Genomic DNA, 49,672 nt, shown 5'->3' with positions numbered 1-49,672 from the left:
TATTTGCCGTTACTGTTTCGCTTGTTCAAAGCATTGACGATGATGCTCCGGCCGGACAGTCCGAGATCCTGATTGGTCTTGGTTTGACTGTTCGTGGTCCGCGAAGCGGCACCCGGATTGGTCTTGACCTTGACCAGAGATTCGCGATCCGGATCTCCGTCGATAATCTTCTTCATCGCTTCGTTGAACCCAAGCTGCTTGCCATCGGCTCCAGTCAAAGGCGTGCGTGCCTCTGCGCCAGCGGGCTTGTCGTAGGCAACGATTGTGCCGTCCTTCAATTCAAAGTGCGCACCATAGAGCTGGCGAGCCTTGACTGGAGTGAGCACAAGATCCTCTCGAATGAAAGTCGAGGTGGCAAATTCATTGCCGATAGTCAGGGCGTCAATCGTCTTTGCCGAAGTGCCGATCTGGCCGCGCAGTTCGTCAATCGTCGCCTGCAGCGCATCCTTATCTTTCTTGGCCTCTTCGATCATCATGGCTTTGACGCGTTCAAATTCGCCGCGTTGCTCAGCTTCGCTCCGTTCTCGCTCAGTCTTCTCCTTCAGAAGCTTCTGGACTTCGGTAAGATCGATACCCTCGAACTTCTTCAGCTCCTTGCTGCTAGTTTCGAGGAGTGCTTCCAGTTCGGTGATCTTGGCCTTGCGCGCCATGGTTTCGCGCAGTAGCTTCTTGTTGGCCTTTTCAGTCTCTGTAAGGTTCTTTTCTTCTTCTGCGAGGCGGGCAGCTTCAGCTTCAGCTTCATCGGCGAGACGTGCAGTCTCAGCCTCTTCTGCAGCCAGCGCTTCGGCGGTCGCAGCAGCAGCGGCGGCGGTAGCCGCGGCGATCTCTTCAGGGGTCTGACCACCGCCATCTTCGTTCTCAGGGGCAAGCGCAATGCGTGGTCCAAGCGAGGATGCGAAAATGCGGGCAGCAGATGCACCAACAGATGCAGGCATACGAGTAGTCATTCAGTTCTCCTTTGGCCAGTATCTCGGCCTATCTTCAGTTTTGACCAGTATCTCGGTCGTTTCGGCGGAGCGGATGCTCCCGTTATTTCGTTGGCGTTTTTGCTGTGACCGAGCCTTGACGGGATCGGGACGTTGCAGGTTTGCTTCCGAAACTTGATGGTGGATTGAGAACGAGATCTTCGCCCTCCAGCCACGTTTTGATGTCTTTCTCCATTGCTTCGCGAAGGTCTTTCTTGAGGCGAGGAAAAAGCTTGTCGACGATCTGACGCATCTGCTCGCGGCGCACTTCATTCGGAGCAGCCAGCTTGCCGAGCGCTTCGCCGACCGACAGTTCGTCAGCCAAGCGCATCACGTCGAAGGTCAGTGGATACTGAACGAGCTTGTCTGTTGGGATTGCGATGTTCGCCCACTTGCAGACCAGCTGAACAAGCTTGTTTTCTGCGTTCTCGCAGCTTTGCGCTTTGGACAGGAGTAGCGAGTTCACCCGCTCGAAATCGTAAGCCTTAGCGACACCGGACGAGTTGTCGATGCCGACCGCGTTGTCCTGCTTGGTGCGCTCGCCGGCGAGCCCGACAGTGTGGTAGATTTCATTGATGATCTTTTCGATCACCGTCAGGATGATCTGTGCCTGCTTTGGATCCGGAGAAAGGTATTCAGGTTTGCCGCCTGCGCCGTCGAACAGGAAGACGCGCTTGGTGCCCATCGATAGAACGGCATCGTATTCGTCATCGCCTGGCATGACTGCTTGAGCCGGCATGGCGAGTTGGGAGAATGTCTGGTCCTGGATGATCGCATCAAGATTGGAAAGGTAATTGGCAACGGCGCGGTCAAGATATCCGATATCATCGATGAGACCCGGAACTGCGTAAGGTGCATCGCCAACATTGTGATCAACGAAGACGCAAGGCACCACGTCGAGATTGTGCTCGCCGCGGTCGATCTCACGAATGACTTTCTGCTTCTTCTTGGAGCGTTTGAGAGGATCGACTTCGGACTCAACCTCCTCAAAAAGGATCCATTCCTTGCGCGTCCAGAGCCGAACGCGTTCGATGATATCACCACACGAAGCAATCGGATCCTTGTCGTCGCGCACGAACTCGCGCACCTTCACCCAAAGCAGTCCACCATCACCCTCTTCATCCCAGGCATAATCAAGCAGATCGGTTGCCGTGATGAGATAGGCATAGATGCGAATACCGGCCGCGCGCGCCTCGGCGATTGTCATGCCGCCTTCTCGCATATTGTTGTCCACGAAAATGGCCGCCCTGCCCTTCACTGAGTTGGAGGCAGTGGACATGCGCATTAGAGAGTCGATATTCAGGTTTGAAAGCGTCGAGTTTTCCCAGAAGTCCTTTACGACCTGTGGGGCGTCTTCGCTGCGTGATACGGGAGCCTTGAACAGATACTTCTGCACAAGATCGACGGTCTCGCGTGTGTGATTGAAGCGGTAAGCGCGATTGAGGCGATCGTTAAACTCCTGCTGACCTTCTTTGTGGAACTTGAAGATATTGTCGGCAAACCAAGCGCGGCCGCCATCATAGGTCGCTTGTAGAAAGCGCCATACGGGGGCAAGGCGATGGTATTCGGGATGCCTGCGCTCATAGAACGTGCGCAAAGGGTCATCATTTTTCGAAATACTCATCGCTGCCACAGAACCTTCATTGAACTATTGCCAAAATAGTAAATCAATATTGATTTACTATCAAGCTTAATAAGATGCGCCGTGAACCCGCTTGACGACAACGGGATGGCGGAAATCCGAATAGTAGCCGAGAGCATCAGTGGCATGTTCAACACCGGCCGACTTGTCCACGTCGCGCGAGCCTTCCTTATAGACTGTCTGCTCAAGACTATCGATGAGACCCTTGCAGTTGCGGTTTACCTTGAGACGGTTCTGGCCGTCAGCCGACAGAAGCAGACGATTGACCGAGTTTACGCGATCAGCAACCAACGGATGTTTTCGCTTGAACAAAATCTTCTTAAAGCCGGCATCTCGAAGGATCTCGATTGAGGACTCGCCTCGGTCGTGATTACGGGATGCGCCGGCCGGATCCGGAAAGAATGTGACCTGGTTCATATTGCGATAGAACCGCTTTGCCATCTCGTCGGAGACTTCCTGCGTATTGGAGCCCATCATAATGGCCTCATCGACAACCCAGATCTCGCCGTTGGGCTGCTCCTGCATGATGATGGCCGACATCGGATTGATGTTGAAGTCGAGACCAATGACGACGGGCAGCTTGTCATTGAATGGATAGTCACCTGTATGAACACGGCGGTCGAAGGCGTAGTAGACTCGGCCGGACATGGTCTCGAACGAGGCTTCGTATTCCTGGCGGAACGTGCGCGGATCTAGATCCTTTCTTGCAGAGCGGATTTCGCTCGGCGGAATAAATGGCGACATCGAGGTGCGGAACTGCCACGACTTCCAATCATTGACGACCTTGCGTCCGCGTTCATCAAGATAAACGTCTCCGCGCTGGCCCTCAACATAGAGATCGTAGAGCCAGTTGAATGCCTTTGGCGTGCCGATGAACAGCACTCGGCCGCCTGTTGTCGAGAGCGTCGGACGCAGAACCTCGAACCAGGTCTCCTTGCGGATGTCCTGGGCTTCGTCGATGACAAGGAAGTGAATACCGACACCGCGTAGCGAGTCGGGCTTATCGGCACCTTTCAGTTCGATACGGCTGCCATTGACCAGGCGAATGGTCATGCGTGTTTCGTTGATGCCGTTCTTCTTGATAAGGGCGCGCGGAATTGAATTTTTCAATTCGTCCCAGAGAATGCCGCGCGCCATTGAGTAGGTTGGCGCTACATACCAGACGAGCTGCTTCTTCTTGGACGTAGCGGCCTTGATCAGTGCGACGCGGCTAACCTGTGTCTTGCCCCAACGACGGCCGGCCACGATCACCCGGAAGCGGTGCAGATCAGACAGGACTGTCTTTTGGCCTTTATGCAGGAACAGCATTATTCGATGACCACCGGCTCATCGAAATTCTTGAGGATCTCGTCGATCTCCTCTTCATCATCCACGCCATTCTCGCGGTGGAAGCGGACTAGATCCTCAGCCGTCAGATCGTCAATCTGGATCGACGGAAGATCGTCTTCGGCAACAACGTCGTCTGCATTTAGGATGCGCAAACGTGCGTCAGCATTCTCCAAGAGCACTTTTTGATAGCGGTGGATCGCCTTCATCTCTTCGTCGATCGTGGCAAGCGGCTTGGCCGCTTTCATTGCTTCCTGGACTGTTTTTTTTGCCAGGAGCTCGGCCATACGCAACGCTTTGTAGGAATTGACGCGCGTTTCCTCGATCCAATCCGCCCGATGATCCTGGAACCGCTCCGCGATCGACGTTACGGTTGCAGTGGTCGAGGCAGTGATGGCCGCCTTGGCCGCCTCCTTCACTTCTTCGGCGCGCGAGCCCCATTTAATCTTCTCGTCCCGGAACCATCTTGAGAGCGTCTGACGTGAACAGCCGTATTTATCGGCAAGTTCGGTCATTCGAGCCTTACCCAATTCATATAGCTCGCGGATTTCCGCACGTTCCGCAGGTGTTAGTTTGCGGAACTTCTTACCTGCTTCTTCAGCGTCTTCGCCTAGCTCAGTTCCGGAGAGTGCTTCTTCGCTCATGGTCTCAATTATCAATCAATGTTGATTTACTTTAAATGAAAAGGTTCTTCCCGTCCATGCTTCGTCTATGTGTATTATTATCTATTAGAATACATATACGTATAGACGAAACGAGGCGAGGGAAGAGCTCATCCGGATCTGAACCAGTCGTAACCTAGTTTTGTAGGCTTGACCAAAGCAGATCGTCCGGCTTTCTCCTTCTCGATGATCCTGTGTATTTCAAGTTGCTTCAAACTCATCCGGAATGAACCATATGCGCAGGAATATGGCAGTAGCGCGTGAAGTTCGCGCACGCTGAGAAACTTGCCGGCATTCACGTGCCTGAAAATGATCTCCATGATCGCTTTCTGCTTGTCCGTCCGCATCAGCATCATGGCAGGCGCAGCCTTTCATTGACGCCCTGCCAGTCAAATGCGCTTAAGGGCAAACGATCGGGCACAGATCCCTTCGGATCCGGGCATTTCCATACGCCATAGAGCGGCGATGCGAGAGAAACCTGTTGGATCGCTTTGATGGTCGATCGCACATCCATCGCAGCAACACGCTCGTTCGCCTTTTCTCTGGCTGCGCCCGTATTTTCCATTGCTGAGTTCTTCTGATAGAACTCGCGGCAAAGTTGCACGGTCTTGTCACGTTGAGCTTCAGGTTGCGTCAGGATCTCGTTTACAATGGCTTCAAAGTCTTGGGGGTTGCTCACGAAATTGGAGCGAAAGAATTTCATGCCGGCTTCGAACTTGTTGGCGTTCTGGGGCGGCGCAAAGCGGAAGCCTGCCTTCTGACCGAAAACATTGAATTTCGACATCGATGACTGGATCTCTGTAAAGGTGTTTCCCTCCATGCGCGAGACCAAGTTCATCATGCGATAGCCGGCGCCGATGCCGCGATACATTGTATCGACTACAAAGCGCGAGATCACCCGAAAGTTGGCGTTGATATAGCGATAGCGGTTGGTATTGGTGAGCTTGGTATCCTGTCCGGTCGGCTTGATCTTCGGGAAGATAATATGTCTTTCGCGCAGCATTCCCTTCGGAGTGCCAGTCACAAGAACGCCAATAGTCTCTCCGTGCAGATCGAGACGATAGAAGCGCGGACCCAGCGGCAGTTTTTCGGCCTTGTAATGCAGATCGTGCAAGAGATTCCAGTCTGCGATCGTCCCGCGCTCGACAAACATGTCGTCTATCAGCGAGAAGCGCGCCCTGGGCGCGACCGCTCGACTTATGCGCGTCTCACATACGCTGAAGTCACAAAGCTCACCGGCGACTCTGTATGACGTTTCCATGATTTCACCAGTAGTGCGAGAGAATGACGGGCAGATATGGAACCAGTGGCGCAAGACCGCTGAAATCACTCCAGTGTGGGCAGTAGTGCGGCAGAAGGAGTTCGGCTAGTGGAGCTCCTCCGTAAGTGCGCATTACATTGCGGCAATGCTCCCGGTGGATAAAGTCGAGGATCCGGCACAGATAGCAGCCCCATTTGCGCTCTTCGGCCCATGCTGTGGCAGCCCGATACGAGATCGTCTGATCCAGGTCGCCAAGCAAGACAGTGTTGACCGTCCTGTCGATTGCGATGAACACGCGATAGATATAGATCCACAGGGCCGTCAGCATCAAAATGACACTTCCGGTCGACCAGGAAGATTCTTCCACCGCAGGGCGCGCCAACCGGCATTGACGTAATGAATGACACCTTTGCCATCGAGAATGCGGTGACTGTCGCCATCGTCCTTGCGCTTTACCCAGAGCGTCTTCGGCTCTTGAATCATATATTCGAAGCCGTCACTGAACGCATATGCTCGCCAAGCTTCGCAACTTACATCATGCTTGGTCATACCCTCGGGGTCATGAACTTGCGGAGGGGTTTTGGTGACCTGAAAGCGCCTCGTATGCTGATCAATCGTGTCTGGCATTAGCGAACCTCTTGCCAGTCTTCGGCCAGAACATCCGTCTGGGAGGCGAGCCAACCGATCAGCATTGAGCCGTCCACTGTCCGCAGCCCAAGAGATGGAAGGCGAATTGTTGAGCCCTCGGCGCCGGTTTCGAAATGGTTCTTGTCAATGCCGGCGATGAGATCCAAATCCGGACTTACCGGCTTGACTTGGGTTGCGCGCGGGGCAGAACCGGGATGTAGGAAGACGAACATGCGCTTTCCATTCCAGCCTTCACGAGCGACCTTCCCGCCGCGCTTTACAATTTCGATTGCTTGACCAAAGTTCATTGCTTTTCTCCTGTTACTTCAACCTTCTCGCGGAAGCGTTTTGTGACTGTAAGATCCGGGCCGAGTTCCTCGTCCAGGTCGGTGTGTGTCGTGGCGACCATCAGTGTCTTGCCGAGAGATCGAGCGACTTTTTGCATGTTGAAGGCGATGATCTTCGCCGTGACGCGGTCGAGGACGGCGCCAAATTCATCGGCGATCCAGACATCAGCGACGGTGTTTTCGATCATCTTTGCCAGCTTCAGGCGGTAGCGCTGTCCGTCGGAGAGTTCACCTGGCTTGCGGATGTAGATCCAGGCATCGGAGATACCGGCCTTCGCCAGGAGCCCAGTTGCCTCGACCGTATTGCGCCCGACCTGATCGATCACAGGAAGGTGCGGATCGAGTATGATTTGGTTGAGATCCATCACGGAAAGAGACTTGTTCATTTCCGCAGCGAGATCTTTCAGGAGAACCGACTTGCCGGAACCTGATTGGCCTGTGATGTAAACGACATCGCCCTGATCGATATTGATTGCCAGGTTGTCGTAGATTACGAATTCCTTGTTGGTCAGACCAAGACCGAAGCCCTCGGCAAGTTCAAGCACGCGCGGCGTGCGCTCAACAGAGGATGAGAAAGCGCGGTTGATGACGTATTCCATCAGTTTTCGCCCTCCTCGCCCTCCTCGCCCTCGACGTATTCGATGTGCGGATTGATCTCTTTGCCATCGAGGCCGATGACCGGCGACATTGAGGCGCAATCGGCCATTTCAAGCTTGAGGCTCTCAAGCAGCCCGACATAGGCAAAAGCGTGCGCGTTAAACTTGGTCTCGCCCGGAAACACCATGTCAGACAGAAACAGTCCTGACTCAGGATCTCGTCCGGCGATGATGAGGCTTTCCAAGCGACCGGTTTCGACGAGCTTGGTGAGCTTGCCGAGCATTTCAAGGAGGCAATCCTTGGTTAGCTTCTCGATCTCTTTCTCTTCGGCCTTTTGCTCCTCGATCACTTGGCTGAGGGGTTTGCGGGAGCCGAGAGAGATAACGTTGTCGTTGAACATATAAGCCTCAATAGTCAATCAAAGTTGATTTATGCGGCGGCCGATAGCACAGCTATCAGCGCATCCACTCCAGTTTTGCCGGTCTTGGCTTCGACGCGAGCGACCAGTTCCCGAATGGTGCGGGACTGGGCGATGGTCACGCGCTTGAAGCCAAGCGCATCGGTGATTGGCGCAGCCACATCATCAACGACGCCTGCAGCCCTTTTGTTCTCTTCAGCTTGGACCTCGACAGCGGCGCCGATATCGCCAACAAAGGCGCCCTCGTCCATTTCTCCGATATCATCTGTCGAAAACTGGATTTCAAAGTCGGAATAACCGGTCAGATCGATATCGATATCTTCGCCGACGAGGCGCTGAAGCTCATCCTGCAGCATGGACATATCGTATTCGACCGATGTCACCTTATTGTCGGAAAGGCGCATAGCATCGGCTTCCGCCTTGGAAAGATCCGAGCGACATACGACAGGAACCTTCTTCATTCCCAGTGAGATGGCAGCCAGTCGACGCCCATGACCTGCAATGATGGTGCCGTCCGTCCAGACAATGATCGGTTGCGAGAAACCGAATGCTTTAATCGACTTTGCAAGGTCAGTGACCTGTTTTTCATTATGGATCTTGGCGTTGAGTTTGTATTCCTTGATCCGGTCAATATCCCAGAGCTCAACTGTCTCAGCTGGGGTCTTAGTTGTCATGGTGCATCTTTCCGTAAAGGGACATCAATTCATTGTCGTTCAGAGCCCTGTTGCGCACCCACTCCTCATAGAACTCACCGTTGTCGCACTCTCCGCAGACTGGATTGGCGCGTTTGCCGACGAAGCGCTTGTTGTAGAATTTACAGGATACGCAATCAGGAAATTTGGTGCTCATACGTCGAGATCCGCCAGAAGGGCTTCTTCCATGTCACTAACGTCGACAGGAGCCGATCGACTGACGAGAAGATGAACAAGAGCATCGCCGGCATTGGTGAGTTCATCAGCGGAATTGAGATCATGATCGCGACGAGTTTCGGCGATTTTCGCCGTGATGCGCTCGGCATCGAGGATGGGAACCTTAAAGCGCATGACAGTGTGTGTCTTTGGCGCCTTGGGTTCGGGAGGTGTATTGTCGATTTCCTCGTCATTGTCGAAGTTCTCCTCAATACCCAAGTCGTCGAGCGCTATATGAGTAGTCGAGAAGATTTCTTCGAAATCGGCATCTGAGTAGGGAAGATACTGCAGGTCATCGTAGCCTGAGAGTTCCTTCAAGAGTTCGGCGAAGGCGAGCGTGTCATCCGTTCCATAGCGCGTATTGTCGAGGATTGAGACTTGTTTGGCTGTCGGATCATCGAGAGCGCCGAGGTTGAGGATCAGAACGTCGATTCCTAGCTTCTTGGCAATTTCCCATCGATGCTCACCACCAAGGATCTGAAGACCCTCCTCTACTTCGCGAACGAGTATTGGCCGAATAAAGCCGAACTTCTTAATCGACTCCTCGAGCTTGGCGTCGTTCTCCGGTGTGGTGATATTGGTGTTCCAGGGGTTTTTCTGGAGCGTATTCGGGTCAAGCAGTTCGGTTTTCGGTTGCGACAAAGGGGTATTCCCTGTTAGAAAAGTAAGTCAATAATGATTGACTATCATAACGCCATAATAAGGCAATAGGCAAATGGAAGAATGTGAATGAAATCTGTAATCCTGGCTCACAACGCTGTGACGGCCCAGATCCGGAATGCGGACAAATCGGTAGATGCGATCGTTTCGGACCTGCTGTCTTATAACGACTCCTCGATCGATGGCACTTTCGCAAGCAATGTGGGTATGGTCTCGGCCTATTCATCTTTCTACCAGATGACCAATCACACATTTCCGGCTGGCTTCGTTCACCTCGTTGAGCGCACGCTGATCAAGAAGGGCTATCAGGTGCGCTTGGTGCGCAAAGCTCTGCCAGAACCACTTGGTCCGTTTAGTCCAATCGTCGACGAGTTCGGAAACGACAATCCGGACTATGATTTCCAGATCAAAGCCCTTCGAAGTGTGGAGAAATACGGCCGCGGCATCATTCAAGTGGCGACCGGCGGCGGCAAGTCGAAGATCGCCAAGCTGATCATGGCGCGTTACCGGCGCATGACGCTGTTCATCACGACGCGCGGAGTTCTGCTCTATCAGATGAAGGATCAACTTGATGCACTCGGTCTCAACACCGGCCTGATGGGTGATGGTGAGATGAAAGTTACCAAGGGCGTGAACCTTGGCATGGTCCAAACGCTTGTTCAGGCGCTCGAGGTTCCTGACCTTGCACGAGAGCGGCGCGCAGTCACCAAATCTCAGCACCTCAACAAGAAGAAGGATACGTTCATTGCGCCGGAAGATGTCGGCAAACTGGCAAAGCAGCGCTATGATGAGAAGGTGGCCAAACGCAACAAGATCATCAAGGTCTTGGAGATGATGGAAGTGGTCATCGGTGAGGAAGCGCACGAGGCCGGTGGCAACTCCTATTACGAGATTCTGAAATACTGCAAGAATGCGCAGATCCGGGTTGCACTGACTGCGACGCCGTTCATGCGCACCAATGCGCAGGACAATCTGCGTCTGATGGCAGCTTTTGGCTCGATTCTAATCAAAGTCTCCGAAGAGCTTTTGATCAAGCGCGGTATTCTTGCGACACCGCACTTCAAGTTCATGAGCGTTGAGGGTGCACAGGGGTTGCATCGCACCTCGCCTTGGCAGCGCGCATATAAGCTTGGCTATACCGACAACATGAACATGCACAAGGCCATCATCCGGGATGGTCTGATGGCGCGCAAGGTCGGTCTGCCCTTTATGGTTCTGGTTCAGCACACGTCGCATGGCGACACGCTGGTCGAGCTGATGAAGCGCGTTGGTCTGCGGATTATGTTTATTCGCGGCGAGAACAACCAGAAGGAGCGCAAAGCCGCCCTCACCGCTCTTAAGAATGGCACGATAGACGGGTTGATTGGCACAACCATTCTCGATGTTGGCGTTGACGTGCCGGCTGTTGGTCTGGTGATGCTCGCAGGCGGCGGCAAGGCCGAAGTTGCGCTACGCCAGCGTATCGGCCGCGGTTTGCGTGGAAAGCCCAAAGGCATTCCGAATTTTGCGTTCATCGCGATGTATTCAGCCAACCTCAACACGACGCTACGCGAGCATGATGCGCAGCGTCGCGCCATCATTCAGCAAACACCTGGCTTCGCTGAAGGCATCTTGCCTGAAGGTCAGGACTTCAACTGGTCTATATTTGCTCGGAAGGAAGCCGCATGACCATCTCCCCAACCCGCCTCGTGGATCCAATCCACTTTTTCAACGCTCGAGGGCTGTCGGTTCTGTCCGAGGACCGGATCGAACACGAACTTGAACTGCTCCAGGAAGAGAATGCCAAATTGCAGCGCAAACTGCGGCTTGCCGAAATGAAGCTGCGAAACTACGAAAGAACGAAGTAACGAAAAGGCGAATTAGCGTTGCTCTCCCTTAGTAGAGAGCAGCGCCGTCTCTCCTCGCTATAAAGTAAATCATTATTGATTTATTTATGAGAGACAGACATGACCGAAATCCCCCAATACATTGCACTTTGTGGTCACCCAACATCTGGAAAAACCACAGCAGCCGAAATCATCGGCGAAATCTACGGTCACGCCACGGCCGATGATGGACTTCCCTTGCGCAAGATCGCCATCGACTACCTTGGTCTCACTCAGCACCAGGTATTCACTCAGGAAGGCAAGCTCGAGAACGTCGTGCTTAACGGCAGGGAATGGCAGGTTCGCGAAATCCTCGGCGAGATTGGGAATGCCTTCGAAGAGAAGTTCGGTGGCGACATCATTCCGCTCATGAGTCACAACGCGAGACCGAAGGAAGCAACCGCGGTCTTTGGTTCCGTCCGTCGTGAGCAGGGCAAATACTGGCGAGATCAAGGTGCGCTGGTTCTCGAGATCGTCAATCCTCTCGCCGGCCCCTCAAAGTTTGAGTTCGACACCTTCAATCCGGTTCATGCGCACGCGCAGATTCTTAATGATGGACTTGCTCGGGGTCTTTCGAAGGAAGATGCCCGCAAAGACTTGGCAGTCAAGCTGATAAACGTGATCGAAGGTCGCGTTGCATGATTCAGGTTTATCACGACAACAGGCTAGTCGGACATTTACACCTTCCGCTCCGACCGGGTCAGCGCGACATCGTGTTTCAAAACTGGGAAATTCCGGTGGACCTGCCTTATCCCGATGATCCAGTGCCAACCGATATCACCAGAACGGTCTATCGGCTTGAGCCACGTCGGGTGCGTTACGTGGAAGACAAGTTCGCAGATATTTCATCCCGAGTGTCTCGTGATTTGCGTCTTTTGGAGTTTCGTGCGGCAAACTGTGTCCCGGATGACGCCGAGATAGTGGAACTCCGCGATGATATGGCCGCCAGGACAGAGATTGAGTTTCGATGGAACGCGCTTCGGGCCGATATCGACGTGTTCGAAGAGCTCTTCGATAGAGACGAGTTTGAGCCGACATGACCAATTACACCCCTACTCCGCTCTACGACTGGCTCGCTCCGATTCAGGAAGAGTTCAATCACTTCATGCTCGGCGGAAATCTCGGCCAAGGAAAGTATCGCAACGTCTACGCGGTGCCTGGCCGTGAGGATCTCGTCTACAAAATAGAGACGCCACACGCGGAGCGAGACTTCTGTAATGTGACTGAATGGAACGTCTGGCACCAGTTGAAGGACACGCCAGCCGGTCAATGGCTTGCTCCCTGCCACTTTATCTCCCGCAGCGGATCCATTCTTGTGATGGAACGGACAAAAGAGATTTCAGCCAAACGTGTGCCCAAGCAAGTGCCAGACTTTTGCACTGATGTGCATCAAGGCAATTGGGGCTTGCTTAAGAATCGTCCCGTCATGCACGACTACGGTTTCCTCTCGGGCTTCATTTCTGTCATTCGCGACAAGAAGAAGTTCAAAATGGTAGAGAATACAAGGGTATAACGAATAAACGAAAGGGCGATTTCGTCCTTTCGTCCTTATACGGGATCAGCCGCCGTGCACTTTCCTGCATTTTCTCGATGTAGCCCTGACGATCGCTGCTATAATAGTCTGTGTGAGCGCTGAGGAGTTCAGCGCATTCAACATAGTTCGAGGGAGTCTCGAGTGTCTAAGTATCACTTCGCCGTATTCATCGGCAGATTTCAACCACTGCATATCGGTCATCAGCACGTCATTCGTGAAGCTTTAAAACAGGCTGAGCGAGTGATCGTGCTGATCGGATCTTCCAACATCGCCAGGGACTTCGCCAACCCGTTCACTTTCGAGGAACGCAAGGAGATGATCCATCGTGTCTTTCGCCACGAAATGGCAACTGAACGTCTCATCGTTGAGCCGCTGGAAGATAATCTCTACAATGATAGTGCCTGGATCGCGAGCGTGCAGCGCACGATTACCGATATCATTCTTGAATACGGAAACAATCACGGTTTCCACACTTCAGGCATCAATGACTTCAAGGTCGCTCTTGCCGGCTTCGGGAAGGACGCTACCGGCTTTTATCTGAAACGCTTTCCTGAGTGGGAGTCGATCCAGATCGGCAGTCAGTTCGGCACATTCAATGCGTCGAACATTCGTGCTGCCTACTTTCAACCCCTTCCCTTGATCCCTACACGCGGTCTTGATGACCAGGTGGCGGGTTTTCTGGAAGAATACATGCTCACCGAAGAGTTCAAGAGGCGCGTGTATGAGCAGCAATATCTGATCGACTATCGCAAGACCTATGGCAAAGGCCCGTTCCTGACGGCCGACGCCTGTGTCACACAATCCGGTCATGTGCTGTTGATCCGTCGCGGCAAGGAATACGGTCACGGCCTGCTCGCTCTTCCCGGCGGCTTCGTCAACGAGAACGAGCAGATCCGCGATGCTTCGGTGCGTGAACTGAAGGAAGAGACCAAAATCTCTGACAGAAAGGGCGAAATCCCGCCCTCGATGCTCGCATCCTTCATCACCGGAAGCGAATTGTTCGATCACCCCAAGCGCTCACTGCGCGGTAGGATTGTGACAACAGCCTATCGGTTCGTTCTACCCGATTCAAAGGAGCTTTTCACAGTGAAGGGCTCCGACGATGCCGAACATGCCGACTGGTATCGTCTTGGCGACCTCGAGCCACAGGTGTTCTTCGAGGATCACTGGTCAATCTTGCAGAAGATGATCGGTTTCTAAGCAGCGGGGAGTCCGCTGTTCCATCAAAATTCAAACGTGAGGAGTTCACGATGTCTTTCCGCAATCTTATTCTTGCTACCGATAGCTACAAACAGTCTCACTTCCTTCAATATCCGCCCCAGACGACCGCTGTTTCGGCCTATGTCGAAGCACGCGCCGGCGGGATTTTCAAAGAGGTCGTTTTTGTTGGTCTGCAGGCGTTCATCAAGCAGTATCTCACAGAGAAGATCGACAGCCTTGATGTCGATGAGGCCGAACTGGTCTGCAAGGAGCATGGCCTGCCGTTCAATCGTGAAGGATGGGATATTATCCGGCTCGAGCATAACGGCCGATTGCCGATCGAAATTCAGGCGCTTGCCGAAGGATCCGTCGTTCCGCTGGGAACGCCGCTTGTGCAGGTGCGCAATCTGGATCCGCGTCTTCCCTGGCTCTCGACCTTCATCGAAACCGCCCTGCTCCGCGCAATTTGGTATCCCTCGACTGTCGCAACGCTTTCTTACCATGTGAAAAAGATCATCTATAGGGCGCTTCTGCAAAGCTCCGAAGATCCGGATGGTCAGATACCCTTCAAACTGCATGATTTCGGCGCAAGGGGCGTTTCTTCGAGCGAAAGTGCAGCACTTGGCGGGTTCGCGCATCTGGTCAATTTCAAAGGAACTGACACGATGGAAGCGCTGGAATTTGCCCGTCGATACTATGGCGCCAACGAGATGCCAGCTTTCTCAATCCCAGCCGCGGAACATTCGACCATCACTTCTTGGGGCAAGGATCGCGAGGCCGATGCCTACAGCAATATGATCGATCAGTTCGGGTCTGGTATCGTTGCGGTCGTTTCTGACAGCTACGACCTCATGAATGCAGTCGAGAACGTCTGGGGCGGCGAATTGAAGGAAAAAGTGCTCAAGATGGGCGGAACGCTGGTTGTTCGTCCTGATAGCGGTGATCCGGTAACGACTCCTCTTGATGTCCTTCACGCGCTTTGGGAAAAGTTCGGCGGGACGATCAATTCGAAAGGCTACAAGGTGTTGAACCCAAAGGTGCGCGTCATCCAGGGCGACGGCATGGACCTCGAGAAGATCGACCGACTCTTTTGCACCCTTCTGCTTGAAGGCTGGTCGGCTGACAATATCGCTGTTGGCATGGGAGGCGGACTTCTCCAGGGCGTCATGCGCGATGACCTGCGCTTTGCTATGAAGGCAAATGCAATTCAGATCGACAATGGCGAATGGGTTCCGGTTCAGAAGCGGCCGGCGACAGATCCGACGAAGGCGTCAAAGGCGGGTCGTCTTGCAGTCTGCGCGACAAGGCTCATTGATTATCCGGTCGTAACACTGGCTGAAGATCAGGTCGAACTGCAAGACAATCTGCTCAAAGTGGTCTACTCGAAGGGAAATCTCGAAGCACTAACCTCCCTTTCTGAGCTGCGTGCTCGCACCGAGAAGCGTCTGAAGGAGGAGCTCGCTGCTTAGCAGCCGAAACCTGAATAAGTGTAAAGGGGCCTTCTGGCCCCTTTTTCGTGTCTTGCGAGAATCCCTACGAATCATGTAAGGACGAAAGAACGAAAAGACGCAGGAGCGAAAAGACTAATGGTCGAAAACGTCATATCGTGCTTGTCCCAGAAGGGCGGCGTCGGCAAATCAACGTTTGCGCGTCTCATCGCCCGGACCTACGCGTCGGCGGGCTGGAGCGTCAAGATCGCCGACTTCAACGTCAATCAGCTCACTTCGACCAAATGGGCGGCGCGTCGAATGGCGCTTGGGGCGACGCCTGAAATTGCTGCCGAGGTCTGCACAACGATCCGCTCAATCCGGCGCGACAATTACGACCTGATCGTCGCCGATGGGACGCCAGATAGTGATCAATCCTCGCTTGAGATCGCCAGGATTGCCACGCTCAACGTTATACCGACCGGACTGACGCTGGACGACCTGGAGCCGCAAATTCTCTTCGCCAACGAGCTCGTGGAGCGCGGTGTCGATAAGGAAACCATTCTGTTTGTTCTCAACAAGACAACGGACAGCAAGCTCGCGGTGCAGGAGGCCAGACAATATCTGTCGAGCATCTACCGCGTTGCAGAGACGGATCTCGGCCATAAGACTGGCTACCAAATGGCGCAGAACGTTGGCTTGACGATTGCCGAGACGAATTTCCCCACATTGAACGAGCGGGCGGACCAGTTGGCCGCGGAGATCGTGTCACGTGTTAACGAGATAGAGGAGAAGTATAATGGCTGACACAAAGACAACGAAGGCCCCTGTTCCGGCACCAAAACGCGCGAGGGCGTCGTTTCTGGGTGGTTTGTCAGAAGTGCCGACCTTTGCGCCGACTTCTGTTCCGAACAATATGACTGAAACAGAGTATGCAAATTTGAACTTCAAGGTCGATAAGGAGTTCAAACGCGTGTTTAAATTGACGGCTGCAACGCACGATATCAGTTATCGCGATCTGCTTGAGCAGGCCTTCGCCGCCTGGGTCGAAAAGCACAAGGCGGCGAAGTGATCATCTGATCTCGATATGCAGGTCTGACAGTTCGACCAGCAAGGCACCAACGATGATAGCCAGCGCAATGGAAATGACGGCTATCATCCATACCGGCACAGCCCAGAATAGCGTCAGAATAGTGCCGCCGAGCAAAGCCGCAATGATTGTGACGACGAAGCCGATCAGAAAGATGAGGAATTGAAAGATTCCCTTGAAGATATCGAACATCAGAGCTTTCGTCCTTTCGCCATTTCGTTAAGTCGTTCATAGCTCGCCCAGGCGCCGAGGCTCTCATTGCCAGCCGAACCGAGATAGCGCGCTACTTTCCGCAAAACCCAAGCCACGATCATTCTCCCGTCGTGCATGAGGAAGCAGCCGGCTCTACATGAAGTGTATAGTCGCGGTCTTTCACGCCGTTCGCCTGGTCCTGCAGGATCCCGAGACGTGTCTTGGCGATTGCTGTGTGCAGATTATCGGCCGTCCCGAGTGAAACCATAATTCCCGGCCCACCTGCACCGACGAACTCGAGGTTCTGCCGCTCTGTTGCTGAGTGGCTCACATCGCCTTTGATTGATAGTCTTTCAGACATGCTTGTCTCCGTTGTTTTGAATACCAAAAGGTAAATCAAAATTGACTGATATTCTAGCGCTATTTCGCTATAAAGCGAAATGACGATTTGACGATAGAGAGAACACAGCGATGAATATTCCAGGAAATGCACTCTTATTTGCCAATGCTGCGCATGCGGCAATCGATCAACGCCGTAAATACACGGGACTACCCTATATCGTTCATCCAGTCGCAGTGGCGCAGCTCGTTAAGCAAGCAGCGAACTATGATGATGCCATGCTCTGCGCCGCCTACCTGCATGACGTGGTCGAGGATACCGGCGTCACCCTGGCTCTGCTGCGCGAATATTTCGATGTCCGTGTCTGCAAGCTGGTTGATGAACTGACCAACAAGGTTCCCATGAGCGCTGGCAATCGGAAGACACGGTTTAAGCTTGAGACGGAGCGGATCGCCACAATCTCGAACGATGCCATGACCATCAAGCTGTGCGATCTCATCGACAACACAGCCACAATCGTCGCACACGACCCGGATTTTGCCAAAGTCTACATGCGCGAGAAGCAAGTTCTCCTGACTGTTCTGCAGGGAGGAGATTTCGGCCTTTGGCAGCGCGCCGACAAGATCGTGCGCGATTACTGGATGGGCAAACCCTATGTCTGAGGCATTTGAACGAATGAACGAAGTATTGGAATCGTCCTTTCGTTCCCTCGAGATTCAGCAGCGCCGTAATGCGGCCCGGTTACAGCTTCTCATCTGGTTGAAGAAGCACGGCGGACTGGACAAGGAACAGAGACTGGAACTCAGGAGGCTGAAATACCATGCGTAGCTCTTCTCGACATACATGGTTTTTCTCTGGACGTGAAAGCCGCGCTTTCGCCATTTCGTCTCTTCGTTAATTAGCGAAAACTTGCGACCAGACTGCCGGCGGCTTTGCCCAACGCAATTGCGAGAGGTTCCGCGGCAGGTGAATTGAAATACACGGTTGCAAGCACGACAGCCGTAAGCACAACACCCACGCGGACATTGCTGGTGAAATATACCTCTACCCGAGCAACGCCTTTATCGTAGCTTGCCTGACCTTTTGTTTTCACCTGGCTGTGCTGATACAATTGCGTGAATAGAGAAACGAATGGAATCCCAAATCCAAAGCCAACAACGAGAACATTTAGCTCGCGAATGAGATAGAACAGAAAGCCCTCCCTGGCTCCGTCCTTGGCTTTGACGACTACGCCCATAAGGGCCTTTCCGAGAGTGTTCCCAAATATCGACATCGATAGCGCGTTGAACAAACCGAAGATGGGCAGCGACATCAGGATCGCGGCTACGCGATTATCCAATAGCTTGATGAACGTCTGACTGTGAGTGATCGCCACAATCATCAACAGCACGAAAATCATTGGAATCGACCATATGACCTGGTCGAGCCCTCTAGCTGCGAAGCGAGACCATGGTGAGCCCTGCACTTCGATTACGGGCGGTTCGGGCCGAAGGGATACTCTTGGTTCTTCTTTTACAGTAGCGGATGCAACGACAGGAGGCGGCTCTTTTGTGGCAGAGGGAAGAGGAGGCGGAGTTACGCGGAACACCCTGTTGAAAGCTTCCACAGTATCCGCTGGTTCCCAGCCAACAGCGCCTTCGGACCAGACCAGCGTTGACGGTTTAATTCGGCCGTCACGAATACGATCAATCATTTCCTGCTCGGACACTGGCCCGACAGGAGCTTCATTCTCTACGAAATGCCACAAGATACCCCAACTCCTCCAAGTCCCCACTTGCGTATTACCAAATGCAGCGAGTCCGGTAAATGGCGAATTCGCTATTTCGTCCCTTCGTCCTATCGTCCGTAGAGCGCCATTCTGCCACGAATAGAGGTGCTTCGTTTCCGGAGTGCTCAGGCGACAGAAGGCATCCCATACAGCGACCACGCGAATTTTCTAAGACTTCGTTCAATGCACGCTCGATAACTCGCGCGACATATACGCATTCGAACACAGCGCGTCACACAGCGCGTTCTAGCTCTTTCGCGTTCACATACACTTAGCAACACGTCAACGCGCTCTAGCGCGCTCTGTGAGTCAAATGTGCACATGAAAGAAAAGTTATCTATTTTGCAGTAAGTGACTTTACAAGCTTAGAGAAATGCTTATAGTCAAATCATCGAAGCGAATAAGAGACTTCGAAGCAACGCAGAAAGAGAAACATCATGACACAGACTAACGCAATCGCAGACATGTTCGCAGCACGTATTGAACGCGAGCAAGACAAAGCTTGCAGTGCAACACTTGCTAAGCTCAAAAAGAATTATGCTTATTTTCAGCAAGCAGCTATCGCAGAAATACTTGAAGAAAACGCAATCGATGCTGCATTCATCAACAAGCAGCAGAACGCGACGAATTTCTTCGACATGAAAGCGATTGATCGCACTACCGTTTATCTGCAAGTCGCGCTTAAGTCGCTTTCACTAGACAAGTTCACTGACAATGCGCGCACTGTATTCATGACAGCGTGCAAGCTGTTTGATGCTGACAAGCACATGACGCTCAATGATGCATGTGCAAGCTGCACAAGCGCGAAAGACAAGCGTTTTGCAATCGCTAAAGATCATGAGCAGTATATTTCACGTCGCGAGCAGATGCTTGAGGCTGCAAAGCGTCAAGCTGAAATGTCATTGAAGTCGCTGCAAGCGCTCAACATGATCATTCTCGTTTCGAAGCACACATATAAGCTCAATGCAGATAGCACAATTGTGCAGAAGCTTCGTTCTGTTATCGAAACAAAGTAAATCAAAATTGATTGACTAGCGCGAATGCTAGTCGATCACACTTGCGAGAAACATCATGAAAAAGAACAAAGTGAAGAAACACGTATTGAGCGCGCAAGCACATGCGTATGACAATGCAGCAAGCGAACTGATCGAAGTCGATACTACAACAGACTGCAACGTCTTTAGAGATGCAATTCGCGAGACGCGAGACGATGCAAACTATACGCTTGAAGCACTAGCGCGCTACTTGTAGCGCGCTTTTCGCGCGAAAATGGCGCATTTCAAGGCGCCTGGCGCGGGAGGCGGCGGAGGATGGTCTGCCAAGGCGTTCTAGCTGCCCATGCCTGAATATGGCCCCGTTCCCCAAACTACCGTGCCTTGGCACGCCAACCCAGTCCCCAGACAAAAGGCGCCCCTTGCGAGACGCCCTGTTGATCCTAACAGTTCCGCCCAGTCTAGATCTGTGCCAGTTCCGGATAGTCACGCTTGAGTGCCGCGCGTTCCTCCTGGCGACGCTCCCAGGCCTCGCGCTTTGCCTTGAGCGATTTCGCACGCTCGAGCCGCATCTGATCGAGACATGCCTGAATCTCCGTCGAGACTTCCTCCGGCGTCATAAGACCGATGCCCTTCAGCTGCGCGGCATAACGCTTGATTGTGTCATTGATTGCCTTTTGCGTATTCAGGCCCTCCTCAGCCGACATCTTCGCCTGCTGCGTATAGTCCGACAGCGCCAGAGCGTGCTCGAGTGCCTCTGCGGCCTTGCGAACCGCCGGAGAGAATACGCGCTTGAGAAGATTTGCCATTTGAGTCGTCCTTTCGTCATTTCGTTAAGTCGTTTTCGACAAGAACAGATTCGCAAATGCCCTGATGGATGTCGGACGGCTTGTTCAGGTTAAGTGACGAGGGAAGGGACCGGCACTGACGCCATGGCGAGCCCATGGAGAGGGAAGGGGCCTCGTGCCTTGGCATACCGAGGCTAGGTCAGTGCGAAGCCAATCGCAGCCCACGCTGCGATTGGCTTGTTGCCTAGAATGCGTAGATGGTCATCCAGGAGATGAATGCGACGGCGGAAATGAAGGAGGCGATGGCAAAGGCTGCGAGCAGATCCTTGCCATCGATGGTGAACGCCTCATCCTCACTGGACTGTGCCTGGTTCGTCTTGGACCTGGTGTCGATCATGAACTGCCTCTCCAAATCGCGGATTGTCATGGTGTCGCGCATTCAATTCGTCCTTTCGTGTTTTCGTCTATTCTGAGTGTAACGAATGCACGAAGGTGATCGAACGGTAAGTCCTGGCAATGAGAGCGATGCGGTTCAGCCCTGGGGACGGGTTTGCCATGGTCCGGGCATTGGATCGCCTTCCCGGATCATCATCAGGGAATAGCAAGCCATTCCTGACGCCGGCTCCCATGGAGCCCACCGGTTCCTAATTCCGCCTCGGCATACCAAGGCAGCCCTGATCCAAAGAAAAAAAGAGACGGTCCCTCAACCGTCTCCTTCATCAATCTTCCATGCTCTGCTCTGTTATGCTGCCATCAACACCTCTTCCAAACGGCGCGCCTGCGGTGTGTCGAGCACCTCGTAGATCGCAGCTTTTCCAGTGCCGGCGTTGCGGATGATACCGAGCGTCTCCAGGGCGACGATCGTGGATGACTTCTGTGTCGGCGCAGTGTTGGCCGAGACAGTATGGCGAACCAGCATCTTGTGCAGAGTGCCTTGAATGCGGATCTTGTCGGACGTTGCGCCGAGCGCCATTTCCGTCGTGAACTTCTCGCCGGCATTCTTGAAGCGGAACAGCGACCGGCAGATCGCATTGTTGATGGCATTTGACAGCTCGGAGCCGGTATTGAGTGCGTTGATGATATCGATCATCTTATCGACGGCGTAGACGTTGAAGCGCTCGCCGTCAGACACAGATCGGTTGATGAAGCCTGAGGAGATGCCGGAAGAGAGCAGGCCAGCGACCTTGGCTCCTTCGATCATCTTGGCGCGGCCCTTGGCCAGCGTCTTCTGGATGTTCTCATTGTCCGGGTTCTTCGCCTTCTGAAAGGCTGAACGCTCATCAAAGGCATTGGCAACCTCGATGCGTGTCTGGTTGATGCTCGCCTCATCCTGGGCGAAGGTCTCAAAAATGGTCTGATAGGTGGGCTTCACGTCCGGCTCAGCGGTCTCGGCCGATGCCTCGATTGTATCGGACTCGATCTCGGCAAGTGCCTGCACAAGCACGGACTCTTCCTCAACAGTAACAGTTTCAACGGCGGGTGTATTCTTTGAATTCTTACGGGGCATGTCAGTATTCCTTATGTGTGTTTGCTTGTTCGAAATGCTTGATTGCTTTCGATGTTCAAACAATATCGCACGGAATGCTGGCATAATACTGGCTAGTATAGGCAAGTGACGACGCGGAACGGCAAGGAATACACTGGCACCGCAGGGATCCGCCGCGGTTGACCTTGGTAGACCTTGGAACGCCGCGGTTCAGAGCCGGAGTCCATGGTTTCCCGTTTTCTCCCTTCGCCATCGTTCGTCTATATTCTACTACCTAAAGATATACGTAATAGACGAAGCAAGGCGAATTGTGTGAAAGGGAAAGAAGGTTCCGGAGCAACCCATGGTTTCTGGATCTCCGGACAAGACACGCGCTCGGTTCCTGAAAACGGCATCGACCTGGCGAAAAGGTGAGGCGGCATCCGCAAAGACACCGCCTCAAGTCGTGCACGCGTTCAACGTGCCATGCAACACACTAGAAAGAGGCGCGTAAGAAATCGCGCCGTGTGCAGTGAACGTCTGCATCTGTGTTGTAGCAGAGGCTCGATCGGGTTGAAAATGGTGTGTGCAGGTAAGTTGTGGATCGCCATGGCAGAAGGGTAGGGCGGTTCGGTTTGGTGAGAGGCAACGATGGCGCGGCGCCAACCGTTCCTCAGCACTCACTTTCAGCCGTCTATCCACCCTCTCTCTGCTCTAATGCATCTATACGACCTTTGTGCTCTCTATAGGTCTGATCGCAGCCTCTCTGTCTCTTCTGTAGACGCTCATGCGTATATCTGACCTCTATGCTCTGGTGCGAATAGTGAGCCTTGGTTCGAATATGTTTCCGAGCAGCGCTGGTCTAGCTTTTCTCTGTGGTGCGTATGCTGCGCTGTTTCGCTCGAGGTTTAGTTCTGAGTGTATTCCGTGCTGCCGATCTGTTGTCTCGTTCGTCTTAGCTGATGGCCGCTCTCTGTGAGCTTCTGTAGAGCTTGCCGGAAATGTTACGCTATGTTGTCAGATTGCCGAAAAACCGGTTTTGGGGATGGTTTTGTCAACATCACGTAAACATCACGTATCAAATTTACCTATTTTGACTTGGTGAGCTTACAGTTTTGACAACTTCGCGTGCCATTTGTGTGGTAGAACGTTACCCAATGTTACGCGATGTTGACAAAATGCCTGTTGGAGGAAGGACCGCTCATATGGTTCTGGTAACGCCACCTAAGCGAACGGAGCCATATCCCGATCGTGACATCGATTGCGAGGAGGCGATCGAGCCGCGGTTCTTCGAGTATCTTGCGAATGTGGATCTGACGATCTTCTGGGAGACTTATCTCCGGAACGATTTGGTAAGCGAGGCGAAGGCTGCAGGCTGGGGTCAGGAGGAGGTTCAACTTGCGATCAGACGTCTTTCCACTGCCTACGAACTGATGCTGAATGATATTGATATTTAGGTTGCACTAGAATGTGACTGAATCTTGGGGAAGGGTGGGGCTATGAGAATCTGGAGAATTGCATTGTTTGCGATTGCGTGCGCTGCGAGTGTGAACTCCGCACATGCGGGTTTCTATAATGGCAACGATCTCTATAATGTATGCAAGGATAATACGAAGGACGAATACATTCTCTGTCTAGGTTATACGCAGGGATCTGCAGACTCGTTCGATGTGATCCGTTTGCTTTCAAAGAAAGAGCCGTGTCTTTTAAGCCCTATCAGCGGCGAGCAGGTAGCGGATGTTGTGACAAAGTATCTGAAGAACAATCCTGACAAACGTCACGAGCCTGGTGGGTTTCTCGTCAACAAAGCATTGACAGAGGCATTCTGTTCGAAGCCCTAACGAGCCTCATTGGCGGTGCCAAACACGTTGCCCACCTTGTTTTTGCAATTCACATTTTTGCATGCGAGGAACTTTCTGAGCGTATTGATCCTCGCGTGAAAACCATATTTTCTTCCGAGGCGATTTTTATCCAGACGCATCTTCCTGAAACAGTCTGGGCAATAGGCATAGAGATGCTCCCAGCTGTCCAAATCGGAGAACTTGGTGACGTCGGCAACGAGGCGTAAATGCTTAGGTCCGGACATATCCTTGACGCTCAAAACGGAATATGTTCCTTATTTGTTCTCATTTAGGAAAAGAGTCAAGAAGGCGAACGTCGATGTGCAACTACTTTAAGCTGGCGAGCAATCAGGCGGAGATCACTCTGTTCACTCGCGCTCTGCGAGATATCTCTCGCAACCTTGAGCCCGATATCAACGTCTACAAGAACTCCTTTGCCCCTATCGTCCGTAATGGCACCGATGGTGTGCGAGAGATGGCGACTATGCAATTTGGGCTGCCCACGGATCCTAAGCATCTGGTCGGCAAGAACTACGATCCCGGTCAGTCAAATATCCGCAATTCACATTTTCCTTGGTGGAGACAATATCACGGGCTTGAAAACCGGTGCGTCGTGCCCGTGACCAGCTTTGCTGAGCCGGCCCCTTACAAGGATGAGGCGGGAAAGACGCCCAATGTGTTCTTCGCCCTGGATCAGACCAAGCCGCTGTTCTTCTTTGCCGGTATGTGGACACAGTGGACCGGCGTGAGGCGCGTCAAAGATGGGCCTGGTGATTTCACCCTGTTTGGCTTTCTCACGACTGATCCAAACAATGTCGTCAAGCCGATTCATCCAAAGGCAATGCCGGTGATCTTGCGCACACCAGAGGAGGTCGATCATTGGATGACCGCACCCTTCAAAGAGGCTCTCCAATTACAGAAGCCGCTTCCCGACGACACGCTGTTGATTGTGAATTAGCGGCGATATGCGCCACGGCGCTTGAATCTGTGCTCAACCTTGCCGGTCGATTCAGGTCTCTGGGTTGCCATGGTCCATACGTTGTCCTGTTCGGCCGCCTCTAGAAATGCGATCCTCGCGACGCCCGGAGAGATTTTGCCCGCAAGCGCTTCAAGACAGGCTTCTCGCGCTGCCCTGTGCTTCTCTCCCGCGTCGTCAGGCCATTCCTCCAGCAAATACCTTGCCAAGTCGCCCACGCTCGCTAAAACGCGCATACGGCCAATCTGAGCTGTTTCAACGGCGACTTCCTTTACCGCATAGTCCATCATGACTCGCCTCACTCGGTGCTTAAGGCGAGTCTAACGGGTGGATCAGGAAAAGGTTGCGCTGGAACTAGTCCTGAGAGAGTTCCAAGTCATCCTCGGGCCGGGTGGCGAAGTTCTCGAATTCAGGGGAAATGAACCCGATTGAGCGATCTACGACTACGCGCTCTGGATAATATTCGGTTCGGAAGATCACCCTGTCAGCAAGCAGAAGCAAAATCGGATCGTTGTAGCGATGCGCACCCAACTCGAAGAATCTCTCGTTAAAGAAATCCGGCGATGATCCGCCGTGGGCCATCGCAGTATCCTCGGTGTAGACGAGCGAGACGATATCATGGTGATTATGGGCGTCCTCTACAGCTTCTTTAAAGAACTCCACATATCGAGAACTGAAGTCGCCCATGTATTCGCCTTCGAGACGGGTTAGTCCGAAAGGTGGTGTAAGCTCAGGCATTGATTATCTCCCACTAGCTGAGGTTAGGATTCAATGATGTGCCTAATTGATGCAAGTGACAAAATCGCTAATCCGCCGGCCGCCATGGGATTCGCCCAAGGTCAGCCATGGCTGCGTGCAGATACGAGAAAACGCGCCGTAGCGCGTTCCTGGTTATATCTGTCTTCACGATTGTTCATTGATCGCGCACCGAGTTGACAGTGCCCATTGAGTCCTGCCGCAGGTGCAGGTCAACGAAGGGTGCGGATCGTGAGCAATCAAGCGGGTTAGTTCCGTAACAACACCTGCTGCCGGTCGAGCCGGACAATGTGAGGCATACGTTTGAGAAGATCTCACCCAGATAATCCTGACGGATGGGCGACTATCGGACTTTGCTCCAAATGGCAGCATTACCGTATGTGTGTCGGCGCTTCTTTCAGCCGGGCTCATTTGATCTGAGGTAGCCACCCTCTCATGTAATTCCAGGTCATTTGCTGTTCTCGTTCTTTCGCGCTTTCGTCTTTTCGTTCTTTAGTTATATGACGATTTGACGAGGCGTTCAAATGGTTGCTGTTGGTAACGAGAGGGCAGGGCGGTCCATGGCTGAGCTCACCTGCAAGAAAAAGACGGTGAGAGCCGCCTTTACTTGTTAGTCGGTGTTACCAATCAAAGGTAGGAAGGCTGTCGATGTGATCTGCATCGCGGTCAAGAACGACGTAATCGATACCCTGTTGCACGACCCACTGAAATACCTTCCAGAGGTCATCAGGAATTTCGCCCTGATCATCGTCCCTCGCATAGAGAAACCAGCCATAGTCGCCATATGTGCCGCCCAAGCACGGACGGTTGACGTTGTCGTTCAATAACGCGGCTGTCTCAAATGATACGTGAGCTGTGGAGACCGTGATGAACTTACGGATTTCAAGGGACATTTTGCTGCTCTCTGTTTTGCTGTGCTTATGTTCAGTTATAGCAAGCAGAAAGCAGGAAGTCGGATGGAACCTATTGGACTATTTCAGTCGCGGAGTTGGTATCATGCCGCCAGCGGGCATTGTCCGTGGCTTGCCCTGATAATCAAAAACGTAAACAATGGGATTGTTTTCGCGGCGCCTGGAAGCGGCAAGAATGTGGCTTGTCACATCTAAATTTCTTAACCCAGCGGCTCTGACTGAATTTTGGCCCGAGGTAAGCTCCTCAAGGAGTTTGGAAATAGACAGTCTGGCAGAAACATCGGGGGTTTCTACTTTCAAAGTCTCAAGCTTTTTTGCGCGCACCTCGCCCAAGCGCTTCTCCAGGTCTTTCCGGCGCGCTTCCAGATCGTTTGACTTTGCTATCAAGCCGCGGCTCTCCCACATTGCGATCGCGAGAGCTGCGATTGGCAGGCCGAAGCCAAATACGTAAAGGAGAACTGTCATTTCAGCCCTTTCTCAAGAGTGTGCATTCCCACTCTATGTAGGGAGTATCCTATCACAAACAAACCCAAGCACAATGCAAGGTAGGTTCCGCGGATGGCTTCATCCCAATTTGCCCAGTTGGTTGTAAAGGCAAAAGGAGACGCAACCAAAGCAGCTAGAAAGCAGCCCGTCGAGAACCGATCCCACGCTGCTGCGGTGTATTTAATAAGCTCATTATGTTGAGGATGATCCTGGACGGCAATCGTCTCCAGTTCCTCGATCAAGGCGTCCTCTTGTTCGTCGAGGCTCTTTTCGTCAGCCATTTAGCGTCTTATCCTCTTTAGCACGATCCGAGTGGCAATCAGGTGATCTGTCATGCGAAAGCCCTCCGTAAACTCGTCCATTGATAATAATCGCCACATTCAGTGACTTGGCGATCTCTCGCATCTCCCGATAGACGCGCTCTAGCGTATCCCGCTCTGCTTTGGTAGGCGGCTTGGCGAAACAGATATCGCTCATCGTTCGCTTCTCCAGGGCCAGAAGGGCAGGGTAGCCATGAAGTTTCTGCCGGCGCTTACAGGATCATTCGCTTTTGCAATCTGTTGCTTTTCCTCGACAGATATCGCGAACACTTGACCGCCCATACGAAGGAAGAGTTTCGTGTGATCCATTCCCAGCTCAGCTGAGCCATCCTCCGGAAGATGATCGTTCAGCGCCTCTGCGATGTGGTTGTAGACATCATTTCGGGTTGTCATCGTTCTCTTTCGACAAGAATTGCCCTGCACATGCATTCTCGCACCATAGTGGATTGGTTGGTGTCGAGTGAGCCTTGGAACATATGCTTTTCGATTTCGACCGCCAATTCATAGACATCTTCGGGCACGGCTCTCGCGAACACCTGTTCATATAGCGTGGCACCGCTTCCAATCGTGTATCGACTTGTCATTGGTCCTGTTCCCTCGTTTCAAGCGCGGCGTGAAACTTACCGATGAAATCACCACTGTAATTGGCGATCTGCTCCTCGTCGTCAAGCCCGTTGATGATCGCTACCCAGCCCTGGTGAACGCCATAGCCGTCATACAGAGTTAAGGTCATTTCATCGCAAGCTTCCAGAGCCTCAATGCACTTTGATACGTCCTGACCACGATAGTCCGGATCTGTGTGATCGTCGTAGAATGCGGTGAGTGTGAACCCGGATGCGACTGCGGCTGTAAGGAGATCTTTGAGGATGCTCATAATCGGCTCTCTGCATGTTGCTTATGATCGATTATAGCAAGTGTGACAGTGGATATCGGTTGGTTAATACAGGCTTGTTTTCATTGGTTAATACTCGGTTAACCGTAGCTAATATACCCTTGGATTCTACTGGGTGGGCGCAAATTCAAAGCCTAACAAATGCAGTTGGAAAGCGCTAAAACGAAGGCCAGACTGAGCGCCGTGCCCGCTACGAACCCAATGAATATGGCGCCGAATATCAATTATCGGCATTTACAAACGATCGTTTTCTAATGACTTCCGTGTTTGAACAGACCTCCCTACAAGGCCAATCGGTTATGGTCTGTTGAATGTTTAACGTGCAACGACTACATAGGTTGAAACGCGTGCAATTTTCCGAAAGGTCAATTGGATGAAACGAACGGGCTGGCTGAATCGTATGTGCCGGTTTGTTTGACAAAACAGAATGACACAGGTAGTGTGTCGATATTGTTTCAAAGACATGTTCAAGGATCCCTTGAACTGAATGTATACAGAAAGCCTGCGAGCCTTAGCAACTCGCGGGTTTTTTGTTATGGAAGCGGCTACCATTCGGGTGGTAACCAACCCCATCACTTATCGCTTACGAAAGCGGTCGGCGATTGATAGTAGTGCGTCAACCGCTAGCGGTATCGTCAAAACTAAGATCACTGTTTCAAAGAACATGAGGATCTCCTTTCTGAGTGGCTGGGTTGGATTGTCGTTTTAGCAGAACGACCCCACTGAATCCGGCGTTTTGCGCCACCCCGAAGTGACCCTTCAACTCTCCTTCCGACTCCAGTTTGCCAATTCCAATATCCCACACATTTGCGATCAAGTAAAAAGTGCTTGTGGATAGGGATGGAACAGATGTGGAACGGCTCGTATGGGTCATTCGGCGAAATCGGAATTCTATTTTGCAAATCCACAATTTCTGGATTAGCCATAAGGTATGTCACGAAACAAAAACCATCCGAACAAAGGCCCCGAGACTCATACCGTCACGATCGGGGATCCCGTGGCGATGTGGGAGAAATTGGCGTGGGATGTAGATGTCTTTCAGGATATCCAACGCTCTTATCCAGCTGAAGTTCAGCCATTGGTTTATGCAGCGATCAATGTTTGTATATGCGCCAAAAGCCTTGAAGATTGGACGAGAACAATTGGAATAAGAAGCCTTCGCGATAAGGGACAAGTTATTGGCGAGCCAGAATTTAACAGTCTCCTCCTAGCATCAGTGCCAGAGCAATCAATTTGCTCGGACGTGGCTAACACGGCTAAACATTCAAAGTTTCAAGAGAAAAATTGGCTCGGCGGGACAGTATCAATATTCTGGGAAGAGGGTGACGAGGACATTCCCCCGGGTTTTGCTTTATACCATATCACGCCAGGTGAGGTCGCAAGCCCTTTTGCTTTCAACACATTCGAACAGCTGCTGAATCACTGGTGGGAATTTCTAGTATCTTTGGATCTCGCAAAGGGTGCACGTCCTACACCCGATTGGCTAAGGAATAAATTTAACAAGATTTTTCGCTAGCTCAGCACCATCGACACGGCGAGGCGTATACAATTCTGGGCCGAGTAGATATTGGTTCGGCAGCATCCAGCTCACGAGAAGATTCATTTTACCATGGCAGATTCACTAAATAACGACGTCAATAAAGAAGCGCTCGATTACACCAGCAAGCGCCCTTCGATCGAGAGCATTATCAATCACCATGCGGACAAAAATCGATTTGCTTCGGAAGATATCATAAGCCACAAACGACGCGCGGATATTGCCGAAGTGCGGGTAGATGCGATTGTGGAAGTGTATTCCAGGCGGCGTGATCTTAGCCTTACGGACATCGGTATTGCATTTGGCGGCCGCAACTATGCGACGATCCGGACTGCCCTGGAGAAGCGTGGAATCAGCTTGCCGACATCAGGAGTGATTTACCGCGAAGCGGTGATAGCTGATGCCAAGGAAGGCTTTACCCCAGATGAGCTTGCGCATCGGCATCATTGTTCGAATGCCAGCATTCGAAAAATTCTCTATGAGGCGAAGGTTCCGTTCAAGTCCTAAGCGTGGAACAGAGGATAAATACAGAAAAGCCCGGTAGTGATACCGGGCTTTTCTGTTTGAGCAGTCGATAGATGAATTAGAACTTCATCTTGCCAGACAATGATACGGCGGTCACGAGGTCATCACCGAAGTCATAGGACACATCTGTGCCGCATGGCTGGTTGCCAGTGCACTTTGTTGGGCCGTAGGATCCTGACGAGAGCCAACCGATTGCGCCGCCAAGACGAATTTCAACATTCTTGTTTGGTGAATACGCGATACCGGACGAGAGCAGATAGGTGTCTGTCTGTGTGGTCAAACCCGTTGTGGTGCCCTTGTCCCAGCTAACTTGAAGCTGACCGCTCCAATGGTCGTTGAATTTGTGACCGACGCCTGCGGTTACCGTCCAGCCATCCTGGAACATCAGGTCAAGCGATGTTGCACGATTTGAAGAACTCGCAGAACAACCGCCTCTGGGCTTGGTTGCAACAGGGCAAAACGCGATAACGTCCAGCACACTCCAGTCGACCCACTTAACCGAACCGTAAGCAAGCCAACCTGGAGCAAAACCGCTCTGAAGTTTGATTTCAACGGACTGTGGCATTTTCGCGTGGCCATAAACGTCGGTAATCCGGCCAGGAAGTGGGTTTGAAGGAGTTGCCAACGCACCAGGAATTTCTCTCAGGTCGAGAGTTCCGCCGACTTCTCCGAGATCCACGGCCGCATTATACATGACGCTGGCACGGAGCGCGATTTCTGGAATTTCGTATGCACCACCGATGCGCCAACCTACACCGTCGCCTTTAAGTTCCAGACGACCGGTGCCGTCAAAACCCGCTTTACCGTAAGGTGAAAGAGGAATGCCGCCATTGACCATGCGTGTCTTGAAACCCTCGACTTCCTGATAGGAAACGCCGCCGATTACTCGGAACGAACCTTTTTCAGTAACTTGGAATTTGTAAGAGCACGTCAGGCCCCAATCGTCGGAGCTGATCTTCGTTTCAATGTTCGAATTGTCACCAGCCCAATTGGCACCTGGCTTCGTGTGAACGCCCCATGGCTGGCTGTAGGAGCCAAGGCAGTCCAAATCCGGGGTGATGCCAACCTTGGCACCAAACTTATAAACCGAGTAGTCTGGTGTTTCACTGGCTGTGGACTTTTTGTAATTCTCATTGTCCTGACCAAGGCGCGGATTTGTGGAGGTATCCTTGGCATTCTTGATCTTGCGATCAGGCATTACATAGATCACGCCGCCCTCGGTCGCAAAACGCTCTTCACTGAAGAGGAGATCCCAGTTGTAACCACCGCGCTCAAGGCCACCTGCCTGAGCTGCCGTAGCGACACTGGTTAGAAGAAGCGCCCCACCGATAATTGTGGAAATAGTCTTTGTCATTAAGTCCTCCCCAGACCTGAAAACCTCTGATTAGGCGATAGTGTTCGCCAAATCCTTACGAATTTCTATAGGTAACGAACCTCAGAAAACCTGCAACAAACTTTGACGCAAGCGTAAGACATTACCAAGTTCGCGCATGCGACGAATTATGGCATTTTTGCCCAATTTTGATGGTTAAAGGGATCAAATTTGACGCTAACCCAAAAGGATTAGGGTCAAAATCATCGAATTTAAGGCGATATTGGCTCGTTGTTGCTCAAATGCAACGCGGTCCAAAAATGTCTAAATTGCGGTCTTGAATAGGCAAAACTGAGTTCCCAATTCCTCCGTCCACACCTCACATGTTCGAATCACGACGATGTGCTGTCCAGAACTTCGCAAAGACCGTCGGCAAACCCAGCATTCCAGTCCCGGAACTCATCAGATCCGGGTATGAACGGATTGGGACTGGGATATGAGTGAAAGTCTTGCTGCGAAATCGCCGAATAGTAGCCACGCGTATATGCACACCGAGGGTGAAACTCAGGGCGAAAGAGCCACTTGAAGAAGCGGGCGAGGGCGTAGAGTGAAAACATGGATCAATACTCCTCAAACGGGCAGTTGTGGTATTTCTTGATCAGCTCGTCAGCGCGAGCCAACGCATCGATCTTGGATTCGTAGTCTTCGTCCTCGTGGATCTCAGTCTCATCGTTGTCGGAGTATTCCTTGACGTAGACACAATAGAGCTCCGGAGTTTCGACCGTAGCGTCGCAATAAGTGAGGCAGCCCTCGGCATCGGTTTTCATGGCGCAGAGCTGCACCTCGTATCGACGAGAGCGTTCACTCATTATGCAGCTCTTCTATAGCCGAGCCGATTCATCATGCGATCGAAGCGTGGGAATACGCCGTGATTGATAGGATAGTCGGGAAAGTCATGCGGCTTGAGCTGGCGTTTTAGCCTGTCTTCGAGACAGCCGAGGCACAGCATTCCACCATCCGGCGTCATACCTGCCTCTTTCCAAACAGCATCCTGCACCATGTAGTATTCATTGCTCTCACACGTATCGACCGAGCAATCTACGCAGATGAACCGCGCCGCTATTTCCGCTTCGTTATACTGTTGTTTCATCACGCTTCTCTCATGAGTTGCACATGCTCGTTTTTCTCACGAACAGAGCAGGCGATCGGCTGGTTAGTTCTGGATAAAGTCGACCACGACGGTTAGCAGCGCAACGATGCCGGCCGCGACGGTGATGGCAAGAATCGCTGTCACGACACCAAGCTCCTTCTTGCGCGGCTTGGTATGGAAGAATCCTGTATCTAGGTCATCGAGCATTTGTGGTTCCCCTCGAAGTCAATCACCATTGATTGACGAAACTGCGCGAAGAAATGGCGCATGGGTGAGGAATTGAACCTCACGCCTCCGGCGATCACCTCGGAGGCCGCGAACCTATCTGCCGCCAAACTCTCGGCCCCTAGCTAGGGGGCTTCCCGAATGCGCAAACCGCGCCCTGCAAAGCTCTTGAGACTATCTTCACCTACCGCTGTGAAAAGTCCTCGGCTGCAATGAGCCCCAAGAGCATTCGAATATCGTGCCGTCTTTCCGAGCTGTCAGACCATCCATCACCACATGGATCAGAGAACCTCATTCGCGAGGCGAGGAGTTGAACCTGCTTTTCTCACCAGATCTCGGTCAACGAGCCGGGATCGAACCGGACCACTCTCGGTTGCCCTTTCGGGCGAATTTGGAGCCCCGCCGAGGAGTCGAACCTCTTGGATCTTGGTCTTGCGCACGACCTTGACCACTTGCTCTCTCTAGGGCCACCCCTGACACCAGAAGGACGTTTCGAACTATCCATCCTTTAGTCTTCGAGCGGCGGGACCAATGTGCCGGATCTCTCCCGACTGTCACGCCTACGCTGACGTTTACGCAACGGGCTCTGGCTGCAGCCGCCCCGTTGGTGCTCTGGAGGTGTGGGCTGGGCTCGAACCAGCATCCATGCAGAGTTGCAGTCTGCTGCGTAACCATTCCGCTACCACACCGTAGTTCGTTGCCGTCGCTGTTCAGCGCCAGCCAATTTGGTTGCGAAAGGTCGGATTCGAACCGACGATCTTCTGGTTATGAGCCAGACGAGATAGACCACTTCTCTACTCCGCAATGTTGCCTTTCGGCGAATTGGTTGCTCCGGATTAGGCCCCGGAGCAGGCACGAGAGATAGGCATCCCTCAGAAAGTCCCGCTTATTGCGGTTGGCGCTTTTGTGATGTTACCAGGACAATTACGCTTACAACTTCATGTCTATCTCCTCGCATTTCTGGGACCAAATGTCAATCAATTATGACTTACTATTTTTCGTTAACTGCTTACATTATTCAATATAGCAGATGCGCGCAGGGGAGCGATTGGGTAGATCAGGATTCGCGAGGTTCGTCACTCACGCGATCCATCAACGTTTCCGAGGGAATGCGCGCTTGGGATCCCGAACGCTTCTGCTGCGCTTCTATATCGCGATTGGCGAATGGCAGAAACGGAGCGATTTCCCGATGAGCAAGTCGACGCCAGGTAGGATCTGTTATGGAGAACATCAGCTTGGTTCGAAGGCACTCAAGAAGGTGTTCGCCGCAGTTCTCGAACAGGATAAAGTTGAACTTTTGCTGTCCGATCTCACCTTGGTCGATTATTGCTTGAAACACTTCGGTCAGGTATCCCTGACGACGGTATTGCTCAGCAATCTCTATCGCATGGATGACTAGAACATTGTCTTCTACCTTGTCGTTGATCCTGTAGGAGCGAACAGACCAGTTCACATGCCAAGCACCATCTTGAATGCCTCTGACGCCGCGGAAAGCTTCGGCATCCAGGGCGTCAAACATATACCTTGCGATTTGTCTCATTGTTTCTTTTCCTTCTCAATTAATTCACCCGCGAGCCACTTCTTGAGTGCCAACTGGCCGGCATGGGGTGTGCAGTAATGCTTGCCGTCAATCTTGACGGTCGAAGCGTGCTGACAGAGGTCTGGATCAAGATGCGGACGCTTGTTCCTGTAGCGATTGCGCCAGGTCTGGTTGTGGCCAGGTGCGGGAACTTCGATGCAGCACTGCGGAGTTTGAACCGGAGCAGGCTTGATCACGACTGGTTTGAGGACGGTGAGACTCATTCGACGAGCCCTTTGCACTCGAGCCAGCCTTCTAATTCCTCGATCACTGTGATGAGCTTGTCCCGCGTCGGCTTCGTATCCGCAATCCATTCCGCCTGATCGTCCGGAAAACCGCAGAGCAGGGCGACAACTGCATCGTCGTCCCTAATCCACTCCCGCCCGAAACGCAGCATGGTGCGAACAGTCGTTGCGTCGTTGAACTCATATAGTTCCATGCCGCGGTCGCGGAAGCCTTGACGCCAATTCAACGTGACGGCTGACTCCATTGTGGTGTTCATTTGTCCTCTCCGTGTGTTCAATCAATAATGATTGATATCAATATTCGCGTTGGATCGCGGACGGTAAGTCCAGGTTAGAAACGTCCGAAGTTCGGATTTCTCTTTTGCTTTTCCACCTTAATCTGATGGTTTCTCTCATCGAGTCCTTTACAGAGACGTTCGTGAAACGTCTTCGCCTGAATTTGCAATCGGCTCTGCGTGGTATCTTCCGAGGCGCCGGTCTCCACATTTGATGACATAATTGATAACGCCGCCTTTGGCCGATGGATTCGGATTGAGAGGGTCGCGCGGATCCATGGTTTCCTTAAACACCTTCACCGTCGCTGACGGATATCCCTCAGTCTCGTATTTCGCTACGGGCATATCCGTTTTGGTGATTGGCGCTTCCGACCATTTCTGCGTGTATAGATGGTGAAATGTGTCCATGGTTCGAGGCTTGATGACTTCAATCCTCTCAGGAGGCTCCATCTCCATCTTCATTCCGTAAATAAGGTCCCGCATGGCGCTCTTACCGCCACGATACGCACCGCCGATTGCCCATGACATTGCTTCGGCAGTTAATGTCGTGCCGGTGGGCTGGCCGGTCAGCGGCGTCAGCAGATAGTTGGCGGCTATCTCGCTCGCCATCTTCTTCATGGACTCAGCCATGATTTTCTGAAAAGCCGTAACGTCTGCTTTGGGCTCAACCATGACGACGCCGTCGCTAATAATTTCGGTAAGGGTTAGTTCCGCCATACCGGCCTCGCAAGATCAATCGCGTCATTTGGCACATATTCAACAATGCCGCCGCTGCTCAGAATCCGGACGAAACTGTCATCTGTAACCGGCAATAACTCGCCTTCAATGCGCTCGCCGCAGCGCAGGTATAAAATAACACTCTCAAGCTTGCGGGGGCCAATATCTTGGTCGCCCCTGGCTTCCCGCGAGATCGCCGCGATGATCCGTTTCATCGCACTCATGCGACCACCTCTAGTTTTGACTTTGGTCGTTCGATCTTGGCACGCTGGATCGTTATCCAGGCGCCTAAGACTCCGACTTGAAGCTTGAATTCATCTTCTGAAACCTGCTGAACGCGCATTTTTCCGTCTTGCAGCGCTGCGTTGACGAGGATTGTGTAGAGCATGCGGCTCTCCAATGTCAATCATTATTGACTTACTTATTAACGGAATCGACAACGGGTGTCGGGCGGTTTAGTTAAGCGTCGTTCGCTGCGGCTACATCCTCAGCGCGCTTCTTCATCCATGCATCAAAATCCTTGTCGCGCTCCTTCTCGCCAAACCGCATTGAAATGCCGATTGCATTCATCAAGGCGCTGCGATGTGCCGGCGAGTAGTCAGCCAGCCGCTTGATGGGACAGGGATCCGCCGGATGCAGTTTCAAGAACTCACGACGCATCGCTGAAAGAAAGCCCTCGGTTGCATATTCAATTCTCTGACGGTTCACGAAAGATTTCCGATCTCAAAAGTATGTTGTTGACTACGACAGGCGACCAGCTCTTTGCGCGCAGTGGATAGATGCCGCTCTTGTTCAGAATTGCTGCCAATTCACGAAGTGATATAGCGGGATTTGCCGCGATTGCTTCGCGAAGTATTGGCAATACCGTCTGGTCGCGCTTTTCCGCCTCCTGGCTCCGGAGTTCAGAGGCCGCTTTCGTAGCAATCTTGCTGCGTTCAACCGGCGTCATCTTCCGGTCCACTAGCTTTTTGCCAGGAACGATCTGCTCAATAAGCTCAGGATCCTTGATCAACCGGTTGCGAATGGACGCAATGACTGATCCGCCATTGGCGCCAATGCCTGTGGCGATCATTTCATTGATCATGGCTTCGAGAGAATTATTGGATGGCATGGTGTGGATCCGCGTTGACACCTTCAAGATTGGTAGCTGCGTCGAGCAGAATAGCCATCAATTGCTCATTGTTAAGAGCAAGGTTCAAAGCGAACAGTTTCTGTCCCATCCAATAGATCGCGAGCTCGTCCTTGGTCATGTCCTCAACTCGCTTAAGCAACCCTTCCTGATTTACTCCGTGGGAGAACACCTTTGATGAACCATCGGGTGCCATGATTATGCCACAATTGATTTCACCAAACACTTTATCCACAGGCAGAGATTCACTCTTTACTTCCTTGAACAGGTTCGGCGCGTTGCACGACATAAAAACTAACTCCTTGATTTAAATTATTAATGTTGTTCATTCTTCTATTCATTATAGCTAAATTTCGGTGGGCTGCACGAAATTCCACTAGATGACAGAATGTCGCACCTGACCCGGATATTTTACCCTTTGGTCATAATTGACCGTTCCTGCACAGACTCTATATTGCCCTTGTGGGAGATTAATGATAGGAATTCAATCCTAGAAATCACCGAGTATCATGCCAAAGAAAGATAACAAAAGATGCGCCATGCTGAGTATGCCGTCCTCATCTGCCAACTGACAACCGCGATTGAATACGCCGCCGCGAAGTTTTTCGCGGAGCGCAAAATTAGCTTCAATCTGGACGACTTTAACGCCTACAAGTCCGTGAACCTTGAGGATGTTTCACGCGACCTAACGCACTTTGGCGCAGATACGTTTCCAATCAGCGATGATGAGAGCGCGCATTCAGCCGATAAGGCTGCTTAGGTAGAGTTTAGCCCGCTTTCGGCGGGCTTTTTGTTATTTGTGGAGAACTTTATAGGCGTCCTCAATGTCGCTGTTACTGATAGGAAGGCACTTATAGGTCTGCGACAGAATAGGGCGTCCCTTGGAATCGAACTTATCGATCGGTTCCGCAGCATTCATCTTGACGATCCGGCTCTGACATACATCCCGCTCCGTGATGGATCCTGTATGAACGACGACCTCGGGGCCAGGAGCGCCACCGAGGACTTTAACAACAACCATCATTTCAAGGATCATCACGTCTCCGTATGCAAGTGAATTGGGCTTAGGCAGCTTTGGCCACTTTTGCCATTTCAAGTGCATTCCGTAAAGTGTGAATAGGGAACCTGCAGCCGCGCCCGCCACTCAGTGCTTCACACTCGACCGGATAAACGGGAGCGTTGGAATTGAGGCCCACAACTCGAAAGCGGCGACCTTTGTGCGTGAGAATGGTGTGAAAGGCTTCATTGGGCAGTCCGAAGTAGCCTGCGTCAATTCGGAACTTCTTCTCGCCTGGGCGGAGTCCGTCTGATGGCTTGCGAACATTGACCTGAAGGTCAATGCGACCCTGCGAAACACCGGTCTGTCCGCCATTTGGTCTGAAATCAACGCCGAAGCGATCGCCAACTTCTTTGAGAGCAAGGCTAATGGCGTGTGTGATATTCGCGTAGGCGATCTTGTCGAACTTGTCGATCTGCATCCGTGTCATCCTTTTTGCGTCTAAATGATCCTTTCCCTTTCTTCGGGCGGATCTTCTGCTGTTTGAGGTGTCCGGACGCCAGCGCCCGAGCAATCGGATTTCGTTTCATTATATCGTCTCCTTGTGCGTGAAAGCGCATTGTAGTTCAGAGAACGAAATAACGAAATCGTCATATCGTTACTATCTCACGAAGCACTTTGGGTTGAAATCGGGTATCTATGCTGCCTTTGAGTCCCAATCTCGCTTGAGCTGCTCGATGCCACGCATTGCATCTTCGTGGACGTAGCGAGGGTGTCTTTGCCAGAACTTCATCTTGCGCTCGCATATGATCAGTTCCTTGGATGCGTCCTGCTTTTCGACGCGCGTGCCATTGGCAAGGATAAAAGTTAAATAGAGGTAGTTTGCGTAATGGCGCAGATAAGCGTTCGTGCCGTTGATGCGATCAATCGAGCCAGTGAAGTCTGATTTGTTGTTCTCATCGTAAATCAAAGCCATCGCGCGTCTCCTTCGTGTTGCGATGATTGATACTCGCACGCGCTGAAATGGCGATCGGCTGGTAAATGCGCATGGGATCAGCCGTGGCACGCTGTAGACAACGAAAAAGGGCGTGCCGCAGCACGCCCTTTCGTTTCAGCCTGGGAGGACTGTTACTTGATGTTGACGAAGGGAATTGTTGAGCCAGGCACGAAGCTCGTCGGCAGTTTTCCATCCCATCGCTCGGCTTTGGTCAGTTCAACCAGGTTCGGGCTTTCGCGCAGAGCGTCAGACTTCGCTTTAATCGCACTGGCCTCGGCTTCACCCTGCAGACGCACACCTTCAGCAGATGCCGTTGCGCGGGCAAGATTAGCGTCAGCCTCGGCCCTCGCATTGGTCACGGTGATATCGGCGGTGATTTTGGCCTGCAGAGCTTTCTGCTCAAGCTTCTTGACCTCTACCTCCTGCGTCATCTTCTCGGCTACGTTCTTTTCGTAGCCATCGGAGAACGAGAAGTTCTCGATCTGGACACTCACAATCTCGACCGGACCTATAGCGTCCCTGATCTGCGCGGAGAACTGCGCGCCCAGCTCAGCACGTTTCTGGATGGCAGTATCAGCTGTGAACTGACCGAAGACACGCTCAAGGCTCTCGGAGATCCTGCGATCAATCATCTGGCGAACGGCATTCTCTGCCGTGCCGTAGCGGGTGTAGACCTCAAGGATTGACTTCGTTTCAGCCTTCACGCGATACCTTGTGAATCGTCGCCGTCTGCGCATCGCGGGTATAGGCCTCTATGTTCTCATACTGGGCGAGACCATCGCGAAGCGAAACGGTATGAGCTTCAGTAATGAATGGCCACTTCCAATGAAAACCAGGTTCGGACACGCCGACGATCTTTCCTTGAGTGATAATCACCGCTCGTTCGCCTTCATCGACCGTGTAGAACGAAGTGACGCTGAGAAACGCCAGGGCGAGAAAGACGATACCGGATAGAATGTGAATTGGACGCAAGGTAAACCTCATTTGCGTTTGTTGTGGGAATTGAACCGGACGTCGCCGATCAGTTTGTAGACGCCGTAGCCCAAGAGCAGGGCAATGACTGCGAACCCGAGACTGGCCAGGAAAAATTGCATGATGCTTCTCGCTCGGTTGGAAGGATGATCACTCCGAAGAGTTGCTGGGGGCTACGATCGGAATGCGAAGCCCGGCACTGAGCCAAAGCCGGGAATGATAACATCGCCGATGTGGGTGAATCCGCACTCATCGGCGGACTTGCTTTCGCCCACTGCAGCCGGCCGGCTTTTGCCATCGTCGTAGATGCCGATATGGCTGAGTTCTTCAAGTATCTTGCGTTCTTGGCCGGCGAGCTCTTCCAGCATCAGTTGAGCAGTGCGTTCACGAACAGTTTCGCTTGGCGTCCAGCCTTCACGACCGACGCTAATGCTCATACCTCCGTCGCGAATGTTTCGTGCGCGGCGACGTAAAACCGTGAGTTCGCCAGCAAGCTTCGTGCCGAGTTCAATATTTGAAAGGTTCATATTTGTTCTCTCTCTCTTAAAGATAAGTCAAAATTGATTGACTGTTGCAGTTATAGCAAAGCTGATCAGGGCTGCATCTGGATTATGTAGATTCCTGATCAGACAGTTTATTATGCGCCCTAATACTGCACTCGATGGCGTCAAGCGCAACGTCCAGATCGCGTGGACCTGGCAGACCATCCTTGGCGATGATCTCCAGGATTTCAGCAATCTCCCGGCGGAGGTCTTCACTCATTTTCTGCCTCTATCCCACTTCTGTTCGCCAGCCATGATTGAGCCGTAGGGAATTACCGAGTCCACCAGATTGGCGAGACCGAATTTGTGGATTTGCTGCGTGACAGCGGCTGCGTTCTTGTAAGCGCCAGGTAGTTCTGACAAATCTGGCGTTCCGGAGTAGGAGCGAATGTCTAGACCCTCCGTCTGATCTTCAAAGATTGCTTTCTCCATGATTGGAGACAGACCTTCCGGATCTCCAAACTTCGCGGCTAGACCGCGCAGATAATTCTTGCGTCCAGTGTTTCGTCCGGCACCATGCGGCGCAAAGCCAAGGGCTTCTTTCTTATCTGTTGGTTCAGCGATCAGGATTGGCTCGCTCATATTCAATGGGATCAAAGTCCGTCCTGTTTCGTCCGCCGCAAAGCCCTTGAAAGACGGCGTTGCGCCTTTTCCGTGATAGAAAAGCCCATCTGTCCGCCGGAAGACAAAGTTGTGTTCGTTCCACATTTGCCCGACGACCTTGTTACCGAGGATTCGCGCAATCGTATCGTGAATTATGGCGTGATTGGCCTTCGTCCACTCGCGCACAATCTGGAGTGCCTCCCAATAGGACTCGCCATCGGCGCTATTCGCATCGATCCAAGCATTGTGCGATGGGATCCGCGGTGCCACAATCGAAGTGTGCCGTTTTGCTGCAGCCATGCCTCGCTTGTAAAGCTGGGCGCCGACATTGCGCGAACCGTGATGCGTGACGATCGCTGGCTGTCCTGTAGATTCGAGCGTGCCGACGTAAAGGAAGTGATTGCCGTCGCCCTGTGTTCCCATCGCATAATCACCGATATTGTTCAGACCCTTTAGGAAGTGGTTCTGATCGAACTGAGCATGGAGCGCTGGGCTCATATTAAAGTCTTCCCGGCCGCCAGGTCCGAAATGCGTAACCTTCATTGCGATATCCAAGATCCGCTTCAGATCGTCCTGACGATTGAAGACTGTCATGAACATCGAGCAGCAAATATCCGCTGAATGAAAGCCAGGATGAATCGCATCCTTTGTCGCAACGACACCGCCTACCGGGATCGTTCCAAGCTGCGAGCCAGCAGGACAGGCGTCCGGCATGATAGCGCCAGAAACAATCGTAGGAACTCGCAAAAGAGCGTCCATATGTGCGTTGACCGAAGCCAGATTTGCACGCTCTTCGTCGTTCTCCGGCTCAAGGAAGACGCTGTAGGGAATGGAGTTTGTGCGCATGCCGATCTCAACCGGAACGTGATCCTTAAGCGCGTCGAAAATTTCCTGTTCGCTCGCTCCGAGACGCTCCATGTTCTGAGCCTCTTCCAGTGCAGAGCCGAACCATTTGCCCGTAGGAAAGCCCCACGAGATCAGCTTGAAACCATCAATCAAGTTATTCTCCTATTGTTCGTCATAGAGACGAAGGATTGCGATAGCCGCATCCGTCTCGCGCAGCGACAGTTTTTCCGAATGCTCAAGTAACCACTCATCGAGACTTAACGGCTCAAGATCGGGGCGGCTGTCAATTATTGCGTTGGCAATCTTGTCGATGGCTTCGTGGTTATTAGTCATCGGAATCTCCTCTGGCCTCTGCGGCGTCGGCACAATCCGGACAGCGACCGTTGTAACCGTCTCCGCCTTCCGCATACTCCTCTAAGCAATCCCGACAGGTATCTTCGACATCGAGACCTGCTGCTTCGTTCGATACCCAAATCCAGGCCTGAACCCATGCGCCCGGATCAGCACCAGGTGAAACGGCGGCATCTTCATCGATTTCGAGCTCGTGATTGGCGGCTTCCCTTGCCGCAGCGAGATACGGATCGTTCGGATCAAAGTTGGCCTTGCTCTCATCGATCTTTGCGGCGATTGAGCGATAGTCCTTGGCTTCTTGTTCCAGACGTTCACGTAAGTCGCGAAGCTCTTCGAGCCAAAATAACTTGGCATCGCGCTCGTTGCCGTCCGCAAAGGCAATCATTGCTGCTTTAACGTATTCGAGCTGCTTATCGTCAAAGTTGATCCACATCAGAGCCAGTCCTCGATCTTCTTTGCGCCGACCTCGAACATGCCAAGAGTCTGGTTCCAAGGAATTGCGCCAATTACGTTGAGGTCAGCCATGCAAAGCGAGATGGCGATCTCACCCATCATCGGATCCGGTTCATACTCGTAATATTCCCACCAGAGTTTCGCGGCCTCTTCCGGGGAAGATGCGCGCACGAGGAGCGAATTGTCGTCGTCACTGTAGCGTTCGTGCACGTGGTAAAGATCAATCATGATTGACTGACTCCACCAACTCATCAATTTCTTCATTTGATAAGTAGGATGCGCGACCGTTACGAGCGAGCTCCTCGATGGAGTGTGGAATGCTGAATGTATCAAGCCGCTGCCATAGCCGAAGCGCGGCAATGATGATGTCACGAGCCTGCTCGGAGACGCTGATTGCAACATCCTCTGCAATGACGTGATCGTCCTCGACCTTCTCCGGATCATTGTCCGAGATATCGAAATGGTCATACTCATCGACATGTCCGGTTGGCACCCATTGGCCGACGAATGTCCAGGCTTTGACCTTGTCTTTGGCGTCCTGTGCATTGTCCGCATCAACGACGGTCTGATAGCGCACATATGCGTCCTGCAGCTTCTCTACGATAAAACGCGGCATCTCTGTGTGTCCTCAAAAGTAAATCAATGATGATTGACTAAATTTATATCAAATATCGTTAGGAGCGACAGAGGAATCTTCGTCATTCGGAAGGATTCGAACTTTGTCTTCCGGAGAGACAATCGACAGGGTGCGACCGTTGTCCCACTTCATCGCTGTCTGCCATCTGCCTTTACCGATATGTGTCGAGTCCATGGCAACTGTGCCCTTTGTGCCCACTGGAATAGGGGACGGGTCATCAGGCATGTGAACGAGTTCCAGACGATCGCCGGCGCGATAAAGCGGATCAAGCATCAGTATTCTCCACCATCAAACGAAAAGAATAGGCGCGCCCCTAAGAGCGCGCCGATGGGATTGTTAGGTCTTACGGACCGGTTCCAGCACCAGCGCTACCGACGCTGAAGCCTGGATCAGGCGAGAAGCCCTTAAAGCCGAGGCGAGGATAGTCACACTTGCGATCGAACTGATCCTTGGGCGTCTTACGCTCGCATGAAAGATTAGTCTTGAACGCGTAGCCGGCGACATACTCGTATTTGTCGTGAGCCTCGAATGTGCCGGTCGTGCTGCAGCCTGTAATGGCAAGCAGAGAAACGGCTGTGATTGCAGTGAATAGCTTGTATTTCATGATCCCTCCTTGGGATAAATCATAATTGATTGATATTGGCGTGCCTGGGACTCGCCGATGAATTGTGTTCTGCTTAGGCGGCTGCCGGCGCAGGGGTAAGAATGTCGCGAAGCTTGGACGCGATGACCGAGTTTGCATTCAAGGTCAGCTTGTTCTTGTCGCGGGTGGCGATCTTGAGAACTTCGAAGAGCTTCATGATCTGGCCGGACTGGCTCATCGCCGTGCCCTGCTTGTAGCGAAGCTTGAAGGAGCTCGTCAGGTCGCTCGCGGTAAGCTCCTTGCGATCATCCAGAAGTTTGAAGGCCTGAACGACGTAGACGGACGGTTGTTTTCCGACGCTGATTGCGGCGAAGATATTCTCGAATTTCTCCGCGATTTTCTTCTGGGATGGAACGGCCGCCATGACAGTCGCTTTATTCGCATCAAGGTCTTCTGGCGCTCCTTCCAGCACGAAGGCTGAAGGGTCGATCGACGCAAGGTCACGCGGCGTGCGTGGCACGGCTGGCGCCTTCGGAGCGCGCGGGGTCTTTGGAGCTTTCGCTTTCTTTGCCGTCTTGTCGGCTTTTTCAGCCAATGTATCGACGGCGATTTCGGATTCCTGCTCCTCGTAATGCGCCTCGCGGTCGATTGCGCGCAGAGCAGCTGCTTCCTCGCTTTCATTGATCTCGGTATCTTCGATCGAAAGCTCACCGAGCAGGTCGTCCTCGACGGCACTGGTTTCGATGATTTCATCATCGCCAAGATCCAAGTCGTCAAGCAATGCGCCGATCGCTTCCTGATCGGCCTCCGTTATTCCAGCAGTCGCATTCTGTGTCTCGGGCATGTCAATAATCTCCTCTGCAATGTCCGATAAGTCATTGTTTTTGCTTACATTGTCTTTATAGCGCATGATATTTAGGGACACTAATGGTAAGAGGATGGATATTAAGCTGCGATTGAAACGTCATCATCAGTGGGCTGGAAGTAACCTTCTTGCTTGGCGCGGAAGTAGCACTCCATCATGACCTTCACGTCGTAGTCCGCGGCATGTGCGAGGGCGGTGTCGTAGGGAACGTTCATTGCAAAGGCGAGCTCCTTCAGCGACGGCTTCTTGCCGTCCGGAGTTGCCCATATTCCAGCCGCCATCGTGTCGAGAGTTGGCTTCTTCGGAAAGACGAGACCAACACGCGAGCATTCGTATGCAAGGAATGGGCCATCGAACCAGTCGCCATTGTGCCAGACGATCAAATCAGCCTTCTCGACAACCTTGATCAAACTCGGCGCGATCGCGTCCCAGGTAGGCTTGCCCATTAGGTCAGCTGACGAGATTCCATGGACACGCTGGGCGTCGGCGGCGATCGAGCGCTGCGGATCAACACGTTGGTTGAACTCGTATTTAAGTATGCCGTTGGACCACAGGCCGGCGTAGACCTCGATGATCCGATGATCACCCTTCTCCAAGCCGGTCGTTTCAATATCGATACCCGCTTCAATTGGCATTACTGCAACCTTTCATAATCTGCTTTGCTGATGCCGCCCATCTGGTGGATCAGTTCGATGATGTCGTTCTCGAGCGGCGAGGGCTGGCCGGTAGCCAGGCGCTCATGCCGGTCGTATTCCTTCCAGAAGCGCTCATTCAGTGCGTCGGCGCACTTTTTGGCTGTAGCCTGCGAAGAGAACCCGATTTCGACTCCAGGAAGCTGTGCGGCGTTAATATGCGTGATGGTTTTTCCCATTCGCAGACACAGACGCCAGGTGCCGCTTTCATTGCGTGATGCAAATGCCATCAGGAAAGATCCTTAGCTTTTTGCTCACATTCGGCTCGCGCTTCCGAAAGGCTGGCATGAAGACCGGAATACACGATCCGCCCCTTGTGCATGACACCTGCAAGATACGGATCGATTACGCGATCCACGTGATCGACGGTCATCGTGATGTCGCCGCTCTGGCGAAACATGCTCTTGCCCTTGTTCAGGGTAGGTGATTTCCAGCTTACTTCGCTCATAAGTGAATCCAGGTTTTCCGCGCCAGAATGTTGGCGATCGTTGATCTTGCAACGCCTCGCTCTGCCGCGATTTCGGAAATGCTCTTGTGGGACTCGCGGATCGCTATAACGTCGGCACTCGACAGCTTGGCATTCGAGTTCGCTGAACCGCGTCCGGTCTTGAGGCCTGTGTTATGCGCGTGCTTCTCGTTATCGCGGCCAGTGGACCATTCGAGCTGATAAGTGCCGTCCGCCTGGTAGAGCGCGTTATTCTCCTTATTGCCGTCGATGTGATTAACCTGCGGTAGATTGAGAGGGTTTGGCAGAAACGCGAGGGCGATAACGCGGTTCACGAGAACGGATTTCGTGATGCCCAACCACGTCATATTGAAGAAGACGCGACCGGACTTTTTCTGCACTGTGTATTTGACCAGACGCAGATCCCCACCCACTGTCGTCCCGTCCTTCGATGCATAGCTGCGCCGATAGATCGAGCCATCTTTTTGCGGAATGATGTATCCAGCGTTGATAGCGGATAAAATCCATGCGTTCTTCTCCTCTGGTGTCATTTCGCTTTTGCCTTCTTCGAAGCTTGACGCAGTTCCTCGTGGACAGCGCCAATCACGTCAAGATCATCACGCGGGACCAGTCCGGAAACGCTGTCGTAGATCGCGCTGACCAGGATGAAGAGCTCACGCGCCGTAATCTTTCTGGCGTTGTAGCGTTTCACCCACGTCTCGACGGTCTCGAGCGATTTGCGACCGAGCTCCTGTGCGAAGCTCGGCCATTCCGTTGCATCATTTGTGTGAGTATCAGTCATCATTGATTTACTTTATAGCGTAAATCGTTTGGGTAGCTCTCGGTATTTCGATCGTTTTGCAATGACCTCCTCATAGCGATCAAGAAAGAAGTTCTTCGCTTCCCACGGATCCATCATCTTAATCTCGTAGGGAGCAACTCGGGTGTCGTCGTGAAGTTTTCCACTTCCCCACTCTTCAGTGGGATCCTTGGGCACAATCTGGATCACTTCGGCCGCAGTAACTGCCTCGTCAGCGATTTTGATCTCTTTTGGATACGGGTAGATCAGATTGAGAGCCTCAGCGCCGGCATGTTCATTCAAATCCTCGACGATCTTGAACGGAGCGCGGAACAGCTCGTCATATTTGAGCGGCCGGATCAGATCGCCATTGTAAGCTTCGGAGCCGTCGTGGAAGAGTCCTTCGAGTGCGTATTGCGGCAGGCCGAGCTCCTTTTCCAGGTAGAGCGAAACATAGACCGAATGTTCTGCAACCGAGTAGAAGATTTTGGTGCGGAATATCGGATGCTGTGTTGCGCCGTTGTAGCGGCAGCGCGTTGCGAGGTGATGAGCGACAACCTGCGGATCAACTTCGTCCGGCCGAGGATCGAGTGGGTAATATTTGCGACCGTTCGAGGTGTGCATGTAGCGACCCTTGCGGGCCGGCACTTCAACCTGGAAGAACTCGGTGCCATCATTCGTGCTGAAATCCGTATGCCGGCGCACGGTGACGGTCTCCTTTGGACCGTTGATGCTTGTGTGTTTGTGAACAATGGTCATTTCACTCTCCATTACGCTTTGTCGATCAGACGCCGAACGGTCTTGCGGCAGATTTTGAGTTCCTTCTCGATCTTGCGCAGCGACATTCCACCTGCGTGCAGTTTGAGAGCCTTTGCATGACGTTCCGAAAGCTGCTCGGCATTCGTTGTCTTTACGGGAGCCGGCGTTGGCTTCTTTGTTAATGCGGCGCGACTTTCACGCTTCAAACGTGCGCCGCGCTCCTTTGTGGTTTCGCTTTCGATCAATTTCCCGTCCACATGCAGGTCGCCGTTAATCATCTGGACGTGTTGCGTTGTGATTTCCGCCACTTGTGCGGGGACAGTTGGAGCAGCAGCTTTGGCTGCCTCGCGGAGCGCCTGCACCGTAATTGACGGCTTCTCAGCGCCGTCATCGAGCGCTTTGGCCGCACCATTTACGCCGTGAACAATTCCAGGTGCGTTTTCAATAAGCGAAGTTATCTTCAGCCCATCGCCTTTGGGGCCTGTGATCCGAACCTCTTCCAGCACTCCGACGTGATTTCCCGCGATAACATCAGCCAAGAGCCGGCTCGCGGCATCATCCTTTGTCATCGGCTGGTTCGAGCGAAGAAGATCGTGAACCGTTTTGGGAATTTCACCGACGATATGATAAGCGGCAACGCGCATCTTGTTGGGTTCGCCAAGTGGAACGGCTATGACTTCTTCCGGCGCGATTTTCACCATCATGATAACGTCGCCGCTAAAACCATGCAGATAACCGCGTCGAGCAATATGAAGCCCAGACGAGCATTGAGTTCGGCGGCTCGGATCAACGAGATGTTCATCCATAACAACGCGCGAACCGACTTTCTGTATGACCTTGCGAGAATGACAATCTACGATTTGGTGGTCGGATGTATTCGTGAGAACCTTGTAAGCAATGATCGAGCCATCCTTTGCGATAGGAAGGTCGCCTTTCTGCATGAAATGCAGAAGTTCTTGAACAGAGTGGCCGCGCTTATCAATGACGGATGCGATCCGCTTCATGAAGTTCTCGACCCCTTCGGTGTCGCCCGAATTGATTGCGTGCTCAATATGCTTTTCGAGCGCCTCAATGCCCGGCACTTTCGATCCGCCGATGATGGCAACGATGGTGTCCGCTTCGGGATTAGCCGCCGGAACACCGTATCTGTGACCGTCCACAACGCTAGTTTCCGCGAAAGCTTCAACATTCTTGGACGCATCGTCTTCCGCAGATGGGCGGAACCACTGACGAACAGAAGCAACTTTCTCGCGAACAAAACGGATGAATCCGCCCGTCTTCTGTTCCAAGTGCGCGTGAACATCGAAGGTCGCTAGGTCAATCTCGACTTTCTCGTGGCGCGCAATGTAGGGCGTCACCTTGTCCATGATTTGCTTTGTGCGCCAACTGTCGAGCGCAAGGTTCGTTTCGCGGCCATCCTCATGGTAGAGCGTAATGCCCTTGGCGCCGGCTATCGCGCCAACGATAACTACAATGGTCTTGTTCATGCTGCCTCCTTCATGACGGCGGCACTCGCCGCATAAGTCAATTTTGATTTACTGTTTGAGCGCTGCAAATAGCGAATTACCCCGATCAGCTTTGCTCGCTTTTCTTCATCCAAGAGAGATTTGTTTTCGAGCCAGCTGGAACCGACGAGGAGGGACAGATAAGCAAACTTTTTGTCTGCTTCGATCTGTCTGACAAATAAATGCCCGAAAGTCTTTTGAGCTGCAGTTCCAATCTGAACGACGACCTCTAGCGGATCGACGAAGCCGTTCGGCAACTGCAATTCTTGCCCACCGGGAAACACTCTAAGAATGTGGATGAGCTGGCGTGCTTCTTTCCATATTTCGCCAATCGTTACGCGATCCGGAAAGATGGTTTTCGCAATGTCCGAATGAAGGTTTGCCAGCTCTAGCGCTACGTCACCAACACTGCTTGCCCAGCGTGCGAAAGCGCCGATAACGAATGCGCGATCCTGCACGGCAAGTCCATACTGGACCTCTCGAATCTTCCCAAGCTTCTGAAGACGCCTGACAATTTCTTCCGCCACGTTCACTGCGCCGGCCTTGCGAAGTTTTTCCTCTTGGAGCTTGGTTGTGATTATCGTAAGCGCCGTCTCCGCCCCATTGGATTGGCTATATTTTGAGGCTTGCTGCGTGTGCGAGAAGGTTTCCAGGACTAACTGGAGATTTGCATGGC

The 49,672-nt window shown here is 52.5% G+C and carries 82 protein-coding genes and 2 tRNA genes (1 of these 84 cut by a window edge); 19 read left to right on the top strand and 65 right to left on the bottom strand.

What is annotated here, in order from left to right:
* The 13 genes from FHW16_RS26455 to FHW16_RS26395 form a co-directional block, all read right to left on the bottom strand.
* Nucleotides 1-947: the 5' portion of a DUF6651 domain-containing protein gene (locus tag FHW16_RS26455; RefSeq protein ID WP_182552266.1), read on the bottom strand. Its footprint begins 1 nt before the window's first position; 947 of the gene's 948 nt are visible here — the first part of the coding sequence; its start codon is at nucleotides 945-947; only part of the stop codon is in view: it crosses the left edge, with 2 bases visible at nucleotides 1-2.
* A gap of 82 nt (nucleotides 948-1,029) precedes the next feature.
* Nucleotides 1,030-2,589, bottom strand: a complete 1,560-nt coding sequence (locus FHW16_RS26450) for a phage portal protein (RefSeq protein ID WP_182552265.1) — start codon at nucleotides 2,587-2,589, stop codon at nucleotides 1,030-1,032.
* Between the two features lie 66 nt (nucleotides 2,590-2,655).
* Nucleotides 2,656-3,915, bottom strand: a complete 1,260-nt coding sequence (locus FHW16_RS26445) for a phage terminase large subunit (RefSeq protein ID WP_182552264.1) — start codon at nucleotides 3,913-3,915, stop codon at nucleotides 2,656-2,658.
* On the bottom strand, nucleotides 3,915-4,577 hold the full coding sequence (locus tag FHW16_RS26440; protein WP_182552263.1) for a hypothetical protein: 663 nt from the start codon (nucleotides 4,575-4,577) through the stop codon (nucleotides 3,915-3,917). The genes FHW16_RS26445 and FHW16_RS26440 overlap by 1 nt, the downstream gene beginning before the upstream one ends.
* A 370-nt stretch (nucleotides 4,578-4,947) precedes the next feature.
* Complete coding sequence (locus FHW16_RS26435) at nucleotides 4,948-5,910, bottom strand: hypothetical protein (protein WP_182552262.1); 963 nt, start codon at nucleotides 5,908-5,910, stop codon at nucleotides 4,948-4,950.
* Complete coding sequence (locus tag FHW16_RS26430) at nucleotides 5,861-6,184, bottom strand: hypothetical protein (RefSeq protein WP_182552261.1); 324 nt, start codon at nucleotides 6,182-6,184, stop codon at nucleotides 5,861-5,863. The genes FHW16_RS26435 and FHW16_RS26430 overlap by 50 nt, the downstream gene beginning before the upstream one ends.
* Nucleotides 6,184-6,483, bottom strand: coding sequence for a hypothetical protein (locus tag FHW16_RS26425; RefSeq protein WP_182552260.1), 300 nt, complete (start codon nucleotides 6,481-6,483; stop codon nucleotides 6,184-6,186). Before FHW16_RS26425 ends, FHW16_RS26430 begins: the two co-directional genes overlap by 1 nt.
* Nucleotides 6,483-6,791: a DUF2829 domain-containing protein gene (locus tag FHW16_RS26420; protein ID WP_182552259.1), complete on the bottom strand. Its 309-nt coding sequence runs from the start codon at nucleotides 6,789-6,791 to the stop codon at nucleotides 6,483-6,485. The genes FHW16_RS26425 and FHW16_RS26420 overlap by 1 nt, the downstream gene beginning before the upstream one ends.
* The gene (locus FHW16_RS26415) at nucleotides 6,788-7,429 is read right to left on the bottom strand and encodes an ATP-binding cassette domain-containing protein (RefSeq protein WP_210278288.1); all 642 of its coding nucleotides are present in this window, start codon (nucleotides 7,427-7,429) and stop codon (nucleotides 6,788-6,790) included. The genes FHW16_RS26420 and FHW16_RS26415 overlap by 4 nt, the downstream gene beginning before the upstream one ends.
* Nucleotides 7,429-7,827, bottom strand: coding sequence for a hypothetical protein (locus tag FHW16_RS26410; RefSeq protein ID WP_182552258.1), 399 nt, complete (start codon nucleotides 7,825-7,827; stop codon nucleotides 7,429-7,431). The genes FHW16_RS26415 and FHW16_RS26410 overlap by 1 nt, the downstream gene beginning before the upstream one ends.
* 29 nt (nucleotides 7,828-7,856) lie before the next feature.
* Complete coding sequence (locus tag FHW16_RS26405; protein WP_182552257.1) at nucleotides 7,857-8,519, bottom strand: ParB/Srx family N-terminal domain-containing protein; 663 nt, start codon at nucleotides 8,517-8,519, stop codon at nucleotides 7,857-7,859.
* On the bottom strand, nucleotides 8,509-8,694 hold the full coding sequence (locus tag FHW16_RS26400) for a hypothetical protein (protein WP_182552256.1): 186 nt from the start codon (nucleotides 8,692-8,694) through the stop codon (nucleotides 8,509-8,511). Before FHW16_RS26400 ends, FHW16_RS26405 begins: the two co-directional genes overlap by 11 nt.
* Entirely contained in the window at nucleotides 8,691-9,395 is a 705-nt protein-coding gene (locus FHW16_RS26395) for a ParB/RepB/Spo0J family partition protein (protein ID WP_210278287.1), read from the bottom strand. The genes FHW16_RS26400 and FHW16_RS26395 overlap by 4 nt, the downstream gene beginning before the upstream one ends.
* An 87-nt stretch (nucleotides 9,396-9,482) precedes the next feature.
* On the opposite strand from FHW16_RS26395, the gene FHW16_RS26390 reads away from it, so the two are divergent.
* From FHW16_RS26390 to FHW16_RS26350, 9 genes are all read left to right on the top strand, one after another.
* On the top strand, nucleotides 9,483-11,081 hold the full coding sequence (locus tag FHW16_RS26390; protein ID WP_182552255.1) for a DEAD/DEAH box helicase: 1,599 nt from the start codon (nucleotides 9,483-9,485) through the stop codon (nucleotides 11,079-11,081).
* The gene (locus FHW16_RS26385; RefSeq protein WP_182552254.1) at nucleotides 11,078-11,260 is read left to right on the top strand and encodes a hypothetical protein; all 183 of its coding nucleotides are present in this window, start codon (nucleotides 11,078-11,080) and stop codon (nucleotides 11,258-11,260) included. The genes FHW16_RS26390 and FHW16_RS26385 overlap by 4 nt, the downstream gene beginning before the upstream one ends.
* A 99-nt stretch (nucleotides 11,261-11,359) precedes the next feature.
* Complete coding sequence (locus FHW16_RS26380) at nucleotides 11,360-11,920, top strand: hypothetical protein (protein WP_182552253.1); 561 nt, start codon at nucleotides 11,360-11,362, stop codon at nucleotides 11,918-11,920.
* Entirely contained in the window at nucleotides 11,917-12,318 is a 402-nt protein-coding gene (locus FHW16_RS26375) for a hypothetical protein (protein WP_182552252.1), read from the top strand. The genes FHW16_RS26380 and FHW16_RS26375 overlap by 4 nt, the downstream gene beginning before the upstream one ends.
* Nucleotides 12,315-12,791: a hypothetical protein gene (locus FHW16_RS26370; protein ID WP_182552251.1), complete on the top strand. Its 477-nt coding sequence runs from the start codon at nucleotides 12,315-12,317 to the stop codon at nucleotides 12,789-12,791. Before FHW16_RS26375 ends, FHW16_RS26370 begins: the two co-directional genes overlap by 4 nt.
* A gap of 162 nt (nucleotides 12,792-12,953) precedes the next feature.
* Nucleotides 12,954-14,012, top strand: a complete 1,059-nt coding sequence (locus FHW16_RS29235; RefSeq protein ID WP_182552250.1) for an NUDIX domain-containing protein — start codon at nucleotides 12,954-12,956, stop codon at nucleotides 14,010-14,012.
* 50 nt (nucleotides 14,013-14,062) lie between these two features.
* Nucleotides 14,063-15,481: a nicotinate phosphoribosyltransferase gene (locus FHW16_RS26360; protein ID WP_182552249.1), complete on the top strand. Its 1,419-nt coding sequence runs from the start codon at nucleotides 14,063-14,065 to the stop codon at nucleotides 15,479-15,481.
* A gap of 117 nt (nucleotides 15,482-15,598) precedes the next feature.
* The gene (locus tag FHW16_RS26355; RefSeq protein ID WP_182552248.1) at nucleotides 15,599-16,246 is read left to right on the top strand and encodes a ParA family protein; all 648 of its coding nucleotides are present in this window, start codon (nucleotides 15,599-15,601) and stop codon (nucleotides 16,244-16,246) included.
* A complete protein-coding gene (locus FHW16_RS26350) occupies nucleotides 16,239-16,511 on the top strand; it encodes a hypothetical protein (RefSeq protein ID WP_182552247.1) in 273 nt (90 codons plus the stop codon). Before FHW16_RS26355 ends, FHW16_RS26350 begins: the two co-directional genes overlap by 8 nt.
* On the opposite strand, the gene FHW16_RS26345 is transcribed toward FHW16_RS26350, so the two are convergent.
* Together FHW16_RS26345 and FHW16_RS26340 are read right to left on the bottom strand one after the other, a co-directional pair.
* Nucleotides 16,512-16,721 carry a hypothetical protein gene (locus FHW16_RS26345; RefSeq protein WP_182552246.1) on the bottom strand — a complete coding sequence of 70 codons (210 nt, stop codon included), beginning with the start codon at nucleotides 16,719-16,721 and terminating at the stop codon, nucleotides 16,512-16,514. It lies immediately after the preceding gene.
* Between the two features lie 118 nt (nucleotides 16,722-16,839).
* Nucleotides 16,840-17,082: a hypothetical protein gene (locus FHW16_RS26340; RefSeq protein WP_182552245.1), complete on the bottom strand. Its 243-nt coding sequence runs from the start codon at nucleotides 17,080-17,082 to the stop codon at nucleotides 16,840-16,842.
* Nucleotides 17,083-17,192: 110 nt separating this feature from the next.
* Between FHW16_RS26340 and FHW16_RS26335 the strand changes: the two genes are divergently transcribed.
* A complete protein-coding gene (locus tag FHW16_RS26335) occupies nucleotides 17,193-17,723 on the top strand; it encodes an HD domain-containing protein (RefSeq protein WP_182552244.1) in 531 nt (176 codons plus the stop codon).
* Between the two features lie 13 nt (nucleotides 17,724-17,736).
* Nucleotides 17,737-17,889: a hypothetical protein gene (locus tag FHW16_RS28770; RefSeq protein ID WP_210278286.1), complete on the top strand. Its 153-nt coding sequence runs from the start codon at nucleotides 17,737-17,739 to the stop codon at nucleotides 17,887-17,889.
* 70 nt (nucleotides 17,890-17,959) lie between these two features.
* On the opposite strand, the gene FHW16_RS26330 is transcribed toward FHW16_RS28770, so the two are convergent.
* A complete protein-coding gene (locus FHW16_RS26330) occupies nucleotides 17,960-18,808 on the bottom strand; it encodes an RDD family protein (protein WP_182552243.1) in 849 nt (282 codons plus the stop codon).
* Between the two features lie 458 nt (nucleotides 18,809-19,266).
* Here FHW16_RS26330 and FHW16_RS26325 point away from each other — a divergent pair, with 458 nt between their 5' ends.
* On the top strand, nucleotides 19,267-19,845 hold the full coding sequence (locus FHW16_RS26325) for a hypothetical protein (RefSeq protein ID WP_182552242.1): 579 nt from the start codon (nucleotides 19,267-19,269) through the stop codon (nucleotides 19,843-19,845).
* A gap of 55 nt (nucleotides 19,846-19,900) precedes the next feature.
* Complete coding sequence (locus tag FHW16_RS26320) at nucleotides 19,901-20,080, top strand: hypothetical protein (RefSeq protein WP_182552241.1); 180 nt, start codon at nucleotides 19,901-19,903, stop codon at nucleotides 20,078-20,080.
* Between the two features lie 202 nt (nucleotides 20,081-20,282).
* On the opposite strand, the gene FHW16_RS26315 is transcribed toward FHW16_RS26320, so the two are convergent.
* From FHW16_RS26315 to FHW16_RS26305, 3 genes are all read right to left on the bottom strand, one after another.
* Entirely contained in the window at nucleotides 20,283-20,630 is a 348-nt protein-coding gene (locus FHW16_RS26315; RefSeq protein WP_182552240.1) for a hypothetical protein, read from the bottom strand.
* Between the two features lie 223 nt (nucleotides 20,631-20,853).
* The gene (locus FHW16_RS26310; RefSeq protein ID WP_182552239.1) at nucleotides 20,854-21,048 is read right to left on the bottom strand and encodes a hypothetical protein; all 195 of its coding nucleotides are present in this window, start codon (nucleotides 21,046-21,048) and stop codon (nucleotides 20,854-20,856) included.
* A 303-nt stretch (nucleotides 21,049-21,351) separates the two neighbouring features.
* Nucleotides 21,352-22,116 carry a hypothetical protein gene (locus tag FHW16_RS26305; protein WP_182552238.1) on the bottom strand — a complete coding sequence of 255 codons (765 nt, stop codon included), beginning with the start codon at nucleotides 22,114-22,116 and terminating at the stop codon, nucleotides 21,352-21,354.
* Nucleotides 22,117-23,279: 1,163 nt separating this feature from the next.
* On the opposite strand from FHW16_RS26305, the gene FHW16_RS26300 reads away from it, so the two are divergent.
* The 3 genes from FHW16_RS26300 to FHW16_RS26295 all read left to right on the top strand — a co-directional run bounded on the left by FHW16_RS26300 (nucleotide 23,280) and on the right by FHW16_RS26295 (nucleotide 24,873).
* The gene (locus FHW16_RS26300; RefSeq protein ID WP_182552237.1) at nucleotides 23,280-23,531 is read left to right on the top strand and encodes a hypothetical protein; all 252 of its coding nucleotides are present in this window, start codon (nucleotides 23,280-23,282) and stop codon (nucleotides 23,529-23,531) included.
* Nucleotides 23,532-23,573: 42 nt separating this feature from the next.
* Entirely contained in the window at nucleotides 23,574-23,915 is a 342-nt protein-coding gene (locus FHW16_RS29320; RefSeq protein ID WP_432652092.1) for a Rap1a/Tai family immunity protein, read from the top strand.
* A 268-nt stretch (nucleotides 23,916-24,183) separates the two neighbouring features.
* Nucleotides 24,184-24,873 (top strand): SOS response-associated peptidase, encoded by a 690-nt coding sequence (locus tag FHW16_RS26295; RefSeq protein ID WP_246711971.1) that lies wholly within the window; start codon nucleotides 24,184-24,186, stop codon nucleotides 24,871-24,873.
* Here FHW16_RS26295 and FHW16_RS26290 read toward each other — a convergent pair.
* From FHW16_RS26290 to FHW16_RS26255, 8 genes are all read right to left on the bottom strand, one after another.
* Nucleotides 24,870-25,181, bottom strand: a complete 312-nt coding sequence (locus tag FHW16_RS26290) for a DUF982 domain-containing protein (protein ID WP_182552236.1) — start codon at nucleotides 25,179-25,181, stop codon at nucleotides 24,870-24,872. The genes FHW16_RS26295 and FHW16_RS26290 overlap by 4 nt on opposite strands.
* A gap of 64 nt (nucleotides 25,182-25,245) precedes the next feature.
* Nucleotides 25,246-25,629 (bottom strand): hypothetical protein, encoded by a 384-nt coding sequence (locus FHW16_RS26285; RefSeq protein WP_182552235.1) that lies wholly within the window; start codon nucleotides 25,627-25,629, stop codon nucleotides 25,246-25,248.
* 638 nt (nucleotides 25,630-26,267) lie between these two features.
* A complete protein-coding gene (locus tag FHW16_RS26280) occupies nucleotides 26,268-26,540 on the bottom strand; it encodes a hypothetical protein (protein WP_182552234.1) in 273 nt (90 codons plus the stop codon).
* A 78-nt stretch (nucleotides 26,541-26,618) separates the two neighbouring features.
* Complete coding sequence (locus tag FHW16_RS26275; protein WP_182552233.1) at nucleotides 26,619-27,023, bottom strand: hypothetical protein; 405 nt, start codon at nucleotides 27,021-27,023, stop codon at nucleotides 26,619-26,621.
* Nucleotides 27,020-27,325, bottom strand: coding sequence for a hypothetical protein (locus tag FHW16_RS26270; protein WP_182552232.1), 306 nt, complete (start codon nucleotides 27,323-27,325; stop codon nucleotides 27,020-27,022). The genes FHW16_RS26275 and FHW16_RS26270 overlap by 4 nt, the downstream gene beginning before the upstream one ends.
* Entirely contained in the window at nucleotides 27,318-27,521 is a 204-nt protein-coding gene (locus FHW16_RS26265) for a hypothetical protein (protein ID WP_182552231.1), read from the bottom strand. Before FHW16_RS26265 ends, FHW16_RS26270 begins: the two co-directional genes overlap by 8 nt.
* Nucleotides 27,518-27,757: a hypothetical protein gene (locus FHW16_RS26260; protein ID WP_182552230.1), complete on the bottom strand. Its 240-nt coding sequence runs from the start codon at nucleotides 27,755-27,757 to the stop codon at nucleotides 27,518-27,520. The genes FHW16_RS26265 and FHW16_RS26260 overlap by 4 nt, the downstream gene beginning before the upstream one ends.
* A gap of 187 nt (nucleotides 27,758-27,944) precedes the next feature.
* Nucleotides 27,945-28,238: a hypothetical protein gene (locus tag FHW16_RS26255; protein WP_182552229.1), complete on the bottom strand. Its 294-nt coding sequence runs from the start codon at nucleotides 28,236-28,238 to the stop codon at nucleotides 27,945-27,947.
* A 949-nt stretch (nucleotides 28,239-29,187) separates the two neighbouring features.
* Here FHW16_RS26255 and FHW16_RS26250 point away from each other — a divergent pair.
* Both FHW16_RS26250 and FHW16_RS26245 read left to right on the top strand, forming a co-directional pair.
* Complete coding sequence (locus FHW16_RS26250; protein ID WP_246711970.1) at nucleotides 29,188-29,772, top strand: hypothetical protein; 585 nt, start codon at nucleotides 29,188-29,190, stop codon at nucleotides 29,770-29,772.
* A 93-nt stretch (nucleotides 29,773-29,865) separates the two neighbouring features.
* Nucleotides 29,866-30,300 (top strand): helix-turn-helix domain-containing protein, encoded by a 435-nt coding sequence (locus tag FHW16_RS26245; protein ID WP_182552228.1) that lies wholly within the window; start codon nucleotides 29,866-29,868, stop codon nucleotides 30,298-30,300.
* Nucleotides 30,301-30,376: 76 nt separating this feature from the next.
* On the opposite strand, the gene FHW16_RS26240 is transcribed toward FHW16_RS26245, so the two are convergent.
* The 15 genes from FHW16_RS26240 to FHW16_RS26170 all read right to left on the bottom strand — a co-directional run bounded on the left by FHW16_RS26240 (nucleotide 30,377) and on the right by FHW16_RS26170 (nucleotide 37,239).
* Entirely contained in the window at nucleotides 30,377-31,672 is a 1,296-nt protein-coding gene (locus tag FHW16_RS26240; RefSeq protein ID WP_182552227.1) for an OmpP1/FadL family transporter, read from the bottom strand.
* A 578-nt stretch (nucleotides 31,673-32,250) separates the two neighbouring features.
* On the bottom strand, nucleotides 32,251-32,499 hold the full coding sequence (locus tag FHW16_RS26235; protein WP_182552226.1) for a hypothetical protein: 249 nt from the start codon (nucleotides 32,497-32,499) through the stop codon (nucleotides 32,251-32,253).
* Nucleotides 32,499-32,783 carry a hypothetical protein gene (locus FHW16_RS26230; protein ID WP_182552225.1) on the bottom strand — a complete coding sequence of 95 codons (285 nt, stop codon included), beginning with the start codon at nucleotides 32,781-32,783 and terminating at the stop codon, nucleotides 32,499-32,501. Before FHW16_RS26230 ends, FHW16_RS26235 begins: the two co-directional genes overlap by 1 nt.
* A 60-nt stretch (nucleotides 32,784-32,843) precedes the next feature.
* Complete coding sequence (locus FHW16_RS26225) at nucleotides 32,844-32,987, bottom strand: hypothetical protein (protein WP_182552224.1); 144 nt, start codon at nucleotides 32,985-32,987, stop codon at nucleotides 32,844-32,846.
* 631 nt (nucleotides 32,988-33,618) lie between these two features.
* A tRNA-Cys gene (locus tag FHW16_RS26220) sits at nucleotides 33,619-33,694 on the bottom strand.
* Nucleotides 33,695-33,731: 37 nt separating this feature from the next.
* Nucleotides 33,732-33,809 (bottom strand) — tRNA-Met (locus tag FHW16_RS26215).
* 253 nt (nucleotides 33,810-34,062) lie between these two features.
* Nucleotides 34,063-34,545: a hypothetical protein gene (locus FHW16_RS26210; RefSeq protein WP_182552223.1), complete on the bottom strand. Its 483-nt coding sequence runs from the start codon at nucleotides 34,543-34,545 to the stop codon at nucleotides 34,063-34,065.
* Nucleotides 34,542-34,808, bottom strand: coding sequence for a hypothetical protein (locus FHW16_RS26205; protein ID WP_182552222.1), 267 nt, complete (start codon nucleotides 34,806-34,808; stop codon nucleotides 34,542-34,544). Before FHW16_RS26205 ends, FHW16_RS26210 begins: the two co-directional genes overlap by 4 nt.
* Nucleotides 34,805-35,086, bottom strand: a complete 282-nt coding sequence (locus FHW16_RS26200) for a hypothetical protein (protein ID WP_182552221.1) — start codon at nucleotides 35,084-35,086, stop codon at nucleotides 34,805-34,807. The genes FHW16_RS26205 and FHW16_RS26200 overlap by 4 nt, the downstream gene beginning before the upstream one ends.
* A 147-nt stretch (nucleotides 35,087-35,233) precedes the next feature.
* Nucleotides 35,234-35,821, bottom strand: coding sequence for a hypothetical protein (locus tag FHW16_RS26195; protein ID WP_182552220.1), 588 nt, complete (start codon nucleotides 35,819-35,821; stop codon nucleotides 35,234-35,236).
* Nucleotides 35,809-36,045 (bottom strand): hypothetical protein, encoded by a 237-nt coding sequence (locus FHW16_RS26190; RefSeq protein WP_182552219.1) that lies wholly within the window; start codon nucleotides 36,043-36,045, stop codon nucleotides 35,809-35,811. The genes FHW16_RS26195 and FHW16_RS26190 overlap by 13 nt, the downstream gene beginning before the upstream one ends.
* Nucleotides 36,042-36,209 carry a hypothetical protein gene (locus FHW16_RS26185; RefSeq protein ID WP_182552218.1) on the bottom strand — a complete coding sequence of 56 codons (168 nt, stop codon included), beginning with the start codon at nucleotides 36,207-36,209 and terminating at the stop codon, nucleotides 36,042-36,044. Before FHW16_RS26185 ends, FHW16_RS26190 begins: the two co-directional genes overlap by 4 nt.
* A gap of 71 nt (nucleotides 36,210-36,280) precedes the next feature.
* A complete protein-coding gene (locus tag FHW16_RS26180) occupies nucleotides 36,281-36,529 on the bottom strand; it encodes a hypothetical protein (protein WP_182552217.1) in 249 nt (82 codons plus the stop codon).
* Nucleotides 36,510-36,932: a hypothetical protein gene (locus tag FHW16_RS26175; protein ID WP_182552216.1), complete on the bottom strand. Its 423-nt coding sequence runs from the start codon at nucleotides 36,930-36,932 to the stop codon at nucleotides 36,510-36,512. The genes FHW16_RS26180 and FHW16_RS26175 overlap by 20 nt, the downstream gene beginning before the upstream one ends.
* Nucleotides 36,919-37,239: a hypothetical protein gene (locus FHW16_RS26170; RefSeq protein WP_182552215.1), complete on the bottom strand. Its 321-nt coding sequence runs from the start codon at nucleotides 37,237-37,239 to the stop codon at nucleotides 36,919-36,921. The genes FHW16_RS26175 and FHW16_RS26170 overlap by 14 nt, the downstream gene beginning before the upstream one ends.
* A 243-nt stretch (nucleotides 37,240-37,482) precedes the next feature.
* Here FHW16_RS26170 and FHW16_RS26165 point away from each other — a divergent pair, with 243 nt between their 5' ends.
* Entirely contained in the window at nucleotides 37,483-37,710 is a 228-nt protein-coding gene (locus tag FHW16_RS26165; RefSeq protein ID WP_182552214.1) for a hypothetical protein, read from the top strand.
* 33 nt (nucleotides 37,711-37,743) lie between these two features.
* Here the strand turns inward: FHW16_RS26165 and FHW16_RS26160 are convergent, their stop codons facing one another.
* The 23 genes from FHW16_RS26160 to FHW16_RS26050 form a co-directional block, all read right to left on the bottom strand.
* Entirely contained in the window at nucleotides 37,744-37,986 is a 243-nt protein-coding gene (locus FHW16_RS26160) for a hypothetical protein (protein ID WP_182552213.1), read from the bottom strand.
* 28 nt (nucleotides 37,987-38,014) lie between these two features.
* A complete protein-coding gene (locus FHW16_RS26155; RefSeq protein ID WP_182552212.1) occupies nucleotides 38,015-38,428 on the bottom strand; it encodes a hypothetical protein in 414 nt (137 codons plus the stop codon).
* 216 nt (nucleotides 38,429-38,644) lie between these two features.
* Nucleotides 38,645-38,923, bottom strand: a complete 279-nt coding sequence (locus FHW16_RS26150; RefSeq protein ID WP_182552211.1) for a hypothetical protein — start codon at nucleotides 38,921-38,923, stop codon at nucleotides 38,645-38,647.
* A gap of 152 nt (nucleotides 38,924-39,075) precedes the next feature.
* Nucleotides 39,076-39,648, bottom strand: a complete 573-nt coding sequence (locus FHW16_RS26145) for an SPFH domain-containing protein (protein WP_182552210.1) — start codon at nucleotides 39,646-39,648, stop codon at nucleotides 39,076-39,078.
* The gene (locus FHW16_RS29130) at nucleotides 39,638-39,916 is read right to left on the bottom strand and encodes an SPFH domain-containing protein (RefSeq protein WP_182552209.1); all 279 of its coding nucleotides are present in this window, start codon (nucleotides 39,914-39,916) and stop codon (nucleotides 39,638-39,640) included. Before FHW16_RS29130 ends, FHW16_RS26145 begins: the two co-directional genes overlap by 11 nt.
* A 173-nt stretch (nucleotides 39,917-40,089) precedes the next feature.
* The gene (locus FHW16_RS26135; protein ID WP_182552208.1) at nucleotides 40,090-40,443 is read right to left on the bottom strand and encodes a hypothetical protein; all 354 of its coding nucleotides are present in this window, start codon (nucleotides 40,441-40,443) and stop codon (nucleotides 40,090-40,092) included.
* 82 nt (nucleotides 40,444-40,525) lie between these two features.
* Nucleotides 40,526-40,678: a hypothetical protein gene (locus FHW16_RS26130; protein ID WP_182552207.1), complete on the bottom strand. Its 153-nt coding sequence runs from the start codon at nucleotides 40,676-40,678 to the stop codon at nucleotides 40,526-40,528.
* The gene (locus tag FHW16_RS26125; protein WP_432652093.1) at nucleotides 40,675-42,057 is read right to left on the bottom strand and encodes an RtcB family protein; all 1,383 of its coding nucleotides are present in this window, start codon (nucleotides 42,055-42,057) and stop codon (nucleotides 40,675-40,677) included. Before FHW16_RS26125 ends, FHW16_RS26130 begins: the two co-directional genes overlap by 4 nt.
* Nucleotides 42,058-42,069: 12 nt before the next feature.
* Nucleotides 42,070-42,240, bottom strand: a complete 171-nt coding sequence (locus tag FHW16_RS26120; protein ID WP_182552206.1) for a hypothetical protein — start codon at nucleotides 42,238-42,240, stop codon at nucleotides 42,070-42,072.
* On the bottom strand, nucleotides 42,233-42,691 hold the full coding sequence (locus FHW16_RS26115) for a hypothetical protein (RefSeq protein WP_182552205.1): 459 nt from the start codon (nucleotides 42,689-42,691) through the stop codon (nucleotides 42,233-42,235). Before FHW16_RS26115 ends, FHW16_RS26120 begins: the two co-directional genes overlap by 8 nt.
* Nucleotides 42,691-42,939, bottom strand: coding sequence for a hypothetical protein (locus FHW16_RS26110; protein ID WP_182552204.1), 249 nt, complete (start codon nucleotides 42,937-42,939; stop codon nucleotides 42,691-42,693). The genes FHW16_RS26115 and FHW16_RS26110 overlap by 1 nt, the downstream gene beginning before the upstream one ends.
* Nucleotides 42,932-43,327: a hypothetical protein gene (locus FHW16_RS26105; protein WP_182552203.1), complete on the bottom strand. Its 396-nt coding sequence runs from the start codon at nucleotides 43,325-43,327 to the stop codon at nucleotides 42,932-42,934. Before FHW16_RS26105 ends, FHW16_RS26110 begins: the two co-directional genes overlap by 8 nt.
* Nucleotides 43,328-43,375: 48 nt before the next feature.
* Nucleotides 43,376-43,621 (bottom strand): DUF4314 domain-containing protein, encoded by a 246-nt coding sequence (locus tag FHW16_RS26100; RefSeq protein ID WP_182552202.1) that lies wholly within the window; start codon nucleotides 43,619-43,621, stop codon nucleotides 43,376-43,378.
* Between the two features lie 70 nt (nucleotides 43,622-43,691).
* Entirely contained in the window at nucleotides 43,692-43,952 is a 261-nt protein-coding gene (locus tag FHW16_RS26095; protein WP_246711969.1) for a hypothetical protein, read from the bottom strand.
* Between the two features lie 73 nt (nucleotides 43,953-44,025).
* Nucleotides 44,026-44,775 carry a hypothetical protein gene (locus tag FHW16_RS26090; RefSeq protein ID WP_182552201.1) on the bottom strand — a complete coding sequence of 250 codons (750 nt, stop codon included), beginning with the start codon at nucleotides 44,773-44,775 and terminating at the stop codon, nucleotides 44,026-44,028.
* Nucleotides 44,776-44,876: 101 nt separating this feature from the next.
* Nucleotides 44,877-45,431, bottom strand: coding sequence for a 3'-5' exonuclease (locus FHW16_RS26085; protein ID WP_182552200.1), 555 nt, complete (start codon nucleotides 45,429-45,431; stop codon nucleotides 44,877-44,879).
* Nucleotides 45,431-45,718 (bottom strand): hypothetical protein, encoded by a 288-nt coding sequence (locus FHW16_RS26080; RefSeq protein WP_182552199.1) that lies wholly within the window; start codon nucleotides 45,716-45,718, stop codon nucleotides 45,431-45,433. The genes FHW16_RS26085 and FHW16_RS26080 overlap by 1 nt, the downstream gene beginning before the upstream one ends.
* A complete protein-coding gene (locus tag FHW16_RS26075; protein WP_182552198.1) occupies nucleotides 45,718-45,936 on the bottom strand; it encodes a hypothetical protein in 219 nt (72 codons plus the stop codon). Before FHW16_RS26075 ends, FHW16_RS26080 begins: the two co-directional genes overlap by 1 nt.
* Nucleotides 45,933-46,484, bottom strand: a complete 552-nt coding sequence (locus FHW16_RS26070) for a hypothetical protein (protein ID WP_182552197.1) — start codon at nucleotides 46,482-46,484, stop codon at nucleotides 45,933-45,935. The genes FHW16_RS26075 and FHW16_RS26070 overlap by 4 nt, the downstream gene beginning before the upstream one ends.
* Entirely contained in the window at nucleotides 46,481-46,738 is a 258-nt protein-coding gene (locus tag FHW16_RS26065; RefSeq protein ID WP_210278284.1) for a hypothetical protein, read from the bottom strand. Before FHW16_RS26065 ends, FHW16_RS26070 begins: the two co-directional genes overlap by 4 nt.
* 9 nt (nucleotides 46,739-46,747) lie before the next feature.
* On the bottom strand, nucleotides 46,748-47,491 hold the full coding sequence (locus tag FHW16_RS26060) for a hypothetical protein (RefSeq protein ID WP_182552195.1): 744 nt from the start codon (nucleotides 47,489-47,491) through the stop codon (nucleotides 46,748-46,750).
* A gap of 11 nt (nucleotides 47,492-47,502) precedes the next feature.
* Nucleotides 47,503-48,978: a hypothetical protein gene (locus tag FHW16_RS26055; RefSeq protein WP_182552194.1), complete on the bottom strand. Its 1,476-nt coding sequence runs from the start codon at nucleotides 48,976-48,978 to the stop codon at nucleotides 47,503-47,505.
* Nucleotides 48,975-49,672, bottom strand: a 698-nt coding sequence (locus FHW16_RS26050; protein ID WP_182552193.1) for a hypothetical protein, incomplete at its 5' end; no start/stop codon positions are given. The genes FHW16_RS26050 and FHW16_RS26055, both read right to left, overlap by 4 nt.

The organism is Phyllobacterium myrsinacearum, from assembly GCF_014138285.1.
Taxonomy (GTDB): domain Bacteria; phylum Pseudomonadota; class Alphaproteobacteria; order Rhizobiales; family Rhizobiaceae; genus Phyllobacterium; species Phyllobacterium myrsinacearum_A.
The sequence above is the reverse complement of the archived record's forward strand: the minus strand, read 5'-3'. Positions and strand labels throughout refer to the sequence as shown.

Bases quoted from the DNA above. Each gene is read 5' to 3' on its own strand.
- FHW16_RS26085 (WP_182552200.1), bottom strand. From the start codon at position 45,431: ATGCCAATTGAAGCGGGTATCGATATTGAAACGACCGGCTTGGAGAAG.
- FHW16_RS26195 (WP_182552220.1), bottom strand. From the start codon at position 35,821: ATGGCGGAACTAACCCTTACCGAAATTATTAGCGACGGCGTCGTCATG.
- FHW16_RS26065 (WP_210278284.1), bottom strand. From the start codon at position 46,738: ATGATGACTGATACTCACACAAATGATGCAACGGAATGGCCGAGCTTC.
- FHW16_RS26205 (WP_182552222.1), bottom strand. From the start codon at position 34,808: ATGAGTCTCACCGTCCTCAAACCAGTCGTGATCAAGCCTGCTCCGGTT.
- FHW16_RS26350 (WP_182552247.1), top strand. From the start codon at position 16,239: ATGGCTGACACAAAGACAACGAAGGCCCCTGTTCCGGCACCAAAACGC.
- FHW16_RS26385 (WP_182552254.1), top strand. From the start codon at position 11,078: ATGACCATCTCCCCAACCCGCCTCGTGGATCCAATCCACTTTTTCAAC.
- FHW16_RS26150 (WP_182552211.1), bottom strand. From the start codon at position 38,923: ATGGCTTTGATTTACGATGAGAACAACAAATCAGACTTCACTGGCTCG.
- FHW16_RS26240 (WP_182552227.1), bottom strand. From the start codon at position 31,672: ATGACAAAGACTATTTCCACAATTATCGGTGGGGCGCTTCTTCTAACC.
- FHW16_RS26110 (WP_182552204.1), bottom strand. From the start codon at position 42,939: ATGATTGATCTTTACCACGTGCACGAACGCTACAGTGACGACGACAAT.
- FHW16_RS26325 (WP_182552242.1), top strand. From the start codon at position 19,267: ATGACACAGACTAACGCAATCGCAGACATGTTCGCAGCACGTATTGAA.
- FHW16_RS26425 (WP_182552260.1), bottom strand. From the start codon at position 6,483: ATGCCAGACACGATTGATCAGCATACGAGGCGCTTTCAGGTCACCAAA.
- FHW16_RS26265 (WP_182552231.1), bottom strand. From the start codon at position 27,521: ATGAGCGATATCTGTTTCGCCAAGCCGCCTACCAAAGCAGAGCGGGAT.
- FHW16_RS26200 (WP_182552221.1), bottom strand. From the start codon at position 35,086: ATGAACACCACAATGGAGTCAGCCGTCACGTTGAATTGGCGTCAAGGC.
- FHW16_RS26295 (WP_246711971.1), top strand. From the start codon at position 24,184: ATGTTCCTTATTTGTTCTCATTTAGGAAAAGAGTCAAGAAGGCGAACG.
- FHW16_RS26210 (WP_182552223.1), bottom strand. From the start codon at position 34,545: ATGAGACAAATCGCAAGGTATATGTTTGACGCCCTGGATGCCGAAGCT.
- FHW16_RS26260 (WP_182552230.1), bottom strand. From the start codon at position 27,757: ATGACAACCCGAAATGATGTCTACAACCACATCGCAGAGGCGCTGAAC.
- FHW16_RS26235 (WP_182552226.1), bottom strand. From the start codon at position 32,499: ATGAGTGAACGCTCTCGTCGATACGAGGTGCAGCTCTGCGCCATGAAA.
- FHW16_RS26370 (WP_182552251.1), top strand. From the start codon at position 12,315: ATGACCAATTACACCCCTACTCCGCTCTACGACTGGCTCGCTCCGATT.
- FHW16_RS26070 (WP_182552197.1), bottom strand. From the start codon at position 46,484: ATGACACCAGAGGAGAAGAACGCATGGATTTTATCCGCTATCAACGCT.
- FHW16_RS26310 (WP_182552239.1), bottom strand. From the start codon at position 21,048: ATGCGCGACACCATGACAATCCGCGATTTGGAGAGGCAGTTCATGATC.
- FHW16_RS26190 (WP_182552219.1), bottom strand. From the start codon at position 36,045: ATGAGTGCGATGAAACGGATCATCGCGGCGATCTCGCGGGAAGCCAGG.
- FHW16_RS26175 (WP_182552216.1), bottom strand. From the start codon at position 36,932: ATGCCATCCAATAATTCTCTCGAAGCCATGATCAATGAAATGATCGCC.
- FHW16_RS26400 (WP_182552256.1), bottom strand. From the start codon at position 8,694: ATGAGCACCAAATTTCCTGATTGCGTATCCTGTAAATTCTACAACAAG.
- FHW16_RS26300 (WP_182552237.1), top strand. From the start codon at position 23,280: ATGGTTCTGGTAACGCCACCTAAGCGAACGGAGCCATATCCCGATCGT.
- FHW16_RS26420 (WP_182552259.1), bottom strand. From the start codon at position 6,791: ATGAACTTTGGTCAAGCAATCGAAATTGTAAAGCGCGGCGGGAAGGTC.
- FHW16_RS26225 (WP_182552224.1), bottom strand. From the start codon at position 32,987: ATGCTCGATGACCTAGATACAGGATTCTTCCATACCAAGCCGCGCAAG.
- FHW16_RS26380 (WP_182552253.1), top strand. From the start codon at position 11,360: ATGACCGAAATCCCCCAATACATTGCACTTTGTGGTCACCCAACATCT.
- FHW16_RS26270 (WP_182552232.1), bottom strand. From the start codon at position 27,325: ATGGCTGACGAAAAGAGCCTCGACGAACAAGAGGACGCCTTGATCGAG.
- FHW16_RS26315 (WP_182552240.1), bottom strand. From the start codon at position 20,630: ATGGCAAATCTTCTCAAGCGCGTATTCTCTCCGGCGGTTCGCAAGGCC.
- FHW16_RS26440 (WP_182552263.1), bottom strand. From the start codon at position 4,577: ATGAGCGAAGAAGCACTCTCCGGAACTGAGCTAGGCGAAGACGCTGAA.
- FHW16_RS26450 (WP_182552265.1), bottom strand. From the start codon at position 2,589: ATGAGTATTTCGAAAAATGATGACCCTTTGCGCACGTTCTATGAGCGC.
- FHW16_RS26100 (WP_182552202.1), bottom strand. From the start codon at position 43,621: ATGCTTGATCCGCTTTATCGCGCCGGCGATCGTCTGGAACTCGTTCAC.
- FHW16_RS26245 (WP_182552228.1), top strand. From the start codon at position 29,866: ATGGCAGATTCACTAAATAACGACGTCAATAAAGAAGCGCTCGATTAC.
- FHW16_RS26285 (WP_182552235.1), bottom strand. From the start codon at position 25,629: ATGCCTGAGCTTACACCACCTTTCGGACTAACCCGTCTCGAAGGCGAA.
- FHW16_RS26345 (WP_182552246.1), bottom strand. From the start codon at position 16,721: ATGTTCGATATCTTCAAGGGAATCTTTCAATTCCTCATCTTTCTGATC.
- FHW16_RS26075 (WP_182552198.1), bottom strand. From the start codon at position 45,936: ATGAGCGAAGTAAGCTGGAAATCACCTACCCTGAACAAGGGCAAGAGC.
- FHW16_RS26170 (WP_182552215.1), bottom strand. From the start codon at position 37,239: ATGTCGTGCAACGCGCCGAACCTGTTCAAGGAAGTAAAGAGTGAATCT.
- FHW16_RS26410 (WP_182552258.1), bottom strand. From the start codon at position 7,827: ATGTTCAACGACAACGTTATCTCTCTCGGCTCCCGCAAACCCCTCAGC.
- FHW16_RS26135 (WP_182552208.1), bottom strand. From the start codon at position 40,443: ATGAACCTTTCAAATATTGAACTCGGCACGAAGCTTGCTGGCGAACTC.
- FHW16_RS26405 (WP_182552257.1), bottom strand. From the start codon at position 8,519: ATGACAACTAAGACCCCAGCTGAGACAGTTGAGCTCTGGGATATTGAC.
- FHW16_RS26160 (WP_182552213.1), bottom strand. From the start codon at position 37,986: ATGATCCTTGAAATGATGGTTGTTGTTAAAGTCCTCGGTGGCGCTCCT.
- FHW16_RS26280 (WP_182552234.1), bottom strand. From the start codon at position 26,540: ATGTCCCTTGAAATCCGTAAGTTCATCACGGTCTCCACAGCTCACGTA.
- FHW16_RS26275 (WP_182552233.1), bottom strand. From the start codon at position 27,023: ATGACAGTTCTCCTTTACGTATTTGGCTTCGGCCTGCCAATCGCAGCT.
- FHW16_RS26415 (WP_210278288.1), bottom strand. From the start codon at position 7,429: ATGGAATACGTCATCAACCGCGCTTTCTCATCCTCTGTTGAGCGCACG.
- FHW16_RS26305 (WP_182552238.1), bottom strand. From the start codon at position 22,116: ATGCCCCGTAAGAATTCAAAGAATACACCCGCCGTTGAAACTGTTACT.
- FHW16_RS26055 (WP_182552194.1), bottom strand. From the start codon at position 48,978: ATGAACAAGACCATTGTAGTTATCGTTGGCGCGATAGCCGGCGCCAAG.
- FHW16_RS26360 (WP_182552249.1), top strand. From the start codon at position 14,063: ATGTCTTTCCGCAATCTTATTCTTGCTACCGATAGCTACAAACAGTCT.
- FHW16_RS26445 (WP_182552264.1), bottom strand. From the start codon at position 3,915: ATGCTGTTCCTGCATAAAGGCCAAAAGACAGTCCTGTCTGATCTGCAC.
- FHW16_RS26120 (WP_182552206.1), bottom strand. From the start codon at position 42,240: ATGACTAATAACCACGAAGCCATCGACAAGATTGCCAACGCAATAATT.
- FHW16_RS26375 (WP_182552252.1), top strand. From the start codon at position 11,917: ATGATTCAGGTTTATCACGACAACAGGCTAGTCGGACATTTACACCTT.
- FHW16_RS26340 (WP_182552245.1), bottom strand. From the start codon at position 17,082: ATGTCTGAAAGACTATCAATCAAAGGCGATGTGAGCCACTCAGCAACA.
- FHW16_RS26105 (WP_182552203.1), bottom strand. From the start codon at position 43,327: ATGCCGCGTTTTATCGTAGAGAAGCTGCAGGACGCATATGTGCGCTAT.
- FHW16_RS26250 (WP_246711970.1), top strand. From the start codon at position 29,188: ATGTCACGAAACAAAAACCATCCGAACAAAGGCCCCGAGACTCATACC.
- FHW16_RS26430 (WP_182552261.1), bottom strand. From the start codon at position 6,184: ATGCTGACGGCCCTGTGGATCTATATCTATCGCGTGTTCATCGCAATC.
- FHW16_RS26090 (WP_182552201.1), bottom strand. From the start codon at position 44,775: ATGCCCGAGACACAGAATGCGACTGCTGGAATAACGGAGGCCGATCAG.
- FHW16_RS28770 (WP_210278286.1), top strand. From the start codon at position 17,737: ATGAACGAAGTATTGGAATCGTCCTTTCGTTCCCTCGAGATTCAGCAG.
- FHW16_RS26060 (WP_182552195.1), bottom strand. From the start codon at position 47,491: ATGACCATTGTTCACAAACACACAAGCATCAACGGTCCAAAGGAGACC.
- FHW16_RS26355 (WP_182552248.1), top strand. From the start codon at position 15,599: ATGGTCGAAAACGTCATATCGTGCTTGTCCCAGAAGGGCGGCGTCGGC.
- FHW16_RS26335 (WP_182552244.1), top strand. From the start codon at position 17,193: ATGAATATTCCAGGAAATGCACTCTTATTTGCCAATGCTGCGCATGCG.
- FHW16_RS26255 (WP_182552229.1), bottom strand. From the start codon at position 28,238: ATGAGCATCCTCAAAGATCTCCTTACAGCCGCAGTCGCATCCGGGTTC.
- FHW16_RS26095 (WP_246711969.1), bottom strand. From the start codon at position 43,952: ATGAAATACAAGCTATTCACTGCAATCACAGCCGTTTCTCTGCTTGCC.
- FHW16_RS26155 (WP_182552212.1), bottom strand. From the start codon at position 38,428: ATGCAGATCGACAAGTTCGACAAGATCGCCTACGCGAATATCACACAC.
- FHW16_RS29320 (WP_432652092.1), top strand. From the start codon at position 23,574: ATGAGAATCTGGAGAATTGCATTGTTTGCGATTGCGTGCGCTGCGAGT.
- FHW16_RS26115 (WP_182552205.1), bottom strand. From the start codon at position 42,691: ATGTGGATCAACTTTGACGATAAGCAGCTCGAATACGTTAAAGCAGCA.
- FHW16_RS26165 (WP_182552214.1), top strand. From the start codon at position 37,483: ATGCGCCATGCTGAGTATGCCGTCCTCATCTGCCAACTGACAACCGCG.
- FHW16_RS26185 (WP_182552218.1), bottom strand. From the start codon at position 36,209: ATGCTCTACACAATCCTCGTCAACGCAGCGCTGCAAGACGGAAAAATG.
- FHW16_RS26080 (WP_182552199.1), bottom strand. From the start codon at position 45,718: ATGGCATTTGCATCACGCAATGAAAGCGGCACCTGGCGTCTGTGTCTG.
- FHW16_RS26390 (WP_182552255.1), top strand. From the start codon at position 9,483: ATGAAATCTGTAATCCTGGCTCACAACGCTGTGACGGCCCAGATCCGG.
- FHW16_RS26290 (WP_182552236.1), bottom strand. From the start codon at position 25,181: ATGATGGACTATGCGGTAAAGGAAGTCGCCGTTGAAACAGCTCAGATT.
- FHW16_RS26130 (WP_182552207.1), bottom strand. From the start codon at position 40,678: ATGAGTGAAGACCTCCGCCGGGAGATTGCTGAAATCCTGGAGATCATC.
- FHW16_RS26320 (WP_182552241.1), top strand. From the start codon at position 19,901: ATGAAAAAGAACAAAGTGAAGAAACACGTATTGAGCGCGCAAGCACAT.